57 protein-coding genes and 1 riboswitch (1 of these 58 running past the window's edge) are annotated in these 55010 nt (G+C 72.0%); of the genes, 28 read left to right on the plus strand and 29 right to left on the minus strand.

Going from position 1 to position 55010, the window contains the following annotated elements; genetic code table 11:
• The 5 genes from HLK59_RS04900 to HLK59_RS04920 all read right to left on the minus strand — a co-directional run.
• Positions 1–1243: serine/threonine-protein kinase (locus tag HLK59_RS04900; protein ID WP_171139967.1), on the minus strand; the 1243-nt coding region annotated here is incomplete at its 3' end.
• A gap of 57 nt (positions 1244–1300) precedes the next feature.
• Complete coding sequence (locus tag HLK59_RS04905; protein WP_171139968.1) at positions 1301–2143, minus strand: oxygenase MpaB family protein; 843 nt, start codon at positions 2141–2143, stop codon at positions 1301–1303.
• A 10-nt stretch (positions 2144–2153) separates the two neighbouring features.
• Entirely contained in the window at positions 2154–3332 is a 1179-nt protein-coding gene (locus HLK59_RS04910; protein WP_171139969.1) for an acyl-CoA dehydrogenase family protein, read from the minus strand.
• Between the two features lie 140 nt (positions 3333–3472).
• Positions 3473–4234, minus strand: coding sequence for a CbtA family protein (locus HLK59_RS04915; RefSeq protein ID WP_171139970.1), 762 nt, complete (start codon positions 4232–4234; stop codon positions 3473–3475).
• A 25-nt stretch (positions 4235–4259) separates the two neighbouring features.
• The gene (locus HLK59_RS04920; protein ID WP_171139971.1) at positions 4260–4481 is read right to left on the minus strand and encodes a CbtB-domain containing protein; all 222 of its coding nucleotides are present in this window, start codon (positions 4479–4481) and stop codon (positions 4260–4262) included.
• A gap of 38 nt (positions 4482–4519) precedes the next feature.
• Positions 4520–4673: riboswitch (cobalamin riboswitch) on the minus strand.
• A 95-nt stretch (positions 4674–4768) separates the two neighbouring features.
• Between HLK59_RS04920 and HLK59_RS04925 the strand changes: the two genes are divergently transcribed.
• Positions 4769–5335 (plus strand): histidine phosphatase family protein, encoded by a 567-nt coding sequence (locus tag HLK59_RS04925; protein WP_171139972.1) that lies wholly within the window; start codon positions 4769–4771, stop codon positions 5333–5335.
• A 38-nt stretch (positions 5336–5373) separates the two neighbouring features.
• Here HLK59_RS04925 and HLK59_RS04930 read toward each other — a convergent pair whose 3' ends face one another.
• Positions 5374–5748 (minus strand): ferredoxin, encoded by a 375-nt coding sequence (locus HLK59_RS04930; RefSeq protein ID WP_171139973.1) that lies wholly within the window; start codon positions 5746–5748, stop codon positions 5374–5376.
• Between the two features lie 221 nt (positions 5749–5969).
• Between HLK59_RS04930 and dhaK the strand changes: the two genes are divergently transcribed.
• The 3 genes from dhaK to HLK59_RS04945 are packed head-to-tail and all read left to right on the plus strand — an operon-like array spanning position 5970 to position 8021.
• Positions 5970–6962, plus strand: a complete 993-nt coding sequence (gene dhaK / locus HLK59_RS04935) for a dihydroxyacetone kinase subunit DhaK (RefSeq protein ID WP_171139974.1) — start codon at positions 5970–5972, stop codon at positions 6960–6962.
• A 47-nt stretch (positions 6963–7009) separates the two neighbouring features.
• Complete coding sequence (gene dhaL, locus HLK59_RS04940) at positions 7010–7618, plus strand: dihydroxyacetone kinase subunit DhaL (RefSeq protein WP_171139975.1); 609 nt, start codon at positions 7010–7012, stop codon at positions 7616–7618.
• Positions 7611–8021, plus strand: a complete 411-nt coding sequence (locus HLK59_RS04945; protein ID WP_171139976.1) for a PTS fructose transporter subunit IIA — start codon at positions 7611–7613, stop codon at positions 8019–8021. Before dhaL ends, HLK59_RS04945 begins: the two co-directional genes overlap by 8 nt.
• Before the next feature lie 25 nt (positions 8022–8046).
• Here HLK59_RS04945 and HLK59_RS04950 read toward each other — a convergent pair whose 3' ends face one another.
• Positions 8047–8685 (minus strand): TetR/AcrR family transcriptional regulator, encoded by a 639-nt coding sequence (locus HLK59_RS04950; RefSeq protein WP_171139977.1) that lies wholly within the window; start codon positions 8683–8685, stop codon positions 8047–8049.
• A gap of 131 nt (positions 8686–8816) precedes the next feature.
• On the opposite strand from HLK59_RS04950, the gene HLK59_RS04955 reads away from it, so the two are divergent.
• The gene (locus HLK59_RS04955) at positions 8817–9578 is read left to right on the plus strand and encodes a glucose 1-dehydrogenase (RefSeq protein ID WP_171139978.1); all 762 of its coding nucleotides are present in this window, start codon (positions 8817–8819) and stop codon (positions 9576–9578) included.
• Between the two features lie 12 nt (positions 9579–9590).
• On the opposite strand, the gene HLK59_RS04960 is transcribed toward HLK59_RS04955, so the two are convergent.
• Positions 9591–10292 (minus strand): glycoside hydrolase family 75 protein, encoded by a 702-nt coding sequence (locus tag HLK59_RS04960; RefSeq protein ID WP_171139979.1) that lies wholly within the window; start codon positions 10290–10292, stop codon positions 9591–9593.
• Positions 10293–10672: 380 nt separating this feature from the next.
• Here HLK59_RS04960 and HLK59_RS04965 point away from each other — a divergent pair, with 380 nt between their 5' ends.
• On the plus strand, positions 10673–11677 hold the full coding sequence (locus HLK59_RS04965) for a fibronectin type III domain-containing protein (RefSeq protein ID WP_171139980.1): 1005 nt from the start codon (positions 10673–10675) through the stop codon (positions 11675–11677).
• Between the two features lie 211 nt (positions 11678–11888).
• The gene (locus tag HLK59_RS04970; RefSeq protein WP_171139981.1) at positions 11889–12413 is read left to right on the plus strand and encodes a hypothetical protein; all 525 of its coding nucleotides are present in this window, start codon (positions 11889–11891) and stop codon (positions 12411–12413) included.
• Here HLK59_RS04970 and HLK59_RS04975 read toward each other — a convergent pair.
• From HLK59_RS04975 to HLK59_RS04990, 4 genes are all read right to left on the minus strand, one after another.
• Positions 12401–12949 carry a PadR family transcriptional regulator gene (locus HLK59_RS04975; protein ID WP_171139982.1) on the minus strand — a complete coding sequence of 183 codons (549 nt, stop codon included), beginning with the start codon at positions 12947–12949 and terminating at the stop codon, positions 12401–12403. The two genes, HLK59_RS04970 and HLK59_RS04975, sit on opposite strands and share 13 nt — an antisense overlap.
• 30 nt (positions 12950–12979) lie before the next feature.
• Positions 12980–14995 (minus strand): NADPH-dependent 2,4-dienoyl-CoA reductase, encoded by a 2016-nt coding sequence (locus tag HLK59_RS04980; RefSeq protein ID WP_171139983.1) that lies wholly within the window; start codon positions 14993–14995, stop codon positions 12980–12982.
• A 122-nt stretch (positions 14996–15117) separates the two neighbouring features.
• Positions 15118–15963 carry an oxidoreductase gene (locus HLK59_RS04985; RefSeq protein ID WP_171139984.1) on the minus strand — a complete coding sequence of 282 codons (846 nt, stop codon included), beginning with the start codon at positions 15961–15963 and terminating at the stop codon, positions 15118–15120.
• Positions 15960–16862, minus strand: coding sequence for a helix-turn-helix transcriptional regulator (locus HLK59_RS04990; protein WP_171139985.1), 903 nt, complete (start codon positions 16860–16862; stop codon positions 15960–15962). Before HLK59_RS04990 ends, HLK59_RS04985 begins: the two co-directional genes overlap by 4 nt.
• Before the next feature lie 128 nt (positions 16863–16990).
• Here HLK59_RS04990 and HLK59_RS04995 point away from each other — a divergent pair, with 128 nt between their 5' ends.
• Complete coding sequence (locus HLK59_RS04995) at positions 16991–17758, plus strand: SDR family oxidoreductase (RefSeq protein ID WP_171139986.1); 768 nt, start codon at positions 16991–16993, stop codon at positions 17756–17758.
• A 93-nt stretch (positions 17759–17851) separates the two neighbouring features.
• Here the strand turns inward: HLK59_RS04995 and HLK59_RS05000 are convergent, their stop codons facing one another.
• Both HLK59_RS05000 and HLK59_RS05005 read right to left on the minus strand, forming a co-directional pair.
• Positions 17852–18214: a hypothetical protein gene (locus HLK59_RS05000; RefSeq protein WP_171139987.1), complete on the minus strand. Its 363-nt coding sequence runs from the start codon at positions 18212–18214 to the stop codon at positions 17852–17854.
• A gap of 105 nt (positions 18215–18319) precedes the next feature.
• Positions 18320–19192 carry a hypothetical protein gene (locus tag HLK59_RS05005; RefSeq protein WP_171139988.1) on the minus strand — a complete coding sequence of 291 codons (873 nt, stop codon included), beginning with the start codon at positions 19190–19192 and terminating at the stop codon, positions 18320–18322.
• Between the two features lie 238 nt (positions 19193–19430).
• Between HLK59_RS05005 and HLK59_RS05010 the strand changes: the two genes are divergently transcribed.
• Both HLK59_RS05010 and HLK59_RS05015 read left to right on the plus strand, forming a co-directional pair.
• Positions 19431–21509, plus strand: coding sequence for a SpoIIE family protein phosphatase (locus HLK59_RS05010; RefSeq protein ID WP_171139989.1), 2079 nt, complete (start codon positions 19431–19433; stop codon positions 21507–21509).
• Positions 21510–21606: 97 nt separating this feature from the next.
• Positions 21607–22287, plus strand: coding sequence for a DUF5666 domain-containing protein (locus tag HLK59_RS05015; RefSeq protein ID WP_171139990.1), 681 nt, complete (start codon positions 21607–21609; stop codon positions 22285–22287).
• On the opposite strand, the gene HLK59_RS05020 is transcribed toward HLK59_RS05015, so the two are convergent.
• Positions 22277–23062, minus strand: a complete 786-nt coding sequence (locus HLK59_RS05020) for a putative protein N(5)-glutamine methyltransferase (protein ID WP_171139991.1) — start codon at positions 23060–23062, stop codon at positions 22277–22279. The genes HLK59_RS05015 and HLK59_RS05020 overlap by 11 nt on opposite strands.
• A 95-nt stretch (positions 23063–23157) precedes the next feature.
• Here HLK59_RS05020 and HLK59_RS05025 point away from each other — a divergent pair, with 95 nt between their 5' ends.
• Positions 23158–23592, plus strand: coding sequence for a MarR family winged helix-turn-helix transcriptional regulator (locus tag HLK59_RS05025; RefSeq protein ID WP_171139992.1), 435 nt, complete (start codon positions 23158–23160; stop codon positions 23590–23592).
• 33 nt (positions 23593–23625) lie between these two features.
• Here the strand turns inward: HLK59_RS05025 and HLK59_RS05030 are convergent, their stop codons facing one another.
• Positions 23626–24363 (minus strand): GNAT family N-acetyltransferase, encoded by a 738-nt coding sequence (locus tag HLK59_RS05030; RefSeq protein ID WP_171139993.1) that lies wholly within the window; start codon positions 24361–24363, stop codon positions 23626–23628.
• A complete protein-coding gene (locus tag HLK59_RS05035) occupies positions 24360–25286 on the minus strand; it encodes an NADP-dependent oxidoreductase (protein ID WP_171139994.1) in 927 nt (308 codons plus the stop codon). Before HLK59_RS05035 ends, HLK59_RS05030 begins: the two co-directional genes overlap by 4 nt.
• A 151-nt stretch (positions 25287–25437) precedes the next feature.
• On the opposite strand from HLK59_RS05035, the gene HLK59_RS05040 reads away from it, so the two are divergent.
• Entirely contained in the window at positions 25438–26043 is a 606-nt protein-coding gene (locus HLK59_RS05040) for a sulfite oxidase-like oxidoreductase (protein ID WP_171139995.1), read from the plus strand.
• Positions 26036–26800, plus strand: a complete 765-nt coding sequence (locus HLK59_RS05045) for a ferredoxin reductase (RefSeq protein WP_171139996.1) — start codon at positions 26036–26038, stop codon at positions 26798–26800. The genes HLK59_RS05040 and HLK59_RS05045 overlap by 8 nt, the downstream gene beginning before the upstream one ends.
• Positions 26801–26953: 153 nt before the next feature.
• On the opposite strand, the gene HLK59_RS05050 is transcribed toward HLK59_RS05045, so the two are convergent.
• The gene (locus HLK59_RS05050) at positions 26954–28312 is read right to left on the minus strand and encodes an 8-oxoguanine deaminase (RefSeq protein ID WP_171139997.1); all 1359 of its coding nucleotides are present in this window, start codon (positions 28310–28312) and stop codon (positions 26954–26956) included.
• A gap of 100 nt (positions 28313–28412) precedes the next feature.
• Here HLK59_RS05050 and HLK59_RS05055 point away from each other — a divergent pair, with 100 nt between their 5' ends.
• The 3 genes from HLK59_RS05055 (at position 28413) to HLK59_RS05065 (ending at position 31554) form a co-directional block, all read left to right on the plus strand.
• Entirely contained in the window at positions 28413–29381 is a 969-nt protein-coding gene (locus HLK59_RS05055; protein WP_171139998.1) for an acetylxylan esterase, read from the plus strand.
• 99 nt (positions 29382–29480) lie between these two features.
• Positions 29481–30647: a serine hydrolase domain-containing protein gene (locus HLK59_RS05060; protein ID WP_171139999.1), complete on the plus strand. Its 1167-nt coding sequence runs from the start codon at positions 29481–29483 to the stop codon at positions 30645–30647.
• A 151-nt stretch (positions 30648–30798) separates the two neighbouring features.
• A complete protein-coding gene (locus HLK59_RS05065) occupies positions 30799–31554 on the plus strand; it encodes a GntR family transcriptional regulator (RefSeq protein WP_171140000.1) in 756 nt (251 codons plus the stop codon).
• Here the strand turns inward: HLK59_RS05065 and HLK59_RS05070 are convergent.
• Positions 31490–32422 (minus strand): sensor histidine kinase, encoded by a 933-nt coding sequence (locus tag HLK59_RS05070; RefSeq protein WP_171140001.1) that lies wholly within the window; start codon positions 32420–32422, stop codon positions 31490–31492. The two genes, HLK59_RS05065 and HLK59_RS05070, sit on opposite strands and share 65 nt — an antisense overlap.
• Positions 32419–33297, minus strand: a complete 879-nt coding sequence (locus HLK59_RS05075; RefSeq protein WP_171140002.1) for an MEDS domain-containing protein — start codon at positions 33295–33297, stop codon at positions 32419–32421. Before HLK59_RS05075 ends, HLK59_RS05070 begins: the two co-directional genes overlap by 4 nt.
• Before the next feature lie 106 nt (positions 33298–33403).
• Here HLK59_RS05075 and HLK59_RS05080 point away from each other — a divergent pair, with 106 nt between their 5' ends.
• The gene (locus HLK59_RS05080; RefSeq protein WP_171140003.1) at positions 33404–35479 is read left to right on the plus strand and encodes a hypothetical protein; all 2076 of its coding nucleotides are present in this window, start codon (positions 33404–33406) and stop codon (positions 35477–35479) included.
• A 10-nt stretch (positions 35480–35489) separates the two neighbouring features.
• Here the strand turns inward: HLK59_RS05080 and HLK59_RS05085 are convergent, their stop codons facing one another.
• A complete protein-coding gene (locus tag HLK59_RS05085; RefSeq protein WP_171140004.1) occupies positions 35490–36218 on the minus strand; it encodes a class I SAM-dependent methyltransferase in 729 nt (242 codons plus the stop codon).
• A gap of 97 nt (positions 36219–36315) precedes the next feature.
• On the opposite strand from HLK59_RS05085, the gene HLK59_RS05090 reads away from it, so the two are divergent.
• Positions 36316–36717, plus strand: coding sequence for a nuclear transport factor 2 family protein (locus HLK59_RS05090; RefSeq protein WP_171140005.1), 402 nt, complete (start codon positions 36316–36318; stop codon positions 36715–36717).
• Positions 36718–36719: 2 nt separating this feature from the next.
• Here the strand turns inward: HLK59_RS05090 and HLK59_RS05095 are convergent, their stop codons facing one another.
• From HLK59_RS05095 to HLK59_RS05115, 5 genes are all read right to left on the minus strand, one after another.
• Positions 36720–38612 (minus strand): hypothetical protein, encoded by a 1893-nt coding sequence (locus tag HLK59_RS05095; protein ID WP_240982219.1) that lies wholly within the window; start codon positions 38610–38612, stop codon positions 36720–36722.
• Between the two features lie 234 nt (positions 38613–38846).
• The gene (locus tag HLK59_RS05100; RefSeq protein WP_171140007.1) at positions 38847–39617 is read right to left on the minus strand and encodes an SDR family NAD(P)-dependent oxidoreductase; all 771 of its coding nucleotides are present in this window, start codon (positions 39615–39617) and stop codon (positions 38847–38849) included.
• Positions 39614–40915: a histidinol dehydrogenase gene (gene hisD, locus HLK59_RS05105; RefSeq protein ID WP_171140008.1), complete on the minus strand. Its 1302-nt coding sequence runs from the start codon at positions 40913–40915 to the stop codon at positions 39614–39616. The genes HLK59_RS05100 and hisD overlap by 4 nt, the downstream gene beginning before the upstream one ends.
• Before the next feature lie 23 nt (positions 40916–40938).
• The gene (locus HLK59_RS05110; RefSeq protein ID WP_171140009.1) at positions 40939–41874 is read right to left on the minus strand and encodes a VOC family protein; all 936 of its coding nucleotides are present in this window, start codon (positions 41872–41874) and stop codon (positions 40939–40941) included.
• A complete protein-coding gene (locus HLK59_RS05115; RefSeq protein ID WP_171140010.1) occupies positions 41871–42827 on the minus strand; it encodes a fumarylacetoacetate hydrolase family protein in 957 nt (318 codons plus the stop codon). Before HLK59_RS05115 ends, HLK59_RS05110 begins: the two co-directional genes overlap by 4 nt.
• A 231-nt stretch (positions 42828–43058) precedes the next feature.
• On the opposite strand from HLK59_RS05115, the gene HLK59_RS05120 reads away from it, so the two are divergent.
• The 8 genes from HLK59_RS05120 to HLK59_RS05155 all read left to right on the plus strand — a co-directional run bounded on the left by HLK59_RS05120 (position 43059) and on the right by HLK59_RS05155 (position 50721).
• Positions 43059–43355, plus strand: a complete 297-nt coding sequence (locus tag HLK59_RS05120) for an antibiotic biosynthesis monooxygenase (RefSeq protein WP_171140011.1) — start codon at positions 43059–43061, stop codon at positions 43353–43355.
• 33 nt (positions 43356–43388) lie between these two features.
• On the plus strand, positions 43389–44513 hold the full coding sequence (locus tag HLK59_RS05125) for an FAD-dependent monooxygenase (RefSeq protein WP_171140012.1): 1125 nt from the start codon (positions 43389–43391) through the stop codon (positions 44511–44513).
• Complete coding sequence (locus HLK59_RS05130; RefSeq protein ID WP_171140013.1) at positions 44510–45514, plus strand: amidohydrolase family protein; 1005 nt, start codon at positions 44510–44512, stop codon at positions 45512–45514. Before HLK59_RS05125 ends, HLK59_RS05130 begins: the two co-directional genes overlap by 4 nt.
• Complete coding sequence (locus tag HLK59_RS05135; RefSeq protein WP_171140014.1) at positions 45511–46491, plus strand: cyclase family protein; 981 nt, start codon at positions 45511–45513, stop codon at positions 46489–46491. The genes HLK59_RS05130 and HLK59_RS05135 overlap by 4 nt, the downstream gene beginning before the upstream one ends.
• Positions 46492–46499: 8 nt before the next feature.
• Positions 46500–47858 carry an FAD-binding oxidoreductase gene (locus HLK59_RS05140; RefSeq protein ID WP_346779652.1) on the plus strand — a complete coding sequence of 453 codons (1359 nt, stop codon included), beginning with the start codon at positions 46500–46502 and terminating at the stop codon, positions 47856–47858.
• 3 nt (positions 47859–47861) lie between these two features.
• Positions 47862–48812 carry a fumarylacetoacetate hydrolase family protein gene (locus HLK59_RS05145; protein ID WP_171140016.1) on the plus strand — a complete coding sequence of 317 codons (951 nt, stop codon included), beginning with the start codon at positions 47862–47864 and terminating at the stop codon, positions 48810–48812.
• 134 nt (positions 48813–48946) lie between these two features.
• Positions 48947–49915: a LysR family transcriptional regulator gene (locus tag HLK59_RS05150; RefSeq protein ID WP_171140017.1), complete on the plus strand. Its 969-nt coding sequence runs from the start codon at positions 48947–48949 to the stop codon at positions 49913–49915.
• A 38-nt stretch (positions 49916–49953) separates the two neighbouring features.
• Positions 49954–50721 (plus strand): SDR family oxidoreductase, encoded by a 768-nt coding sequence (locus HLK59_RS05155; protein WP_171140018.1) that lies wholly within the window; start codon positions 49954–49956, stop codon positions 50719–50721.
• Positions 50722–50794: 73 nt separating this feature from the next.
• Here the strand turns inward: HLK59_RS05155 and HLK59_RS05160 are convergent, their stop codons facing one another.
• From HLK59_RS05160 to HLK59_RS05170, 3 genes are read right to left on the minus strand one after another with little or no spacing between them, the layout of a single operon-like run.
• Positions 50795–52312 carry an MFS transporter gene (locus tag HLK59_RS05160; RefSeq protein WP_171140019.1) on the minus strand — a complete coding sequence of 506 codons (1518 nt, stop codon included), beginning with the start codon at positions 52310–52312 and terminating at the stop codon, positions 50795–50797.
• The gene (locus HLK59_RS05165) at positions 52309–52725 is read right to left on the minus strand and encodes a VOC family protein (RefSeq protein ID WP_171140020.1); all 417 of its coding nucleotides are present in this window, start codon (positions 52723–52725) and stop codon (positions 52309–52311) included. The genes HLK59_RS05160 and HLK59_RS05165 overlap by 4 nt, the downstream gene beginning before the upstream one ends.
• 6 nt (positions 52726–52731) lie before the next feature.
• Positions 52732–53502 carry an SDR family NAD(P)-dependent oxidoreductase gene (locus tag HLK59_RS05170; protein WP_171140021.1) on the minus strand — a complete coding sequence of 257 codons (771 nt, stop codon included), beginning with the start codon at positions 53500–53502 and terminating at the stop codon, positions 52732–52734.
• 158 nt (positions 53503–53660) lie between these two features.
• On the opposite strand from HLK59_RS05170, the gene HLK59_RS05175 reads away from it, so the two are divergent.
• Both HLK59_RS05175 and rho read left to right on the plus strand, forming a co-directional pair.
• Positions 53661–54488: a class I SAM-dependent methyltransferase gene (locus HLK59_RS05175; protein ID WP_171140022.1), complete on the plus strand. Its 828-nt coding sequence runs from the start codon at positions 53661–53663 to the stop codon at positions 54486–54488.
• Positions 54489–54730: 242 nt separating this feature from the next.
• On the plus strand, positions 54731–55010 hold the beginning of the coding sequence (rho, locus tag HLK59_RS05180; protein ID WP_171140023.1) for a transcription termination factor Rho. Its footprint extends 863 nt past the window's final position; 280 of the gene's 1143 nt are visible here — the first part of the coding sequence; it begins with the start codon at positions 54731–54733; its stop codon lies off the right edge, out of view.

Consider the following 55010-nt stretch of genomic DNA (forward strand, 5'->3'; position numbering starts at 1 on the left):
TGGCGAGGGTGTCCGGGTGGTCGGGGCCGAGCAGGTGCTCGCGCTCTGCGGCCACCGCGCGGTGCACCTCACCGGCCTCCGCCCAGCGGCCGAGCCGGCCCAGGCTGAGCCCCGCGTTGTGCCGTCCCGCCAGAGCGGTGAGCGCCTCCGGGGCCGGGGCGGCCGGTTCGTCGGGGGCGGTCCGCTCGTCCTGCCGTCCGGTGGCGGGCCGCGGGATCCACTCGCCGGTGAGCCCCGCTCCGGCGTCCGGTGGCGTGGTGCCGAGGCCGGCGCCGGTGGCCTTGTGACCGGTGGTCATGCCACGGGTCCAGGACGGCAGCCGGGCCCCGCGGGCGGTGGGTTCGGGCCTCAGCGCGGGCTGGGGGGTCACCACGGTGGGCACGTACGTCGGAGTCGTACGCCCCGAGTTGATGCGGCGGCCCAACTCGCGTGCGTCGTGCGGGCGTTGCTCGGGGAGCTTGGCCAGCAGGTCCAGGATGATCTTCTCGAAGTACGCGGGCACCTCCGCCCGGTGGCTGCGCGGTGGGCGGGGCGGGGTGTCGCGGTGGCCGACGAGGATCGCCCAGGCGTCGTCGAGGTCGAACGGCGGTACCCCGGTGGCGATCTCGTACAGCACGCATCCCAGCGAGTACAGGTCGCTGCGCTGGTCTACCTCGGAGCCGCCGATCTGCTCGGGCGACATGTAGTGCGGGGTGCCCATGGCGATGCCGGTGCCGGTGAGCCGGGAGGTGAAGCCGATGTCATGGCCGAGGCGGGCGATGCCGAAGTCGCAGATCTTCACTGTGCCGTCGGTGAGACGCATGATGTTCGCGGGCTTCAAGTCACGGTGGACGATGCCCTGTTGGTGGGTGTAGGCGAGGGCGGCCGCGACCTGGTCGGCGATCTCCACGACGTCCGCGACGGGCAGCGGGTGATGCTTGTTGTCCTCCAGGAGCTGGCTGAGGTTGCGGCCCTCCAGCAGCTCCATGACGAGGTAGAGGATTCCGTCGGACTCCCCGAAGTCATGGACGACGGTGACCCCGCGGTGCTGGAGGGACGCGGCCACCCGGGCCTCCCGGCGGAACCGCTCGCGCAGCACCCGGGTGAAGGACTGGTCGTGGGACGGGCCCAGCGGTTTGAGGCACTTCACCGCGACACGACGGCCCAGCGACTCGTCGCGAGCCCGCCACACCTCGCCCATGCCGCCGCGCCCGATCAGATCGAGCAGCCGGTAGCGGCCCTGGATCAGCTTGCTGTCCCCCATCTGCTGCGATCGCCCCCGATGGTCTCGCCCAGCCCCTGGCCCGTCCAGTATGGCGAGCTATCTACCCACTTTGTACGGGGCCGGGCGCGAGCCGGGGCCGAGCCGTGACATGGCCCGGAGAATGTGTTTGGGCGGGAGTTGCCAGCGAAGACGTGCGGGAACACAGCGCAACAGGGTGCCTGTGGCACGCAACTGGCGGGTGACGGTGGTGGGTTTCGGGGCCGGTCTGCCGTACAGCTCGTGGGCGTACGGCGGCAGAGCGGCGTACGCCAGTTGTGCCACGCGCCGCCACAGCACCGCGCGCGCCGGGACGAGGAGGGGGTGCGTCGGCGGGCGGAGCAGGAAGTCGTCCACGGCGCGTGCCTCGGGTCCGACGGCGAGTTCGGGGCGCACCTTCTCGAAGTAGGCGGCCAGCTCCGCCTGGTCGGCGGGTACGGCGTCCGGGTCGAGGCCCACCAGGCGGGCGCTGACCCGCTGTTCGGCTATGTAGCGGTCGGCCAGTTCGTCGGTGAGCCGGAATCCGGAGCGGCGCGCGACGTGCAGATAGGAGTCGATCTCCGCGCAGTGCACCCACAGCAGCAGTTCGGGTTCGTCGACGCCGTACCGCTCCCCCGTGTCCGGGTCGACGACGGACAGCATGGTGTGGATCTTCCGGACGCGGGCGCCCGCCTTCTCCGCCGCCTCGGTGGTGCCGTAGCTGATGGTGGCGACGAAGTTCGCGATACCCATCAGCCGGCCCCAGGCGTCGTTGCGGAAGTCGGAGTTCTGCATGACCCCGCGCACCGCGCGCGGGTGCAGGGCCTGGAAGTAGAGCGCGCGCACTCCGGCGACCCACATCATCGGGTCGCCGTGCATCTGCCAGGTCACCGATCGTGGTGTGAACAGTCCGGGATCACCCATGCCTCGAAGGCTAACGCCGTACCCTCGGCATCCCCAGACCGATCCACGAGATGATCTCCCGCTGGATCTCGTTGTTGCCGCCGCCGAAGGTGAAGATCACGGCCGAGCGGTACCCGCGTTCCAGCTCCCCGTGGAGCACCGTGCCCGCCGAGCCCTCCTTCAGGGCGCCCGCGGCGCCGACGATCTCCATCAGCCAGGCGTAGGCGTCGCGGCGGGCCTCGGAGCCGTACACCTTGACCGCGGAGGCGTCCTGCGGGGTGAGCGTGCCGTCCTGGACCGCGCTGACCATCTGCCAGTTGAGGAGCTTGAGCGCTTCCAGCCTGCTGTGGGTCCGGGCGAGCAGGCGGCGCACCCACGGCAGGTCGACGACGCGGCGGCCGTCGGCGAGCTTGGTCTCGGTGGCCCAGCGCTGGACGTCGTGCAGGGCGCGGATCGCCATGGTGCCGTGGGCGGCGAGGGTGACGCGTTCGTGGTTGAGCTGGTTGGTGATCAGCCGCCAGCCCTGGTTCTCGGCGCCGACGCGGCGGGTGACGGGGACGCGGATGTCCTCGTAGTAGCTGGCCGTGGTGTCGTGGCCGGCGAGGGTGTTGATGACGGTGCAGGAGTAGCCGGGTTCGGTGGTCGGCACCAGCAGCATGGTGATGCCCTTGTGCGGCGGGGCGGCCGGGTCGGTGCGGGTCGCGAGCCAGACCCAGTCGGCGGTGTCGCCGTTGGTCGTCCAGATCTTCTGGCCGTTCACCACGTACTCGTCGCCCTCGCGCACCGCCCGCGTCTTCAGGGCCGCCAGGTCGGTGCCGGCGTCGGGCTCGCTGTAGCCGATCGCGAAGTCGATCTCGCCGGAGAGGATCTTCGGCAGGAAGTACGCCTTCTGCTCGTCGGTGCCGTACTGCATGATCGTCGGGCCGACGGTGTTCAGTGCCATCAGCGGCAGCGGTACGCCTGCCTGGGCGGCCTCGTCGAAGAAGATGAACTGTTCGATGGCGGTGAGGCCGCGTCCGCCGTACTCCTCGGGCCAGCCCACGCCGAGCCAGCGGTCGGCGCCCAGCTGCTGGATGATCTCGCGGTAGTAGCGCTTCTGCTCCCGTCGGTCGCCGTGCCGGGCGAGCGAGTCCTCGGGCACCAGCTCGGCGAAGTAGGCGCGCAGTTCGGTGCGCAGCCGCTGCTGCTCGGGCGTGTATTCGAGATGCACGGCGCCTCCAGGCTCCCCGGGACCGGTCCTGTCGGCGCACACGGTAGAACGTGTTCCAGAAATTGGGAATGGTGAGGGCACACGAAAGGGCCCCCGGGATGCCGGGGGCCCTTTTCGTCGTGAAATGAATCGCGAGGTGATCAGTGCGGGACAGGAGTCGGCCGTGCCGCGCCCACCGCCTCCGTGGCCGTCCTGGGCGCCAGCAGCCGCTCCGCCAGCAGCCCGAAGACCAGCCCGAAGGAGGTCCACAGGGTCACCTGGACGGCGAGGGCGGCAAGCCGGTACTGCCACAGGAGGGTGGCCGGGAAGCCCTCCGGCGCCTCGTTGAACGACGGCAGGAAGGCGTACGCCAGACCGACCGCGAGGACGAAGAACGCGCCCGCCGCGAGGGTCGCGTTCCAGTTGCCCAGGCGGGGCGCGAGGCGCTTGCCCAGGATGACCGTGCCGACGGCCAGCAGCACGCTGAGGACGATCATCAGGAAGTACAGCGTGGTGCGCTGGTTGAGCGTGTCCGGGTCGCCCACGGCCGGCGGGTTGGCCGGGTACTTCAGGAACGGGACGACGTAGACGCAGAGCAGTCCGGCGGCGGCCAGGAGCAGCGCGCTCGCACGCGGCCCGAAGCGACCGATGCGGCCCAGTGCGAAGCAGTAGGCGAGCGCCGCGATGCCGCCGAAGGCGACCCCGTAGACGAGGACGCCGGTGGACAGGCCCGCGGTGGACTGCATGGTGCGGGTGACGAGTTCCTCGCCGCCGTGCTCGTGGGCGTGCGCCTCCTCGAAGGCGATGGCCTGGTCGACGCGCGGTTCACCCAGGAAGTACGCGACGACGAGGGCGGCCAGGCCCGCGGCGAGGCCCGCGAGCATGCCGCGGACCAGCAGGTTTCTGACAGTTGCGGAGTTCATGCGCAGGGATGCTTCCTCGTCGCTGTCAGTGGCAGGGGAAGCCGAGGAGATGGCGGGCGTCGTGCACCCACTCATGGACACCCTCACCGGAGATGAGGGAGGTGGCGCCCTGTTCGGCGCCGACGAAGTAGAGCAGGACCAGCATCACGACGCCGAAGAAGACCGCCCAGGGGGCGATGGCACCGATCGGCAGTTTTGCGGGTACCGCGGTGGAGCCGGTGGTCGGCGGGGCGATGGACTGCGCCATGGCAGGAACCTCCTGGGGGAACTCGCGTCCCGTGTCAGTGGTGCACAGGACGACGGGGCGGGTCTGACTCACCCGGCCCGCACCCGAAGGGCGTTCCCGGCATACAGTGGCGCGACCGTGCCGGAATCCCACCGGCTTCCACCCAACCGTCGTCGATATCGACGAGAAGGTACCGCGTGGGAGAGGTGCGGCCAAGAGCGCACGGGCGCACCCCGGGCGCCCGCGGAGGGCCGTTCGGCCCGTCAAGTACCGATCTTGGAGGCGGCGTTGAGCGGGGGAAGGGGCGTATGACGAGCCGAGTGACGTTGATCTCACCGGCGGTCACCGAGGCGCTGCGGGAGGCCAGGTTCGACGACGGCTGTTCGCTCGACGCGTCCGGCCGCCGTCTCGCCCAGGCCGCCGCGGGCTCGCTCCCGGCGGCGGAACGGGTCGTCCGCTCCCCCACCGTGCGCTGCCGCGAGACGGCCGCCGCGCTCGGACTCGACGCCACGGACGCCGTGTCGCTGGCGGGGCTGGACGCCGGGCGGTGGCGTGGCTCGTCGTTGGCCGCGGTGAGCGCCGAGGAGCCGGACGCGCTGGCGCGCTGGCTGTCCGACCCCGACGCCGCACCGCACGGCGGCGAATCGGTGCGCGCGGTGTGCGACCGGGTCGGGGCGTGGCTGGACAGCCTGGCCGGGGAGGCGGGGCGCACCGTCGCCGTGGCCGAGCCCGAGGTCGTCCGCGCGGCGGTCGTACGGGCGCTCGGCGCACCGGAGTCGGCGTTCTGGCGTACGGACGTCCCGCCGCTGACGGCGGTCGAGCTCAGCGGCAGGGCGGGGCGCTGGAACGTACGCCTGGGGCACCCGCTCGGCTGAGATCGAAGGCGAGGCCGGCCCTGTCAGCGCAGTGCGGCTCAGCGCAGTGTGCCCATGAAGTCCGTGCAGGCCTGTGCGCAGGTCCGGCAGGCCTTCGCACCCGCTTCGCCGCCAGGCAGTCCGTCGAAGGCGTGCGCGGTCTCCAGGCACACGGTCCGGCACCACTCCAACTGGACGCGGATGCCGTTCTCGTCCAGGCGGTTCTGCTCGGACAGCAGCCGGCAGGTCGCGTCGCAGACCTCCGCGCACATGATGCCCTTGCGTCGTACGAGTTCCTGCCGCTCGGTCCCCTCCGGATCCACGAGGCTCGCCCGCAGCGCGCACTCCCTGGCGCACTCGGTGCACGCCTGCGCACACGCGAAGCGGTCCTCCAGGAATCGGAAGAGCTCCTGCTGGGTCGTCGTCGTTGTCACCCCACGCGGGTAGCCGCGGCGGATCGCGCCAAACCCCGTGCCTGGGGCTGCCGGAGGGCGGCCCTGTCCGTGATTCCCCCACCCGGACGATCGACGGCCGTCCATGGATCACCGCCACCCCGCGGGCCGTACGACGCACCCAGGAGCATCCGCCCCCGTGACCCGCGCCTTCTGAAGACCGATACTGCCAGGAGCAGCCTTTCGGCCACCAGGAGGTCCTCATGAAGATGTTGATCAACGTCCCGGAGACCGTCGTCGCGGACGCCCTGCGAGGTCTGGCGGCCGCCCATCCCGAACTCACCGTCGATGTCGAGAACCGGGTGATCGTACGGCGGGACGCCCCCGTGGCCGGCAAGGTCGGGCTGGTCTCCGGCGGCGGCTCCGGGCACGAGCCGCTGCACGGTGGTTTCGTGGGTCCCGGCATGCTGTCGGCGGCGTGCCCCGGTGAGGTGTTCACGTCCCCGGTCCCGGACCAGATGGTGCGGGCGGCGGCCGCCGTGGACAGCGGGGCCGGCGTGCTGTTCATCGTGAAGAACTACACGGGCGACGTCCTCAACTTCGACATGGCCGCCGAACTCGCCGAGGACGAGGGCATCCAGGTCGCCAAGGTCCTCGTCAACGATGACGTGGCGGTCACCGACAGCCTGTACACGGCCGGCCGGCGCGGCACGGGCGCCACACTGTTCGTGGAGAAGATCGCGGGCGCCGCGGCCGAGGAGGGCCAGCCGCTGGAGCGGGTGGAGTCGATCGCCCGTCAGGTCAACGAGAACTCGCGCAGCTTCGGCGTCGCGCTGAGCGCGTGCACGACGTACGCCAAGGGCAGCCCCACCTTCGATCTGCCCGACGGGGAGCTGGAGCTGGGCATCGGCATCCATGGCGAACCGGGCCGGGAGCGGCGGTCGATGATGACCTCGGGCGAGATCGCCGACTTCGCGGTGAACGCGATCCTGGACGACGTCAGCCCGCGCAATCCGGTCCTGTTGCTCGTCAACGGCCTGGGCGCGACGCCGCTCCTGGAGCTGTACGGGTTCAACGCCGAGGTGCAGCGGGTGCTCGCCGCCCGCGGGGTGGCCGTCGCCCGCACACTGGTCGGCAACTACGTCACCTCCCTGGACATGGCGGGCGCCTCGGTCACCCTGTGCCAGATCGACGAGGAACTGCTGCGGCTGTGGGACGCGCCGGTGAAGACCGCGGGGCTGCGCTGGGGCATCTGAGCCGGCGGCAGCGGGCAGTCAACGTACCTACCACGCAAGGAGATCCAGTGCTCGACGCCGACTTCTTCCGCCGTTGGATGACGGTGACCGCCGCGTCCGTCGAACGTGAGGCGGACCGGCTGACGGACCTCGACTCCGCCATCGGGGACGCCGATCACGGCAGCAATCTGCAGCGGGGGTTCCGTGCCGTGGCGGCGGTGCTGGAGAAGGAGGCGCCGGACACGCCGGGTGCGGTGCTGACGCTCGCCGGACGCCGGCTCATCTCCACCGTCGGCGGGGCGTCCGGGCCGCTGTACGGCACGCTGCTGCGGCGGACCGGCAAGGCGCTCGGGGAGGACGCGGAGGTGAGCGAGGCCCGGTTCGCCGAGGCGCTGCGGGCGGGGGTGGACGCGGTGATGGCGCTGGGTGGTGCGGCGCCCGGCGACAAGACCATGATCGACGCGTTGCTGCCGGCCGTGGACGCGCTCGGCGACGGGTTCGCCGCGGCACGGGCCGCCGCCGAGGAGGGTGCGCTGGCGACGACGCCGTTGCAGGCCCGCAAGGGGCGGGCGAGCTATCTCGGTGAGCGCAGCATCGGGCACCAGGATCCCGGGGCCACCTCGGCCGCGCTGCTGATCGCCGCACTCGGCGAAAGCGCGGAGGCCGACGGTGAGTGACGGCAGGCTCGTCGGGATCGTGCTGGTCTCGCACAGCGCGGACGTGGCCGCGTCGGTGGCGGAGCTCGCCAAGGGGCTGGCGGGCGGCGGTGTCGAGGTGCCCGTCGCCCCGGCGGGCGGCACCGAGGGCGGTGAGCTGGGGACGAGCTCGGAGCTCATCGCCGCGGCCGCCGCCTCGGTGGACCGCGGTGCCGGGGTCGCGGTGCTGACCGATCTCGGCAGCGCGGTGCTCACCGTGAAGGCGCTGCTGGCCGAGGGCGACGAACTCCCGGACAACACCCGCCTGGTGGACGCCCCGTTCGTGGAGGGCGCGGTGGCCGCGGTGGTCACGGCGGCGGCGGGCGCCGACCTCGCGACGGTGGAGGCGGCGGCCGCGGAGGCGTACACGTACCGGAAGGCCTGAGGACGCCCGCGTCGCGGAGGGTTCCTCAGGCCAGCCCCTCCCCCACGACCGCGAGGGCGGAGCGCATCGTCGTCGCCAGCTCCGCCTCCGCCCTCGCCCGGTCGGCCTCCGCGTCCGCCGGACGCCAGGCGTAGTGCTCGACCGCCGACCGCAGGGCCGCGTTGAACATCGCCGCCTGGACGGTGGGCCGCAGATCGTCCGCCGGCAGCCCGGCCCGCTCGGCGAGGGCGCGGGCGAACGCCGGTTCGGCCTCGTCGTACGTCTGGAGCCATACGGCACGCAGGCCCGGCTCGGTGCGGGTGAGGCGGACCAGTGAGCGCACCGTGGCCCGTTCCGGCCCCGCGACGAAGGTGGGGTCGGCCGTCAGGCGCCGGTCGAAGAGCTCTTCCAGGGGCTGCCCGGGGAGCCACTCGCGAAGACAGGCGGCGATGACGTCGATGCCGGCGGTGAACAGCGGCTGGACGCAGCTCTCCTTGCTCGGGAAATAGCGCCAGACGGTGCGCGCCGAGACTCCGACCGCCTGGCCGATCTGCTCGCCGGTGGTGGCCGCGACGCCCTGGGCGACGAACAGGTCCACCGCGGCCCGGGCGATCTCCAGCCGTATCTCGGCCCTGCGCTCCTCGGTCAGGGGCGGTCGTCCGGTGCGTCCGCGGGGTGCGGTCATGTGGTCCTCCGGCTCCGGTGATCGGTCTCCCGGAATTCTCCACCAAGACTTTATGTCACTCACAGACATTAAGTCGTAGAGTGAGCTCCCACCGGGCACACCGCCCTCGCACCGCACAGACAGGAACTGCCATGGCCACTGGACTCGACGGACGCAGCGTCATCGTCACCGGAGCGAGCTCGGGCATCGGGCGCGCCGCCGCCCTGGCCTTCGCCGCCGAGGGCGCCAAGGTCCTGGTGGCGGACCTCAACGCCGAGGGCGCCCGGACGGTCGTCAAGGAGATCGAGGAGGCGGGCGGCACCGCCGTCGCCGTCACCGGGGACCTCAGCGACCAGGCCGTCGTCGACCAGGTGGCCGCGACCGCCGTGGAGCGCTTCGGCGGCGTGGACGTGCTGGTGAACAACGCCGGGATCATGGACCGGATGTCGGCGCTGGCTGACGTGGACGACGCCGAGTGGGAGCGGGTCATCCGGGTCAACCTGACCGCCCCGTTCCTGCTCACACGCGCGGTGCTGCCGCACATGCTGGCGGCGGGCGGGGGCGCGGTCGTCAACACCGCCTCCGAGGCCGGGCTGCGCGGCAGCGCGGCGGGCGCGGCGTACACCGCCTCCAAGCACGGCGTCGTCGGACTGACGAAGTCCCTGGCCGTCATGTACCGCAAGCAGGGCATCCGGGCGAACGCCATCGCGCCGGGCGGCACCGCGACCGGCATCGTCGTGGACGCCGACCGCGAGGCGCACGGCCCCGCGGCGCTCGGCCCGCACTTCGTCAACGTCGGCAGGCTCGCCCAGCCCGAGGAACAGGCCGCCGCGATCGTCTTCCTCGCCTCGGACGCGGCGAGCAACATCAACGGCGTGGTCCTGCCCGTCGACGACGGCTGGTCGGCGGTCTGACGCTCCCGGAGCTCAGCCGGCGCGCACGAACAGGCGTGCCAGCCGCTCCCCCGTCGCGATGGCGGCGGCATGGTCCTCGATGGGTTTCACCTGCGAGTCCTTGAAGACGATGTAGGTGACCCCGGAAGCCGTGCCGCCGCTCCGGGGGTCGGACGGGATGCCAAGCCCCTCGGCACTGGCGTAGGAGGCCTCGCCGATGATGTTGCGCGGACCCACGTCGCCGACCACCGCGTACTGCACCCGGTCCCGGTAGATCACGGCCGCGACCGAGCCGCCGCGGATGTCGCTCGCGCGGTAGTCCCAGACGGGGCTCGGGGTGGGCACCACGATGTACGGGAGGCGTTCGGCGTTCAGCTGGCGGCCGTTGGACTGCTGGTAGGCGGTGGCGTCGGTGAAGGCCGGGTCGGTGTCGCGGTTGCAGCGGACGCCCGGCTGCCCGTCGCAGTCGATGTCCATGTCCGCCTTCCAGAAGACGGCTTCCCGGGTACCGCAGACGGGGATGGTCGCGGGCCGGCCTTCGTCGCTGCGGTAGCGGCCGTGGGAGACCTGGGTGCACTCACGCACCTTGGCCAGCAGATCGGCGGCGAGGACGTCGCCCTCGTGCCGAGGGGCCAGCGCCTCCTGCCGGGCCGACGGCTCGACCTGGGGCGACATCGTCGGAGCGGCGAGCAGGGCGGCGCCTGCCGCGACCAGCGTCAGTGACTGGACACGCACGATGAGGGACCCTCTCCTGGGGGACATTGACGGACACTCAGCCAAATCTGCTGCCGTTGCGATCAAGCGGCCACCGTTAGGGGGCCGGACGGTGCACACCTCGTGAGCGGTGGCGCGTGTCCCCGAACTGCCGACAGGGGCCGGGCGCCTGAGCCCGCGTCGGCTCCGGCCGCCCGGCCGCCCGCGTCCGGCGCGGGAACAGCGACGACAGCGGCCCGCGCCAACGGCACGAACTCCCGATCCCTCAAGGGGAGTTCGACCGTGAGGAGCTTCAGCATACGTAACCGTTCCGGCCGCTCACCCACGACGGCCCTCTTGATGTTCTCCCGACGACGGAGTCATATTGGTCCGGACCAATACCGTCCCGGGGAGGCCGTCCCGTGCGCCGTGCCCTCGCGCTCCATGAAGCGCCCCGCGGAGCGCTCTGCGCAGTGGTGGTCTGCGGAGTGCTCACGCTCCTCTCCTCCTGCGGCTGGAGCGGTGGCGGCGAGGCCCGTCGGCTCCCCGCGGCGCCCGTGGGCATCACCGCCGCGGCCGGCAGCGCGACCAGCGTGCACGTCATGTGGAACGCGGCCGACGCGGACGTCAAGGCCTACGAGGTGTATCGCGGCACCACGAAGGTGAAGGAGGTACCGGGTTCCGAGCACATGGTGGACGTCACCAGGCTCAGGCCGTCCACCACGTATGTCTTCACCGTGCGGGCTCGGGACACCGACGGGCAGGTGGGCCCGTGCAGCCGGGAGGTGCGTGCCACGACGCCAGCGGCCGCTACTGCGGACGGTACGGCGCCGACGGCGCCCGGGAGGCCGCAGGGGCGGGTCGTCGGCAGCCGGGCGGTGCAGCTGTCCTGGTCCGCTTCCTCGGACGACCGGGGTGTGATGTCGTACGACATCCACCAGGGCGCCACGAAGATCCACAGCGTGGGCGGGAACCAGACGGCGACGGTGGTGACGGGACTGCGCCCGGGCACCCGCTACGTCTTCACCGTGCGTGCCCGCGACGCGGCCGACAACGTCTCCGCGGCGAGCGGCACCGTCCGCCTCACCACCGCGCCGGGTACCGACGACGGCCGCGGCACCGCGCCCACCGACTTCCGCGCGACGACGCGTCTCGCCGGCGACGGGGCCTACTACCTCGACCTCTCCTGGGTCCCGCCGCGCGCGGACGGCGTGGTCACGGAGTACCAGGTCCACCTCGACGGCCGTGCGGCCACCTCACTGGTGTTCGGCGGGAACCCGCCGAACGGCCGGGCGACGTACGACTTCTATGTGGGCCGGGATGCCGGGGTCACCCATCGGGTGCGGATCCGGGCCAAGCTGCCGGACGGGACCTGGGGCGGATTCTCGGCGCAGCGGACGGTGACGACCGGCGCCGGGAAGCCGTGACGGCACCTCAGGCAGCTCGGGTACTTCAGTCACCTCAGGTACCTCAGACGCCTCGCCTCTGAGCCGTACGAAGGAATCCGTCACCTGCCCGGGGGCGGTCCGGGTGCGCGCCGGGCCGCGGGCACGTTGGCTGCCCCTGAGGCGCACGGGCCATTCCCGACCTCGGCGGCGCAAGGGATGTACCGCCACTCGTGCCGCTGGAGGGCAGTCCATGCGTACCACCCAGCTTCTCCTCCGCTCCGGCCTGACCGCTGCCGCCGTCACCGCGCTGGCCGCCGTCCCGGCGGTCGCGGCTACGGGGATCTCCGTCAGCACCACCGGATCCACGGTTTCCGTCACGACCAGCGCCTGCACCCAGGTCAACGGCAGCTGGGGCACCGCCTCGCTCCTGAACAGCAGCCAGGCGAACTTCGCCCAGGGCCGTCAGGTGACGCTGTCGGGGACGAGCGCCCTGCAATCGGCCGCCTGGTCGTCCGTGAGCCCCGGCACCTACACCGTCGTCGTCATGTGCTCCAACGGCAGCACGGCGGGCACCCAGTCGGTCATCGTCTCGACGACGACCACCCCCACGATCTCCGCCACGGCCTCCCCGTCGCGCGGCGTCATGGGCGGCCTCGGCGGCGCCGCCAAGGACTACGGCCCGCTCACCCTGGGGGCCGGCGCCGCCCTCGTCGGGATCGGCGGTATCGCGGCGGCCTGGTTCCTGCGCCGTCGCGCCAAGCCCTACCGGCTCTGATCGGGCAGCTCGGCGAACTCCTCCAGCGCGTGAGTGAGCCACTGCGTCCAGAAAGTCTCCAGATCGATCCCCGCCCGCAGGATCAGGTGCTGCAACCGGTCCTGCGGGCTGTCCTTCCCGGGCGGGAAGTCGCGCTTCTCGATCTCCTCGTACTCGGCCAACTGCTTGCCGTGCACCTCCAGGTGACGGCGCAGATCGGCCTCGATGCCCTCGGTGCCGACCACGGCCGCCGCCCGCAGCCGCAGGAACAGGCTGTCGCGGTACGGCTTGGGGTCCTGGGACGCGGCCGTCCAGCGGGCCAGTGCGTCCCGGCCCGCCGGCAGCACCTCGTACCGCTTCTTCTGGCCACGGGTCGGCTGCTCCGGCGCCAGGGCCCTGATGTGGCCCTCCGCCTCGAGTCTTCCCAGCTCGCGATAGATCTGCTGATGCGTCGCCGACCAGAAGTAGCCGATCGACCTGTCGAAACGCCGGGTCAGCTCAAGACCCGAGGACGGCCTTTCCAGCAGGGCGGTGAGGATCGCGTGCGGGAGTGACATGGGGTCATCCTAGGGACGGCGGGGCGGCCCCTAGAGGGCGGCCGCCACCTCGGTGCCCTGCTTGACGGCCCGCTTGGCGTCCAGTTCGGCGGCCACGTCGGCACCGCCGATGAGGTGGGCGCTCACACCGGCGGCGACCAGCGCCTCGTACAGCTCGCGGCGCGACTCCTGCCCGGTGCACAGGACGATGGTGTCGACCTCCAGGACCGTGCTCTGCGCACCGACGGTGACATGGAGTCCGGCGTCGTCGATCCGGTCGTAGCGCACACCCGGGACCATGGTGACGCCGCGGTGCTTGAGCTCGGTGCGGTGGATCCAGCCGGTGGTCTTGCCGAGCCCGGCGCCGACCTTGGTGGTCTTGCGCTGGAGCAGGTGCACGGTGCGCGGCGGGGCGGGCCGCTCGGGGGCGGCGAGGCCGCCGGGGCCGGTGTGGTCCATGTCGACGCCCCAGAGGCGGAAGTAGGTCGCCGGGTCCTCGTGCGCCTTGTCGCCGCCGTCGGTGAGGAACTCGGCGACGTCGAAGCCGATGCCGCCCGCGCCGAGGACGGCGACCCGGCGTCCGACGGGGACGCGGTCGCGCAGGACGTCGAGGTAGCCGACCACGCTCGGGTGGTCGACGCCGGGGATGTCGGGGGTGCGCGGGGTGACGCCGGTGGCGACGACAACCTCGTCGAAGGCGGCGAGGTCCTCGGCGGCGACCCAGGTGTTCAGCCGTACGTCGATGTCGTGCCAGTCGAGCTGGTGGCGGAAGTAGCGCAGGGTCTCGTCGAACTCCTGCTTGCCGGGGACCTGTCGGGCGACGTTGAGCTGGCCGCCGATCTCGCCCGCGGCGTCGAAGAGCGTCACGTCGTGACCGCGATCGGCGGCGCTCACGGCACAGGCGAGTCCGGCCGGGCCCGCGCCCACGACCGCGACGCGCTTCTTCAGCCGGGTCGGGGAGAGCACCAGCTCGGTCTCGTGGCAGGCGCGCGGGTTGACCAGGCAGGAGGTGATCTGGCCGCTGAAGGTGTGGTCGAGGCAGGCCTGGTTGCAGCCGATGCAGGTGTTGATGGCCTCGGGCCTGCCCGCGGCGGCCTTGATGACGAAGTCGGGGTCGGCGAGCATCGGGCGGGCCATGGACACCATGTCCGCGTACCCGTCGGCGAGCAACTCCTCGGCGACTTCGGGGGTGTTGATGCGGTTGGTGGTGACGAGGGGGATGCTCACCTCGCCCATGAGCTTCTTGGTCACCCAGGTGTAGGCGCCGCGCGGCACGGAGGTGGCGATGGTGGGGATCCGGGCCTCGTGCCAGCCGATGCCGGTGTTGATGATGGTCGCGCCGGCCGCCTCGACGGCCTTGGCGAGCGTGACGACCTCGTCGTGGGTGGAGCCGCCGGGGACCAGGTCCAGCATGGAGAGCCGGTAGATGATGATGAAGTCCTCGCCGACCGCCTCGCGCACCCGCCGCACGATCTCGACGGGGAACCGCATGCGGTTCTCGTAGGACCCGCCCCAGCGGTCGGTGCGGTGGTTGGTCTGCCGGGCGATGAACTCGTTGATGAGGTAGCCCTCGGAGCCCATGATCTCGACGCCGTCGTAGCCGGCCTGGCGCGCGAGGCGGGCGGCGCGGGCGTAGTCGTCGATGGTCTGCTCGACCTCGGCGTCGGTGAGCTCGCGCGGCGGGAACCAGCTGATCGGCGCCTGGACGGGGCTCGGCGCGACGAGCTGCTCGTGGTAGGCGTAGCGGCCGAAGTGCAGGATCTGCATCGCGATGCGGCCGCCCTCGCGGTGCACGGCCTCGGTGATGGCCCGGTGCTGCTCGGCCTCCGCCTCGGTGGTGAGCTTCGCGCCGCCGTCGTACGGGCGTCCCGCCTCGTTGGGCGCGATGCCGCCGGTGACGATCAGGCCCACTCCGCCACGCGCGCGTGCCGCGTAGAACGCCGCCATCCGCTCGAAGCCGCGCTCGGCCTCTTCCAGGCCGACGTGCATGGAGCCCATGAGGACCCGGTTGGGCAGCGTGGTGAAGCCCAGGTCCAGCGGGCTCAGCAGGTGCGGGTAACGGCTCATCGGGGCCCTCCGTGGCGGCAGTGTCTGCCCTCGCATCGGGGAGGACCCTCTTGTTGTAGAGGACCGGCACGGCTTTGTGCAACTAGTTGCACAATCGAGGAGGGGTGATCCGGGCCACGTCGTCAGGCCGCCGGGTAGTCCGCGTCGAGCGTGACGTCCTTCCAGGCGTCGAATCCGGACCGGAGCGTGTCGAGCCGCGCGGTGGCGATGTCGTACGCCGCCTTGCCCAGCAGCAGGCGCAGCGGGGGCTCGGCGGACCCGACGGCGTCGATGACGGCCGCGGCGGCGCGCTGCGGGTCGCCCGGCTGGTGGCCGTAGGTGGCCAGGGTGCCGGTGCGGCGGGCGCCCGCGGTCTCCGCGTAGTCGTCGATCACGGTCGCCGACTGGCGCATGGACGGACCGGACCAGTTGGTGCGGAAGGCCGCGGGCTCGACGATCGTCACGCCGATGCCCAGCGGGGCGACCTCGGCCGCGAGCGACTCGGACAGACCCTCCACCGCGAACTTGGTGGCGTGGTAGTAGCCGGTGGCACCGAAGGCCGCCAGGCCGCCGAGCGAGGAGATGTTCACGATGTGGCCGGCCCGGCGGGCCCGCATGCCGGGCAGCACGGCCTTGGTGGTCTCGACGAGCCCGAAGACGTTGGTGTCGAAGAGGGCGCGGATCTCCGCGTCCTCACCCTCCTCGACGGCGGCGAGATAGCCGTAGCCCGCGTTGTTGACGAGGACGTCGATCCGACCGAACTCCGCTTCCGCCCGCTCGACGGCCTCGGCGATCCGGGCGGGGTCCGTGACGTCGAGGGCCAGGGCGAGGGCCCGGTCGCCGTGGGCGGTGACCAGATCGGCGAGCGTGCGGGGGTCGCGGGCGGTGGCCGCCACGCGGTGTCCGCGTTCGAGGGCGGTGGCGGCGAGGGCTCGGCCGAGGCCGGTGGAGCAGCCGGTGATGAACCAGACCGGTGTGTTGTCGTTCATGTGTGCGTGTCCTTGCTCGAAGGCTGGTGGCTCGAAGGCTGATGGCTCGAAGGCTGATGGGGGTGCGACCCCTCGTGCTCGGCCGCGGTGAGGCTGCCGAGCAGGGCGAGCGCCTCCTCGGAGGGGCTGCCGGACTCGGCCTGGTAGACGACCAGTTGCTGTCCGGGGGCGCTGTTGACGGTCAACGACTCGTAGTCCAGCGTCAGTTCACCGACCAGCGGATGCCGGAAGCGTTTGGTCTCGTGGGTCTTCTGACGGATGTCGTGGCGGGCCCACAGCCGTCGGAACTCCTCGCTCCTGAGCGAGAGTTCACCGACCGTGGCGATCAGCTGCGGGTCGTCCACGTCGGTTCCGGCGTTGGCGCGCAGCCCGGCCACGGTGTTGACCGCGACCCGGTCCCAGTCCGGGTAGAAGCGCCGGGCGTCCGGGTCGAGGAAGACCAGCCGCAGCAGATCCCCGCCGTGGGTGTGGCCGGCGAACAGCGCCCGGCCCAGGGCGTTGTCGGCCAGCACGGTCAGACAGCGGCCCAGGACCACCGCCGGGGTGTTGTGCCAGCCCTCCATCATCCGCAGCAGGACCGGGCTGACCTGTTCCTGTCGGGTACGGCCGCCGGGGCGGGGGCCGACGGGGCGGGCCAGCCGGTGCAGGTGCTCGACCGCGTCGCCCTCCAGGTCGAGGGCCCGGGCTAGGGCGTCGACGACCTGCGCCGAGGGGCTGCGCTCGCGGCCCTGCTCCAGGCGGACGTAGTAGTCGATGCTGACCCCGGCCAGGATCGCGACCTCTTCCCGGCGCAGCCCCGCCACCCGGCGGCGGGTGCCGGCCGGCAGCCCCGCGTCCTCGGGCTGTACGAGGGCCCGCCGGGCTTGCAGGAACCGGCCGAGCCGGTTGTCGCTGTCCATGCCATCGACCGTACGCCCGCCCGGCGCACGGCGGCCGTCCTCAGGGTGGGTGCGGTACTCCTACGATCCGCCCTCCTCGGGGCGGCGCGGCCTGGTCGCGCGTCCGCACCTGCCCCACGGTGGACGACATGACACACACCCAGAACCTCACCGGCCGGATCGTGGTCGTCACCGGCGCCACCAGCGGGATCGGTGCGGCCACCGCACGGCGCCTCGCCGCCGGCGGAGCGAGCGTCGCCCTGCTCGGGCGCCGCGAGGACCGGCTCAAGTCGCTGGCCGACGACATCGGCCGCACCGCCACGGGCACGGTCCTGCCCGTACCCGTGGACCTCACCGACGCCGCTGCCGTGACCGCGGCGGCCACCGCCGTCACCGGGACGCTCGGCACCGTCGACCTGGTCGTGGCCAACGCCGGAGCCATGCTCGGCGCCCCCTTCGAACGGGCCGCCGTCGAGGAGTGGGACCGGATGATCGACGTCAACCTGCGCGGGCTGCTGCTCACGTCCCGGTCCTTCACCGACGGCCTCCTCGCCACGGCCGCCGAGGGCCGCCCCGCGGACCTGGTCCATGTCGGTTCCGTCGGCGGGCACCTGCTGTTCCCCGACTGGTCCGTGTACTGCGCCACCAAGGCGGCCGTCGCCCACCTCACCCGCAATCTGCGCGCCGAACTCGGTCCGCGCGGCGTCCGCGTCAAGAACATCGAACCGGGCGTCACCACCACCGAGTTGGGCTCGGACATGCTGGACGCCGGTATGCGCGCGTCCCTGGCCGGCATGCGCACCGCGCTGGAGCCGCTGGCCGCCGAGGACATCGCCGAGGCGATCGCCTACGCCGTCGCGGCGCCGTCCCACGTCAATGTCGCCGAGATGGTGGTCGTGCCGGTGCGGCAGGGCTGATCGCCGTATCGCCGTGTCACCGGGGAAGGTGACCGCAGCGCCTCTGCGGGACGACTTGCCCCGTGAACGCACGCACGGCCTGCCCCCTCGACGTCACCGGCTCTCCAGACGGACGTGCAGTTCCCGCTCCTGATCCCCGGACGCCGACGACAGCTCACGCACCGTGAACATGGAGTCCAGCGTGGTGCGCAGCCGCTCGATCGCCCAGTAGCCACCCTGCGCGTCGGCCTCCACGGAGGACGTCAGCCTCGCGGGAGCCGGACACTCGTGCGCCTCGGTGACCTCGAACGTCCCGAGCCACACCATGGGCCGTGTCTCGTGGAGCTGCTGCGGCACGTCGTCGGCGCCCCGGTCGGACTCGAAGCACGTGCACAGCGTGTCGAACACGATCCGGGCGTCCTCTTTGCTGCATCCGCTGATCTCGATGGAGACGGACTCCTCATGCGATCGGTCCATCACTACGGCTCCTCTCGTGGCAGTGGCGCGGTATCCACGGGTTCCCCGCGAACCGCGCCACATCACCAGAAAAGCACCACTGTGCCGACGGGACCAGTGAAGGCGTCAGCTCTTCGTGAACCGGTACGTCTTGCTGTCGGTCAGCACACAGAACCCGGGCGACACGACGATCACCCGCAGCGTCCCGTCCCGGCGGTCGTAGTCGATGCCCTCCGCCTCGAACGTCCCCGAGCAGCCGCTGCGCAACGGGAGCTGCCGGAGCGCGGTGACATGTCCGGTCACGTTCGTCGCACCCGGCGCGGCGGAGAGGTCGATCTTGAGCAGCGGCTTGGTGATCCCGAAGAGGGTGCCCGCCGGGTCGTCGGAGGAGCACAGCAGCTGGGTCGCGGTGACGAAGTCGCAGCCCTGTACGTCCCGTACGGCGTGGTCGAGGTCGACGGTGGACGCCTGCGGGAGATTCGCGGAGGGCGAGGTGCTCGTGTTGACGCCGGGGGTCGGGAAGACCAGCAGCCGGCTCATGGTCCCGTACTCACCCGCGAGCATCCACTGGCCGGCGGGGGCGATGGCGACCCAGGAGTTGTTCAGCGCCTCCCCGCCGCCGAGCGTGTGGACGTACTCCGACCACGCGCCGCCCGGCGCCTGCACCCGGAACATCTTCGCGGTGCCCGAGTCGGCCTGGTACGGCTCGATGTAGTAGCCGTCGTACGAGGCGTCCGGGTCGCCCACGTGGTTCCAGCCGCGGCTGCTCACTGAGGCGGGGACGGTGCCGATCCCGGTGTAGCGGTTGGCGCTGCCGGCCGGGACCTCGACCGAGGTCAGGCCCTGGCTCTCGGTGAGGGGGTCGGCTCGGTCGGACCCGATCTCGGTCCAGGTGTCGGCGGCGGACGCCGGCGGGGCGGCGGCGAGGACGGCGGTGGTGGCGAGGGCGACGAGTCCGGTGAGGACGGCGTGACAACGTTGCCGGGCGCGCAGGGCCATGGCAGGCGACTCCTCTGTGGGGGATGTGCTCGGCGGACAGTCTGGCGGGGCCGGGTAGTCATGTACAGACCAAAAGGAGTCGGCGGCGCCCTGCTAACGTCGCCGGACGCTCTCCGGTGTGTTGAGAGATGGTGGAAGAGAGCGCCAGAGGCACTCCGGAGACGGTCGGGCGCGGTACAACAGGGGAGTCGGCACGGGGGACGACGTGCCGTGTGAACGGTCGAAGGCGGTGCGTGCGATGAGTGCAACCGGGTCTCCGGTCGCCGAGGGCGACGGGCCGGTGCGCGGGGCGGTGCGGCCCACCGGGCTGCTCGACGTCCTGGGGGTGGCCTCGGTGGTCCTGGACGCCGAGGGAAAGATCGTGCTGTGGAGCCCGCAGGCCGAGGAGCTGTTCGGCTACTCGGCACGCGAGGCGCTGGGGCAGTTCGCCGCACGGATCATGGTGCACGAGCACTACGTCGACCTGGTCGTCAAGCTGTTCGCGGACGTCATGGTCACGGGCGAGGGCTGGGCCGGTGCGTTTCCGATCCGGCGCAAGGACGGCAGCACCCGGCTGGTGGAGTTCCGCAACATGCGGCTCCTCGACGACCGCGGGGACGTCTACGCGCTGGGGCTCGCGGCCGACCAGGACACCGTGCGCCGCCTGGAACGGGACGTGGCGCTGTCCACGCGGATGGTCTCCCAGTCCCCCATCGGGCTCGCCGTCCTGGACACCGACCTGCGGTACGTCTCGGTCAACCCGGCACTCGAACGGCTCAACGGCGTCCCGGCCGAGGAGCACCTCGGCCGGACGATGGGCGAGGTCCTGCCGCAGATCGACGTCGAGGGCATCACGGCCGCGGCACACGGGGTGCTGAAGACCGGTCGCCCGCTCGTCGACCAGCACACCCTGGGCCGCACCCCGGCGGACCCGGACGAGGACCATGCCTGGTCGGTCTCGCTGTACCGGCTGGAGGACGCGGTCGGCACCGTGCTGGGCGTCGCCGCCTCGGTGGTGGACATCACCGAACAGCACCGGGCCGCCGTCGCCGCGGAGGCGGCCCGGCGGCGCCTCGCCGTCATCGCGGACGCCTCCGCCCGTATCGGCACCACCCTGGAGCTGGACCGCACGGCCCGTGAGCTCGCCGATGTCGCTGTGCCGGAGCTCGCCGACATCGCCGCCGTGGATCTGCTGGACGCGGTGGTGGAGGGCAGACGCAGCATCCTCGGCCCCACCGAGCCGGCCGTGATCCGTGCCCTCGCCGTCCAGGCGGACCACCCCTCGGAGGCCCTCTTGGCCGCCGACCCGCCCGGGCAGGTCGCCCGGTACGGCGCCGACCGTCTCGTCACCGAGTGCGTGCGCACGGGCCGGCCGGTCATGGTGGCCGAGGTCGAGGCGGCCGATCTGCCCCGCATCGCCCGCTCCCCCGAGGCGGCGGGACAGCTGGCCCGCGCGGGCGTCCACTCGTATCTGGCCGTGCCGCTGACCGCGCGCGGCGAGGTGCTGGGCGCCCTCGACCTCAAGCGCACCCGTAATCCGCTGCCGTTCAGCGAGGACGATCTGCTGCTGGCCCGGGAGCTGGCGTCCCGCGCGGCCGTGCAGATCGACAACGCCCGCTGGTACCAGAACGCCCGCGACACCGCCCTGACCCTCCAGCGCAGTCTGCTGCCCAGCCATCCGCCCATGACGGGCGGTCTGGAGGTCGCCTCCCGCTACCAGCCCGCGGGGGCGACGGCCGAGGTCGGGGGCGACTGGTTCGACGTGATCCCCCTCGACGGCTGCAAGACCGCGCTGGTCGTGGGCGACGTGATGGGCAGCGGTATCAACGCCGCCGCGACCATGGGCCGGCTGCGCACCGCGACGAGCACCCTGACCTCCCTGGACCTGGAACCGGCCCGGCTCCTTGAGCACCTCGACCGGATCACCCAGGACCTCAAGGACTCCATCGCCACCTGCGTCTACGCCATCCACGACCCGTATCTGCGCCAGTGCCGGATCGCCAACGCCGGGCATCTGCCGCCCGTCCGGCTTCGCGCGGGACGCCGGCCGGAACTCCTGGACCTGCCGACCGGGGCGCCGCTGGGTGTGGGCGGGGTCGCCTTCTCCACCACGACCGTCGACCTGGAACCCGGGGACCGGCTGGTGTTCTACACCGACGGTCTCGTCGAGACCCGCCAACACCCGCTCGACGAACGGCTGGACGCGCTTCTGGACCTCCTCGACGGCCCCGACCGCCCGCTGGAGGACGTGTGCGACCTCCTGCTGCGCACGCTGCACCAGCCGGACAACTCCGACGACGTGGCGCTGCTCATCGCCCGCGCCCAGAAGCCGGATTGACCATCGCGATTCACAGGAACTCGTTACCCGCCTCTTATCGGCCACCCATCACAATCCCAGCAAGACGTGCCATCGGAATGCCGGGTGGGAGCGAGCCATGACGCACGATCCGGATCAGGAAGCGACACCGCCCGAGATACTCGTCGGGCCGGGCGAACACACCGCGCTACGGGACCGCTGGCGACGTCGGTCCGTGCGCGCACGGGCGGTGACCGCGGCGGCCGCGGTCGCGGCGCTCACCCTCGGCGGCACGGTGGTCGCCTACGCGGCCACCTCGTCGGGCTCGGACGGCGGGGCGACGCCCGCGGCCTCCGGCTCGCCCTCCGCCTCCCCGCACGCACCGGGCGAACGGCACGGTCCGGGCTGGCGGTTCGGCGTCGGCGTCGGCGGTGATGCCGCGCACGGCGAGGCGACGGTGAAGGACCGGGACACCGGCGAATGGGTCGTGCGGGTGTGGCAGCGCGGCACCGTCGAGAAGGTGGACGGCGACCAGGTGACCGTCAAGAGCGAGGACGGGGCCCGGTGGACATGGACCGTGAACGCGGACACGACCGTCCTGCGTGAGGGCGCCAAGGGTTCCGGGGCCGACGATCTGAAGCAGGACGAGACGGTCCAGGTGGCCGGTACCCGGTCCGACGGCGGCACCCGGACGGCTTCCCATGTCCTCGCCGGCACCTGGGAGCGCAAGGGTCCCGAGAACTGGCGCGACCGGCTCCCGGGCCACGGCCACCGCGAGTGGCCCAAGCCGGATCCCACCAAGAGCGGCACTACGGCCTGACGCCGACCACGACGTTGGCGTACCACTCCTCCGAGGCGACCACCCGGGCCGCCAGTCCGCCGCGGGCGAAGGCGTCGACGGCCGTGGGCGCCTGCCGTTCGCTCGTCTCGACGAGCAGACAGCCGCCGGGCGCGAGCCACTCGGGCGCCTCGGCGGCGACCCTGCGCAACACGTCCAGCCCGTCGCTTCCGCCGTCCAGGGCGACCAGCGGTTCGTGCTCGCGTGCCTCCGCGGGCAGCAGGGCGACCTCGTCGGAGGGGACGTACGGCACGTTCGCCGCGAGGATGTCGACGCGGCCGCGCAGTCGCCCGGGCAGCGCCTCGTAGAGGTCGCCCTCGTGGGCGCGACCGTCGAAGGGGGCGATGTTGCGGCCCGCGCAGCGCACCGCGGCCGGGTCGATGTCGGCGGCGTGCAGTTCGGCGCCGCCGAGCGCGTCGGCGAGGGCCGCTCCCACGGCGCCCGAACCGCAGCACAGGTCCACGACGACGGAGGCGCCCGGGGCGTGGGCGAGGGCCTGTTCGACGAGGAACTCGGTACGGCGGCGGGGCACGAAGACCCCGGGTTCCACGGTGATGCGCAGCCCGCGGAACTCGGCCCAGCCGACGACGAGTTCGAGGGGGGCGCCCGAGGCGCGGCGGTCCACCATCGCCGTGAGTTCGTCCGGGGTGCGGGCGGCGGCCAGCAGCAACCGGGCCTCGTCCTCGGCGAAGACACAGCCCGCGGCGCGCAGCGCCGCCACGACGGAGTCGGGCGGGCAGGGGGATGTGGAAGTCATGGGAGCAGCAACCCTATCCGCTCAGGACCCCCATGGTTGGCATACGCAACTCCTATCGAGTTGTACTATGCAACCAGAACCGTGGAGGAGGTCCCATGGACGCGACCGACGCCGTCGAGACCATCCAGCGCGAGATGACGGTCTTCGCCCGGCGGGCCCGGGCCTCGGCGGGCCGGATGCACCCCGAGCTGTCGCTGGTCTCGTACACGCTGCTCGGGCATCTGGAGGAGCAGGACGGCTGCCGCGCCACCGACCTCGCCGCGCACTACGCCCTCGACAAGTCCACCGTCAGCCGCCAGGTGGCCGCGCTGGAGCGCGCCGCGCTCGTCGAGCGGCGCCTGGACCCGGAGGACCACCGTGTCCAGGTGCTGCATCTGACGGAGGCCGGCCGGCAGATCCTCGCCCAGGTCACCGTGAGCCGCCGGGCCGCCTTCCAGGAGCGGCTCGCGAACTGGCCTCAGGAGGATCTCGCGCGGTTCGCCGACTACCTCGTGCGGTACAACGCCTGGCCGGGCCCGCAGAAGGACTGAACGCCTGATCGGGCCCCGCGGAGGACCGACCGCCTAGGACACGGCCACCAGCCGTTCCGGTACGCGTGCCGCGGCGAACGCGGTCGTCCGGCGGAGCCGGAAGCCCAGGGACTCGTACAGCCGGATCGCGCCCGTGTTCCCCGCGCCCGTGTGCAGGAACGGCGTCTCATCGCGCTCCCTGATGCCGTACGCGACGGCGTGGATCAGCCGGGTCGCCAGGCCCTCGCCGCGGAAGGCGGGGTCGGTGCAGACCGCGCTGATCTCGGTCCACCCGGGCGGGTGGAGCCGCTCCCCCGCCAGGGCGACGAGGGCACCTTCCCGGCGTATGCCCAGGTAGGTGCCCATCTCTATGGTGCGCGGCAGGAAGGGGCCCGGCCGGGTGCGTGCGACCAGGTCGAGGATCTCGGGGACGTCGGCGGGGCCGAGGAGCACGGCTTCCGGTTCCGGTGCGGCGGCCACCCCGTCGTCGACGAGCTGTACGCCGTCGATGCGGGCCGTGATCTCCCAGCCGTCCGGCACCTCGCCCCGGTAGCCGGGCAGCGGGACTTCGGCGCCGGGGCCCGCGAGGGCCGCGAGGTCGGCCCAGTCGTCGGCGTCCGGTTCGTCGGGCAGGGCCAGCCAGGGCGAGACGTCCAGCGGGTAGCGCACGACGCGTCCGCGCCGCTCGGCGAAGTGGGCGTGCGGGCCGGTCAGGGAGGCGAGGGCGGGGTTGTCGAGGATGTGGAGCGCGCCGGACCGGGGCGCTCCCGCCTGCGTGGTGCGGTGGCTCATCCGGCGACCTCGATCACGACCTTGCCGCGCGCGTGCCCGTCCTCGACGGTGCGCAGCGCCTCACCGGCCTCGGCGAGCGGGAACCGCTGGACCACGTGCGGGTCCAGATCGCCGTTCACCACCAGCCGCGCCACGGCGTCCAGGACGGCGGAGGTACGGGCGCGGGTCACCCGGGTGCCGCCCAGTCGCTCCACGTCCTGCTCCGGGGCGCCCGCGGTGATCAGCCTCGTCCGGTCGGTCAGCAGCGTCGCCGCCTCGGTCAGCACCTCGCCGCCGACGAGGTCGTACACCGCGTCGATGCCGTCCGGTGCCGCGGCCCGCGCCCGGTCGGACCAGCCCGGTCCCGACGGGACGTGGACGGCGCCCAGCGACTCGACGAAGTCCTTCTTGCCCTCGCTCGCGACGCCCACCACACGCAGTCCGAGCGCCCGGGCGATCTGCAAGGCGGCGGCGCCGACTCCGCCGCCCGCGCCGGTGACCAGCAGGGTGGCACCCTTGGGCAGGTCCAGCTGGTGCACCCCGTCGTACGCCGTCGCGGCGGCCACGGGCAGGGTCGCGGCGTCGGAGAAGGCCAGCCCGGCGGGCTTGTGCGCGGCCAGGCGGACGGGCAGCAGCGTGTACTCGGCGTAGCCGCCGGTCAGGGTGTTGCCGAAGACCTCGTCGCCGGCGGCGAACCCGTCGACGCCCTCGCCGACCGCCTCCACGACACCGGAGACCTCGCTGCCGAGGACGGCGGGGAACACACGCTCGCCGGTGTCGCCGGGTCGGCGGTAACCGGTCCGCAGCTTCCAGTCGACCGGATTCACACCGGCGGCACGCACCGCGACCAGCAGCTGTCCGGGTCCGGGCACGGGCCGCTCGACCTCGACGAACGCCTCGGTGTCCGGACCGCCGTACCGCGTGAACACATACGCCTTGGGCATTGCTCCCACTCTCCTTCGCTCGCGCCGGGCACCAGTCGGAAGGAAGATCGGCGAACGGCTATTCCCCAGGCGGCGGAGTGTTCATACGGCCGCAATGATCGCCGTCCTGACCAGGGACGGAGCACCGCTGACGACACAGTACGGTTGAAGCATGAACGTCACCCGAGGCTTCACCGGACGCCCCCGCGTCCAGAACGCCGGGCTGCCCCCCGGCCAGTACGACGCGGGCGACGACTGGCCCGTGCTGTCCGCGGAGGTCACACCGGAGCTGTCACCGGCCGAGTGGACCTTCCGCGTCGACGGGCTGGTCGAGGAAGCGCGCACCTGGGACTGGGACGAGGCGCACGCGCTGCCGGGTTCGGTGTACGAGGGTGACATCCACTGTGTGACGAGCTGGTCGAAGTTCGGGGTGCGGTTCGGGGGCGTGTCCCTGGACGCCTTCCTGGACGCGGTGCGCCCCCAGGCGTCCGCGACCCATGTCGTCGCCTACTCCCACACCGGGTACACCACCAACCTGCCGCTGGCCGACGTGCGGGGCGGCAAGGCGTGGATCGCGTGGGAGTTCGGCGGGAAGCCGCTGTCGCCCGAGCACGGGGGGCCGGCGCGGCTGCTCGTGCCGCACCTGTACTTCTGGAAGAGCGCCAAGTGGATCGCGGGCCTGCGGCTCCTCGACCGGGACGAGCCGGGGTTCTGGGAGCAGAACGGCTATCACGCGCGGGGCAACCCGTGGGAGGAGCAGAGGTACTCCGGTGACTGAGACGCCGGCTTCCTTCACTCCCTCGACGCGGTTCGCCGTGCCCGGGCGCATCGCCGTGAGCAACCGGGCCGCCGCGCTGTGGCAGACCGCCACGCTCACCGAGATCCGCCGGGAGACTCCCCACGCCTCGACCTTCCGGTTCGCGGTGCCCGCCTGGGCGGGGCATCTGCCCGGTCAGCATCTGATGCTGCGGCTGACCGCCGAGGACGGCTACGCGGCCCAGCGCCACTACTCGATCGCGTCCGCGCCCGACGATGCGGGGCACATCGAGCTGACCCTGGACCATGTCGAGGGCGGCGAGGTGTCGGGCTGGTTCCACACGGTCGCCGAGCCCGGTGACGAGGTCGAGGTGCGCGGCCCGCTCAGCGGCTTCTTCGCCTGGCCCGGCGACCGGCCCGCACTGCTGATCGGCGCCGGCTCCGGGGTCGTACCGCTGATGTCGATGGTGCGGCACCACCGGGCGCGGGGCCTGTCCGTGCCGCTGCGGCTGCTGGTGTCGGCGCGCGGTCCCGAGGAGCTCATCTACGCGGGCGAGTTCGACGCCGAGACGACACCTGTCTTCACCCGGAGCGCGCCGGAGGGTGTACCGGTGGGACGTATGGCGGCCGCACATGTGGCGCCGCTCCTGGCCGACCCGCCTCCCGGTGGGTGGGAGGCCTATGTGTGCGGCTCCAATGCCTTCGCGGAGCACGCGTCGCGGCTGCTGGTCGCGGCGGGGCAGCCGGTGGAGCGGATCCGGATCGAGCGGTTCGGCTGACCCTGCGCGCCATCCCTTGGCTGACCCTGCCCACCATCCCTCGGCTGCCCCTGCGCGCCGTCCCTCGGCTCACCCTTCGCGCCCTGCCTTCGTTTCACGGCCGCGCTGCCGGGCGCTCCTGTGCGGCGGGGCCCCATGGTGTGCGCTCTCGCGTCAGTCCATCCCCTGCATCCGCCGGGCGATCCGCCCATGGTCCCGCAACGCCCCCGCCAGCCCCGGCAGGACGGGTTCCCCGCGGTCGACGAGGACCCGGCCGCCCACCACCGTCGTCCACGCCCGGGCGGGTCCGCAGCGCAGCCAGGCCTCGACGGGGTCGCTGAGCGCGCCGGCGAGGGCGACCTCGTGGAGGTCCCAGACGACGAGGTCGGCGCAGGCGCCGGGGCGCAGATGGCCGATCTCGTCGTCGCGGCCGAGGCAGCGGGCCGAGCCGCGGGTGGCCATGTCGAGGGCGTCCCGCGCGGCCATCGCACCGGGTCCGCCGCGGTAGCGGCCGAGCAGCAGGGCGTTGCGGGTCTCCATCCAGAGGGAGGCGTGGTCCGTGGAGGCCGAGCCGTCGCAGCCGATGCCGACCGGCAGACCCAGTTCGCGCATCTCGCGCACCCGGGCGGTGCCGCCGCCGATCAGCATGTTGGAGCTGGGGCAGTGCGCGACGCCGACGCCCGCGGCCGCGAGGCGGCGCAGCTCGTCGTCGTTCGGGTAGATGCAGTGGGCGACCCAGGTGCGGTCGGTCATCCAGCCGCAGTCCTCGAAGTACTCCACGGGCCGGCAGCCGTACGTCTCCAGGCAGTACGTGTCCTCGTCGTGGTCCTCGGCCAGGTGGGTGTGGAGGCGTACGTCGTGGCGCTCGGCGAGTTCGGCCGTGGCGGTCATGACTTCCTTGGTGACCGAGAACGGCGAGCAGGGGGCGAGCGCGACACGGATCAGGGCGCCGGGCGCCGGGTCGTGGTGGGCCTTGATCAGGCGCTCGCTGTCGGCGAGCACCTCGTCCGTGCTCTGTGTGACGCTCCTCGGCGGCAGTCCCCCGTCCTCGACGGACCGGGTCATCGAGCCGCGCGTCGCGTGGAAGCGGAACCCGATGTCGCGGGCGGCTCCGATCTCGGCGTCGACCAGGCGCGGACGCGGGTGGACGTAGAGATGGTCCGAGGAGGTCGTGCAGCCGCCCATGAGCAGCTCGGCCATGCCCACGTACGCGGAGACGTACGCGGCCTCCTCGTCGAGGGCGGCCCACAGCGGGTAGAGCGTGGTCAGCCAGTCGAAGAGGGTGCCGCCCACGGCGGGCGCGTAGGAGCGGGTGAGGTTCTGGTAGATGTGATGGTGCGTGTTGACCAGGCCCGGGGTGACGAGCCGTCCCGCCGCGGAGAGCGTCGTCGAGGCCTCGGGTTCACTTCCCGGGGCGCCCACGGCGGCGACCCGACCGTCGGTGACGGCGAGCCAGCCGCCGGGGATCTCCCGATCCCCGTCCACGACCAGCAGTTCGGCGTCCTTGACCAGCAGATCCACGGCTGACGTCATGGCGTCATCGTAGACAGGCGGACGGGCGAAGGCCTGGCGGGTCGTCCGACGTCACACGTACGGTGTGATCATCATCGGCCCTCTTCAAAGGCGGTCCTACATGGCCCTGTTCGACCTCCCCCTCGACGAGCTCCACGAGTACCGCAGCGCGTCCACCGAGCCCGAGGACTTCGACTCGTTCTGGTCCAAGACCCTCCAGGAGGCCCGTGGGCACGACCTGGACGCCCGTTTCGAACGCGTCGACACCGGTCTGACGACGGTCGAGGTGTACGACGTGACGTTCGCGGGGTTCGGCGGGCACCCGGTGAAGGGCTGGCTGACGCTGCCCGCCGGGGCCGCGGAACCGGTGCCGCTGGTCGTGGAGTTCGTCGGGTACGGAGGCGGGCGCGGGCTGCCGCACGAGCATCTGCTGTGGGCGTCCACCGGCCGGGCGCACTTCGTGATGGACACCCGCGGCCAGGGCAGTGCGTGGGGCGGTGGCGGCGGCACGGCGGATCCGGTGGGCGGGGCGCCCGCCTATCCGGGTTTCATGACGCGCGGGATCGACGCGCCCGAGAACTACTACTACCGCCGGGTGTTCACGGACGCGGTGCGCGCCGTCGAGGCGGCCCGCTCGCACCCGCTGACGGACGCCTCCCGCACGGTCGCGCTCGGCACGAGCCAGGGCGGTGGCATCACGATCGCCGTGGGCGGTCTGGTCCCGGACCTGGTGGCCGTCGCACCGGACGTGCCGTTCCTGTGCGACTACCCGCGGGCGGCGGTTCTGACGGACCGTCACCCGTACCGTGAGATCGGCCTGTTCCTCAAGACCCACCGCGGCCGCACCGAGGACGCCCTGCGCACCCTGTCGTACTTCGACGGCGTCCACTTCGCCGCCCGCGGCCGCGCCCCGGCCCTCTTCTCGGCGGCCCTGGAGGACCAGACCTGCCCGCCCTCCACGGTCTTCGCCGCGTTCAACGCCTGGGCGCACGACGACAAGGAGATCGAGGTCTACGACTTCAACGACCACGAGGGCGGTGGCCCCTACCAGGAGGCGCTCAAGCTGCGCTGGCTGCGCTCGTACGTCTGAGGAACCGGGTCTTCCCTCCAGTCCGACCAGTCGGTACGTTCATCGGGCCCGGGTCGCAGTGTCGCGGTCCGGGTTGCCGGCGGACGACGGAGGCCAGCCATGTCCGAGCACGAAGCCCGCGTTCAGGGCCACTGCGACGAGCGTTTCGCAGGGGTGCGTGTCGCGTTCGAGGAGAACTTCCGGGAGCGGGGCGAGCTGGGGGCGGCGGTCGCCGTCACGGTCGGCGGGCGGACCGTGGTGGATCTGTGGGGCGGGTGGGCGGACGCCGCCCGCACCCGGGCGTGGGAGCGGGACACGCTGGTCAATGTGTGGTCGACCTCGAAGGGGCCCGTGGCCCTGTGCGCGCACATCCTCGCCGACCGGGGGCTGCTGGACTTCGACGCGCCGGTGGCCGCGTACTGGCCCGAGTTCGCCGCGGCGGGCAAGGAGAAGGTCCTCGTACGGCATCTGCTGTCGCACCGTGCGGGGCTGTCCGGACCTCGGGAGCCGCACTCGTTGGAGCAGCTCTACGACTGGGAGCTGACGACGCGGCGGCTCGCGGCGATGGAGCCGTGGTGGGAGCCCGGCACGCGGTCGGGGTATCACGCGCTGACGTACGGGTTCCTGGTCGGCGAGGTGGTGCGACGGGTGTCGGGACTGCTGCCGGGGGCCTTCCTGGAGCGGGAGGTGACCGGGCCGCTCGGCATCGACTTCACTGTCGGGCTGCCGGAGAAGGAGTACGGGCGCGCGGCCGAGCTGGTCCATCCGCCGGCCGCGTCGAGCAGTGAACAGGCCGCGATCTTCAGCCAGTTGGCGCCCCTCGCGCTGGCCGCGCTGGCCAACCCGCCGGCGGGGGCGGCCGAGGCGAACACACCCGGGTGGCGGGCCGCCGAGATCCCCGCCGCCAACGGCCACGGCACCGCCCGCGCCGTGTCCCAGCTGTACGGCGTCTTCGCGGGGCGGGGGACGTACGACGGCCACCGCGTCCTGTCGCCCGAGGCGGCCGAGCGGGTGCGGGAGGGGCAGGGCAGCTGTCGGGACCTGGTGCTGGGCGCCGGTTTCGAGAGCGAGACCGAGATCGGGCTGGGGCTGTGGCTCAGCGGGGCGAACGCGTCGTACGGGCCCAATCCCCGGGCCTTCGGGCACGACGGGTTCGGCGGTTCCTGCGGGCTGGCCGACCCCGAGGCGGAGGTGTCGCTCGGTTACGTGATGAACAGGATGGGGCCTCATATCGCCGACGATCCGCGGAAGATGGCGCTGATCGACGCGCTCTACGGCGCCCTGTGACGGGTGATCCGGTTTCGGGTGGTCCGGTTTCGGGTGGACCGGTTTCGGTCGATCCCCCGGGCCGCCCTTCCCTTGTGGTTTAGACCAATGCTAGATCTGGTGGCGCAATGAGCCCGCACGGCTACGGCACGTCACCGACAGGAGGCGCGGCATGGCCCGCACCACCACCCCGCACGAGGACCAACCCCTCTACTGGAGGATCGCCACGGAGTTGCTCGGCGAACTGCGCGACGGCACCGTCCCGCCAGGTGAACGGCTGCCGGGCGAACGGAAGTTGGCCGAGCACTTCGAGGTCAGCAGGGAGACCGTCCGGCAGGCGCTCCAGGTGCTGCGCCGCGACGGCCTGGTCGCCACCGACCGGCGGGGCAGCCATGCCGCGCTGCCCGCGGCGCCGGTCGAGGCCTCGTCCGCGCTCGCCTTTCCGGTCGGCGCCGACACCGCGGGCCCGGACGCGGCCGACCGGGCGAGGGTCACCTGGGAGACTCCCCCGCCGGAACACGCCGAGGCCCTGGGGCTCGCCCCGCACCGGCCGACCTTGATGCACCGCTACGAGTCGGGCCGGCGCACCGCCGTGACCTCCTTCTCCGCCGTGGCACTCGCCGAGGTCGAGGAGCTGGCCCGGTATCGCGGGCGGGCCGACGGCAGCGCGTCGGCGCAGCTGCGGCGGGCCTACGACTGGATGCGCAAGGCGGGCCTGACCCTGCACCACCGCGACTCCATCACCCCGCTCGCGGACACCCCCGCGGTCCGGGTCACCCGCCGGGTGCACGACCAGTACGCCCGCCCCCTGGAGATCACCGACCTCGTACTGGACGCCCGACAGGAGGCACTCGTCTACGAGTTCACGCTGCCGGCCGACGGAAGTACAGCTGCACGACGGAGCCCCTCGGGTCCAGGTCCTCGCTGACCAGGTCCGTCAACTGCCGTACGAGCCACATCCCGTGACCGCCCGGGGCCCGGATCCCGGGCGGCAGATGGCCGGGGAAGAGCGGTCGGGGCGCCGAGGTGTGCGCCCCGTCGTCCCGGATCTCGCAGATGACGTACTCGGGGTCGCTGCGCAGTCGTACGACGCCCCGTCCGCCGCCGTAGCGCAGGGAGTTCACGACGGTCTCGTGCACCGCCGCCACCAGGTCGTACGTCCGCTGCTCCGGCAGACCGACGCGACGCGCGTACGCGGCGAGGCCCTGGCGTACGGCCGCCGAGCCTCCACGGGCGAAGGGGATGTCGTCCGGACCGGCGGGCAGACGGCCGGGCCGCCGCGCGTCGCACTCCGCACCGAACTCCGCGGGGTCGGTGAAGTCGGCTGCCGCGTCGATGAGTTCGGGGTGGGTGCGGGCCGCGGTGCGGGCGATGTCGGCGGGCAGCGCGCGGGTGTCGTACGGGCAGAGGATCCAGTGGCCCGTGCCGGCGAAGACGACGTTCAGGAGGGACTCGTAGCGGATCCACTCCCAGGTCTCGAAGGCGCCCCGGCCCGCCCAGACGGGCTCGCCGACGACCCGCACGCGGCGGTCGGCGCCGCGCCGGTCGCAGTAGTCGCGGTAGCGGCCCAGGGTGCGGGACGGGTAGTCGTACCAGTCGTGGGCGTCGACGAACTCGACCTCGCGGGAGCGGTCGCCGAGCACCTCGCCGAGCAGGGTGAGGTTGTGCGGGCCCACCACCACGAGGACGGCGTCGCCGACGTCGAGGCCCTCGGTGACGAAGTCGGCCGTGCCGGCGAGGAACTCGGCGTCGGAGCCGTAGCGGAGTGCCTGATGGACGAAGCCGGGGCGGGTCACGGCGTGTCTCCGTCCGGCTCGAAGAGCAGGCCGGGGACGCGGTCCCAGCCGGTCACCCGCATCACCCGCTGGATGTGCGGGGCGACTCCCGACAGGACGAGGACGCCGTCCGCGGCGGAGAGGGCGAGCGCGGAGAAGACCAGCAGGCGCAGCGCGCCGACGTCGATGAAGTGCAGTTCGCTCAGGTCGAGTCGGATGCGGGCGCCGCTCGCGGGGCGGGCCCGCTCCGCGCGCAGGGCGCGGGCCACGGCGGTGACGTTGGTGTCGTCCACCTCTCCGGCGAGGGCGAGGCCGGGGGGTGCGAAGGTGCGGGTGATGGACAGCAGGTCGTCGAGCCACACATGGTCGGCGCCCACCCGGCCGTGGTGGAGCCCGGCGAGCGGGGCCAGTTCGGACTCGTCGAAGACCCGGCTGTCGTACTGGCAGATGCCGAGCACGGGCAGCGCGGCGAACACCGGGTCGAGCAGGAGTTCGCTGTCGTGCAGTGTCTTGAGCCCCTTCCCGCCCAGCGCCCGCAGGATCTCCGTGCACACCCGCAGCCCCAGGAAGCCGTCGCCGACCGCGCGCCGGGTCTCGCGGCGGATCATCTCGTCCAGGTCCCACAGCCCCTCGGGGGCGGCGAGATGGGCGTCGACGCACAGCCGGCCCGCCGCGAGCTCCTCCTCGACGCGGCAGCCGTGCGCCTCCAGGAAGGACAGGGCGACACCCGCGGGCATGTCGGCCGGCGGCAGGAGCAGTCCGCGGTGGCCGCTGGCCAGGCCGTCGAGCAGGAACGCGGCGAGGACGGTCTCCCGCTCCTCGTCCGTGTCGTAGCCGAGGAGCAGGTGGTCCCCGTGGCGCATCCGGCCCACGGTCGTCACAGCGGATACGGCCATCGCGCGCCTCCCTCGACGGGGCGTCACCGCTTCCACGCTACGCCGGATCGCGGCACCCCGTGAGGCGTTAGGGTGACCTACCGTCGGGTTGCGGTGAGGGGGGACGATGGCGGCCTCTGTGCAGGGCGGCAGGACCGGCAACCTTCCCGCCGAGGCGAACGAGTTCATCGGTCGCAGGCTCGAACTCACCGACATAGCAGCCCTGTTGGGGACAGCGCGACTGGTGACGCTGACGGGACCCGGAGGTGTCGGCAAGTCCCGGCTCGCCCTGCGCGCCGCCCATGTCGCGAAGCCGGCCTTCCGTGGCGGCACCTGGCTGGTGGAGCTGTCGGAGCTCAGGAATCCGGACCTCCTGACCAACACGGTGGCACAGGCGACCCGGCTGACCGAGCAGACCCTGCGGCCGCTCCTGGGAGCCGTGGGCGAGCACCTCGCCGGGCCGCCGCTGCTGCTGGTCCTCGACACCTGCGAGCACGTCCTGGACGAGTGCGCGCGTGTCGTGACGGAACTGCTCGCGCGGGTACCGGAGTTGCGGGTGCTGGCGACCAGCCGCCAGGCGCTGGGGGTACCGGGCGAGCGGCTGCTGGCGGTGACCCCGCTGCCGCTGGGCGAGGGCGACGACGCGGTGGCGCTGTTCGCGGCCCGGGCCGCGGCCGCGGTGCCGTCGTTCGCGCTCACCGAGGCCAACCGGGCGGATGTGGCGGCGGTCTGCGCCCGCCTCGACGGGATACCGCTGGCCCTGGAACTCGCCGCCGTACGGCTGCGGGGGCTCCCCCTCGACCGGCTGATGGAGGGGCTGGGCTCACGTTTCGACCTGCTGGTCTCCTCCGCCCGGCCGCGGCCGGCCAGGCATCAGACGCTGCGCACGGCCATCGGCTGGAGCCATGAGCTGTGCACGCCCCTGGAGCGGCTGCTGTGGGCCCGGCTCTCGGTGTTCGTCGGCGGCTGGGACGTGGAGGCGGCCGAGTTCGTGTGCCACGGCGGCCCGTTGAGCGCCGAGGACGTCCTCGCGCTGCTCGTCTCGCTCAGCGAGAAGTCGATCGTGACACGGGACGGCGAGGGTGTCGCGGGCCGCTATCGGATGCTCGACACCGTGCGCTCGTTCGGCGCCGAGTGGCTGGCCGGGCTCGGCGAGGAGGAGCCGGTGCGGCGCCGCCACCGGGACTACTTCCGGTGGATCGCCCGTCAGGGCGAGGCGGAGTGGCTGGGGCCGGGCCAGCGGATGTGGGCGGAGCGGCTGACCGCGGAGCACGCCAATCTGCGGCTGGCGATCGAGGAGTGCCTGGCGGCGCCCGAGCCGGAGACCGCGCTCGAACTCACCGGCAGCCTCTGGTACTTCTGGTTCGCCTGCGGGTTCGCGGAGGAGGGCCGGGGCTGTCTGGAGCAGGCGCTGGGCCGCGTCCCGGAGGGCGGCGGGCCCGAACACACCCTCGCCGTGTGGGCGCACCGGCTGGTCACCGTCGTACCGGACGACCTGGAGGCCGCCGAGTCGGTGAGCACCGCCTATGTGTGGCTCGCGGAGGAGCGTCATCTCCCGGTCCCCGCGCTGCCGTTGACCGGGGCGAGCCTGGCCGTGCGCGGCGAGTCGGCGCGCTCGGCGGTGCTGTACGGGAGCGGCCGGCAGGCCCCGGCGGGTGACGGCGGCGCCGAGTTCTTCCAGCTGATGACGCTCGCTCTCCAGGCGTATCTGCTGGCCGGGCAGGCCTCGTTCGAGCGCTGCGCCTCGGTCGCCGAGCGGCTGCGCCGGGAGTGCGCCGAGCGAGGCGAGCTGTGGATGCGGGCCTGGGGTGACTTCTTCGTCTCGCTCGCCGGGATCGGGCTCGGCCGGCCGGACGAGGCACTGCGGTCGGCCCGCGAGGCGCTGACCGCGAAATGGCGGGTGCACGACCGGCTCGGTGCCGCCGCGGTCGCCGATCTGCTGGTCGCCGCGCAGGCCGCCCGTGGTGAGGACGAGCTGGCCGCGCGCCTGCTGGGCGTCAGCAGGCGCCTGTGGCGCACGGCGGGGCTGCCGCAGCTGGGCAGACCCGACACCACCGTCTTCCACCGGGAGTACGAACGCCGGCTGCGCGCCTCCCTGGGCGACACCCGGTTCGCCCGAGCGGTGCGGGAGGGCGGGGAACTGGGGTCGGAGGCGGCGATCGGACTGGCGCTGGGGGGAGCCGGTACGGGCGAGGACACCTAGAGGGGGGCGGTCAGCTGGGCCGGGGCCGGGCCACGACCATGCGGACGCGCGGACTTCCGTCGCCCCGGCTCCCGAACTCGGGCAGCGCCATCAGCTCCACGCGGAATCCGGCGCGCTCCAGTTCCCCGCGCACGTCCCCCAGCCGAAAGGCCCGGTAGTACATGACGAACGGCGGCCGCCACACCGCGTTGCGCACCCGCATCACCACGTCGAAGCCCAGCAGCATCCAGTAGCCGAGCGATCCGGGGCGGGGCGGCGCGACGACCGGGAAGGCGAAGCAGCCGTCCGGCCGCAGCACGGAACGGACCTGGCCGAAGAGCCCCGGCAGCTCGCGCGGCAGAAAGTGCCCGAAGGCCCCGAAGCTGACGACGAGATCGAAGGCGGGCCCGAAGGGCAGCGCGCGGGCGTCCGCACGGACCCAGTCGACCCGGGGCCCGGCGGGCCGCACCCGCTCGCGGGCGACGTCGAGCATGCCGGCGCTGAAGTCGACGCCGGTGACGCTCTCCCGGCACACCCGCGCGAGCACACCGACCCCCGCCCCGGTGCCGCAGCACAGGTCGAGCCCAGCGTCGAAGGGCCCGGTCCGCCGCAGCGCCCGGGCGACGGAGTCGAGCACCGGGTCCGGGGTCCTGAAGGGCGTGTGGTCGAACTTGGGGGCGAGGAGGTCGTAGCCGTGCTCCACGGAGGACAGGGCCTGGACGGCGAGTTCGCGGAGGCTCGGGCCTTCTGGGCTGAACATCGCGTCAGCTTAGGGGAGCACCCCCATGGACACACCGCGGGCCGGGGCATAGCGTAGGCCGCGATTACTCAACTAATTGACTATGGAGTGAGGTCGTATGCGTGCTTTCCGTGAGGCCGTCGAGGCGTGGGACTTCGACGCGGTCGAGGCGCTGCTGGCGGAGGACGTCGTCTTCACGAGCCCGGTCGTCTTCAAGCCGTACCCCGGCAAGGCGATCACCGCGGCGATCCTGCGCGGCGTCTCCCGGGTCTTCGAGGACTTCCGCTACGAGCGCGAGCTCACCGGGGCCGACGGCCGCGACCACGCTCTGGTGTTCACCGCCCGGGTGGGCGACCGCGCGCTGACGGGCTGCGACTTCATCCACGTCGACGAGAACGGTCTGATCGACGAACTCACGGTCATGGTGCGGCCGTTGTCGGGCGCCCAGGCCCTCGCGGAGGCCATGGGCGCCCAGTTCGAGCGGATCGCGAAGGAGGCGGAGGCGGGCTCCGCCTCCTGACGTCAGGCGACGGTGACGGTGAGGGCGCCCGTGTACGTCGTACCGGGGGTGAGGGCCGTCTGCACCCCGTCGACGGTCAGCGTGACCGTCTTCCCGCGCGGCGCCTTCACCGTGGCGTCGGCGGCGAGCGCCAGGGAGGTCAGGTACGACGTGCCCGTGACGGTCCACGCCGACCCGCTGTTCAGCCGTACCACCACTCCGTTGTTCACGGCGGCCTGCGCGGTGTTGGTCACGATGCCGAGCTCGTAGAAGGTGGACGCGTCGATCGTGTCGACCCGGTGCTTGGTCCGCGACGCGGTGATGACGCCCTCGACGGTGGATTCCTCGAAGGTGAGGACCATGTTCTTGCCCTTGCGCATGCCGTTGTAGAAGTCGCCCTTCAGCTTGATCGAAGTGAAGGTCGCGGCCCCGTCCGCGGTGTGCGCGGCGGTGACGTCGAAGGTGGCGTCCTTGGCCGGGTCGCCCGTCGGCTCGGTGTAGACGCCGGTGTTGAGCATCTTGCCGTCGACACGCACCGGACCCGGGTCGTCCAGCTCGATCATCTGGAGGATGATCCCGTCGCCCGGGTTGAGCCGGGTGCCCCCGGCGCCGTCGACGCTGATGGCGGTCTGCTGGCCCTTGTTGAGGAAGGTGGCCCGCTCGGAGTTGATGACGGTGCCGCCGTCGAGGGTCAGCGTGCCGGCGCCGAAGAACATGTAGCCGAAGTGCCCCGAGTTCACGACCGTGTTGCGCACCGGAAATGCCTTGAGCTCGGCGGCGGACAGCCCGAGGTCGAGCTCGGTGTTCAGCGCGGCGACGGCGGCCCGGGTACTGGCGCCGTAGTGCACCACCGCGGCCGGTCCCGCGATGATGGTCGCGTAACTGCCGACGTCGAAGCGGGAGCCGAGAACCCGGACGACGGCGTCACCGATGGCGTAGGTGCCGTATCCGTACTCCCCGGTGTTCCCGACATGGCTGTCGACCACGGTCAGCTTCAGCCCGCTGCCGCCCTCGACCGACAGGGCGCCCCAGGTCTCCGAGAACACCGTGGAGTTGAGGTAGGTGGCCTTGCTGCTCTTGCCGATGAGGTTGGTGGCCCGGACGTTGCCGTCCAGGCCCAGCATCCACGGCACGGACTGCATGTACGGGGTCTCGACGGTGGCCTGGTAGTCGGCGGGCAGCACGCCGTTGCGCGTGTGGAGGACGGAGTTCTTGACGACGACATTGGCGCCGTCGTTCGCGATGACCGCGGTGCGGACCACGCCCTTGGTGCCGATGCGGGCCCCGTCCAACACCAGCTTGGTCGCCGCACCGTCGCCGACGACCGCGGCACCGTACCCGGCGAAGTCACAACGGCCGTTGCCGGTCAGGGAGATGGCGGTGCCGTTCAGCGTGTACGTGGCGTCCTGGACGAACACGCCGTCGAAGCACTCGCCGGTGGAGGTGATGGAGACGTTGCGGGCCGCGGCGTCGGTGACCTTGCCGCCGCGTACCGCGGTCAGTACGGACTTGTCCCGGTCGACGCCGGCCGCGTCCACGTACAGCGCCTGCCGGAAGGGGAAGGTGAGCGTCTCGTACGTCACCGCGGTGGCCTCGGCCACCGTGAGGACGACGTCCCCCCGGTAGGTGCCGGCCTGGATCAGTGTGGCCGTGCCGCCGGTCTCGGTCAGCAGCTGGCCGGTCTCCGTGCCGTCCACGGTGAGGGAGAGGCTGTACCCGTCGGGGGCGGCGATGGTTCCGCCCTCGGCGATGGACAGTTCGCTCACGCGGGTGGTCGCGGAGAGCTCGTACGTCTCGCCGGAGCCGACCGAGATCCGCTTGCCAGAGGTCTTTGTGCCGGCGGTGGCGGAGGCGGCCGGGAGCAGGACGGCGCCGGCCGTGGCGGTACCGGCGATCAGGACCGAGCGTCGGGTCATCAACGTCATTGCGTGCCTTCCCAGGGGTGGAGTGCGCCGTCGCGCAGTGTGAGCGGCCCGCCGTCGGAGAGACCTCACGACGGCCCGGGCTTCAGGCACCATCAGGTGCGCACGAGGAGTGAATCAGCCCCGCCCACCAGGCAATAGGGGCCGTGCGGAGGCATTTTGGACGCCGATGCCTCGGATCGCACGGCCCACTTCATGGCGGTCACACAGGGTGGTGACAGACACCGGTCATGCGGGCGCGACCATGCCCGCCGAGAGGTCGATGTCCGCTCCGCAGAGCCCCGGCATGGCCAGCATCGCCACCAGGGCCCGGGCCACTTCGTGCTCCTCCACGAGCCTGCCCAGCGCTGCCCGGGAGGCGAAGTCGTGCTCGGCCTCCTCGACGGTGCAGCCGGTGAGTTCGGCCGTGAGCCGGAAGTTGCGGTCCATCCGTGGCCCCCTGACCGGCCCCGGGGACAGGGAGTTGACGGCGACACCGCTCGGCCCCACCTCCCCGGCCAGGGTGCGGGTGAGGCCGAGCAGCGCCATCTTGGAGGCGGTGTAGGGGGTGCGGTGGAGCAGCGGCCGTTTCCCGCTGACCGAGGCCACGTTGACGACGTCGCCCCGGCCGGCCGCGATCATCGGCGGCAGGAAGGCCCGGCACATGAGGTAGACCCCGCGCACATTGGCGGCGAAGACGTCGTCCCACTCGTCCGGTTCGATGTCGGTGAGCGGCTTGACGGGTCCGGCGACGCCGGCGTTGTTGACGAGCAACGACACGTCCTCGTCGGCGAGTTCGGCGGCCAGCCGCCGCACGGACTCCGGTTCGGAGACGTCACAGGCGGCCGTACGGGCCTCGCCGCCCTCCTTGACCACCCGTAGCGCCGCGTCCGCCAGGGCCTGCTCGTTGCGCCCGACCAGGACGACCCGGGCCCCGGAATCCGCCAGGGCCAGCGCGAACGCCCGCCCCAGCGGCCCTCCCCCGCCCGTGACGAGGGCCGTTCGCCCGCGCAGGCTCATGCGCCGTTCCACTGCAGCTCGTCACCGGCGGCCTTCGCGGCCCGTACGTCGCCGGAGCGCGCGTGCCCCTCGAACAGCTCGACGCGGGAGGCCCGCCCGCACAGCCGGCCGAGCAGGGCCTGCGACCCGGTGTCGGTGACCTCCTGGTAGGTGACCGTCTTGAGGTACTTCCCCACCCACAGGCCGCCGGTGTAGCGGGCGGCGCCCCGGGTGGGCAGGACGTGGTTGGTGCCGATGACCTTGTCGCCGAAGGAGACGCAGGTGCCCTCGCCGAGGAACAGGGCGCCGTACTGGGTCATGCGCTCCAACGCCTCACGCGGGTCCGCGGTCAGCACCTCCACGTGCTCGAAGGCGAACTCGTCGGCGAGCGTGTACAGCTCGTCCAGGGAGTCCACGACATGCACCTGCCCGTGGTCGCGCCACGCGGGCTCGGCGAAGTCCCGGGTGGGCATGCCGGGCAGCAGCCGCTCGACCTCGGCGACCGTGCGCTCCGCGACCTCGCGGGAGGTCGTGATGAGCACGGCCGGCGAGTCGGGGCCGTGCTCGGCCTGGGAGAGCAGGTCGACCGCGCAGACGAACGGGTCGGCGTGCTCGTCGGCCAGTACGAGGATCTCGGTGGGCCCGGCGAACAGGTCGATGCCGATCTCCCCGAAGAGCTGCCGCTTCGCCTCGGCGACATAGGCGTTGCCGGGTCCGGCGATGAGGTTCACGGGCCGCATCGCGTCCGTCCCGACGGCCATCGCGGCGACCGCCTGGACGCCCCCCAGCAGCCAGATCTCGTCCGCGCCCGCCAGGTGCATCGCGGCGACGGTGGCGGCCGGGATCTCGCCGTGGATCGGCGGCGTACAGGCGACGACCCGGGGCACACCGGCGACCTTGGCGGTGACGATGGTCATGTGGGCGGAGGCGGTGAGCGGATAGCGGCCGCCGGGGATGTAGGCGCCCGCGGCCTGCACGGGGATGTGCTTCTGTCCCAGCCGCACCCCCGGCAGCGTCTCGACCTCGAACTCTTGCAGGGAGTCCAGCTGTCGGCGGGCGAAGTTCCGCACCTGGTCCTGGACGAACCGGATGTCCTCGATGACCTGTCGCGGTACCGACGCGACGATCCTCTCGACCTCCTCGTCGGAGAGCCGGAAGGAGTCGGGGCTCCAGTTGTCGAACTTCTCGGAGTACGCGCGCACGGCCGCGTCCCCGCGCTCACGGATGTCCGCGATGACGCCGGTCACGGTCTCCCGCACCTGGTCGAGGGAGGCGGCGACCTCGGCCCTGGGGACAGCGTGCTTCAGTATCTCTGCCACAACGGCGGCCTTTCTCAAGGGGGTCAGACGGGCGGCGCGACGAACAGCACGTCGGGGTCGTTGAACTGCTCCTTGGCGACCGACTCGCTCATCGGGTCGGCGGTGCCCCACTGGTCCTGGGTGATCGGATCGTCGACGTCATGGCGCCCGGGATGCCACAGGTCCTCTTCGAGGACGGCGAGTTCGGTCGTGTACTCCACGGTGTTGCCGTGCGGGTCGTGGAAGTAGGAGAAGGTGTTGTCGCCCGCGAGATGCCGGCCCGGTCCCCAGGTCAGCCGGGTCCCGGCGCGCAGCGCCCGTCCGGTGCCGCGCATGTACTCCTCGACGCCCCGCATCTCGAACGAGGCGTGGTGCAAGGAGACATGGGGGCCACGGGCGATGGCGAAGGAGTGGTGCAGGGGGCTGCACCGAAGGAAGTACATGAGGTCACCCATGTGCGTGGAGTACAGGGTGTCGGTGAGCCGGAAGCCGAGGTGTTCGATGTAGAAGTCCCTGAGCCCTTGCGGGTCCTGGGAGTTGACCACGCAGTGCGAGAGCCGTACGGGGATGGCCTCGCGCTCCTCCACCTTGCGGTGGGTGCGGGTGGCGACGTCCGCCGACACCTCGACGACCCGGCCGTCCGGGTCGAAGAAGCGCAGCCCGTATCCACCGCCCGGTGTGTCCAGGACCCGTGGCTCGTGGACGAGTCGCACTCCGGCCCGGCCGAGCCGCACCGCCAGTTCGTCGACCGCCGCGGGCGACACGGCCCCGAAGGCCACCAGGTCCATCCGCTTCCGCTCCTCCCTGCGGATGCGGACGATGTACTGCTCGGGGCTGCCCTCGGCGGCGAAGAAGGCGAGGCCGCTGTCGTTCGCGACCTCGGTGAGACCCCAGGTGGTGCCGAAGAAGGCGCGCTGTCGCTCGAAGTCCGGTACGGCCAGGTCGACATGGCGCAGATGGGTGACGGGCTGGAAGCTCATGGGTGGCTCCTGACGGTGTTGCGCTGGTGGCCCAGGCCGGTGATCTCCGCCTCGATGACGTCCCCCGGCTTCAGGAAGACGCCCCAGTGCGCGCCGTTGCCGGCCGGTGAGCCGGTGAGCAGCAGGTCTCCGGGGCGCAGGGTGGTGGTCGTGGAGACGTACGCGATGAGCCGCGGGATGTCGAAGATCATGTCCTTGGTCGACTCGTCCTGCCGGACGACTCCGTTGTGGCGCAGGGTGATCCGCAGGTCGTTCGGGTCGCCGGCGAAGGCGGCCGGGACGAGGAAGGGGCCGGTCGGCAGGAAGGTGTCGGCGTTCTTGGCGGTGAACCAGTCGGTGCCGATGGCCTTGAGGTCGGGGCGGTAGAGCCGGTCGCGGGTGGTGAGGTCGTTGCAGATCGTGTAGGCGGCGACGTATGACATGGCCTCGTCCGCCGGGATGTCCCTGCCCGGCTTCCCTATGACCAGGGCGAGTTCGAGCTCCCAGTCGTGCTGCTCGCCGAGTGCGGGCAGCACGATGTCGTCGTAGGGGCCGCACATCGCACGCGGGGAGCCGAGGAAGACGTACGGGACGCCGGTCCGGGTCCGCTCGTCCATCATCTGCTCGGCGTCCGCGCGGGCCTCCTCGGGCGTCGCGCCGTGCACGCTCTCCTTTTCTGCGGCGACCAGATCGACCACGTGCTTGCGGTAGTTGGCGCCGCTCTGGAGGATCTGGCCCGGCTCGACGGGGGCGAGGACCTCCAGGTCGGCGAGGTCGTGCCAGGTGCCGTCACGCAGGGCGCCGAGACGGGGCAGCCAGTCGTCCCACGCCTCGACCAGGGCGCGCACGGAGGACACCTGGTCGGAGAGGTCGCGCACCCGGGTCCCGGCGACCAGTCCGGGAAAGGGCTCGGCGTCGTGGCGGAACGTGCCGAGCGCGAAGGGGCCGGCGTGGGTGGGGATGGGGTCGGGCACGGGCGCTCTCCTCGTAGGGATGGGGGGGCGGCTCGTCATCGACGCTAGGGAGCCGGGGCCTCCGGCGGAAATGGCCATTCGCGATGCCTGCCATCGCCGGGCCCCGGTGCGCCCGGCGGCGCCTCCATCGCCGTACGGGATGGATGACGTCCCCCTTGTCGATGCCTCGATCCGTTGACCCCGCCACCGCCTCCGACCAGGCTCGGAGCACCCCCAACCGAGGAGATCAACGTGGTCGTCGAGCATGCCCGGCTGACGGTCGAGGGAGGCCGGGAAGAGGAGTTCCAGGAGGCCTTCGGCACAGCGCGTCAGGTGCTGGCCGAGGCCGACGGCTTCCAGTGGGCCCAGCTGCTGCGCTGCGAGGAACGGCCCCAGGGGTACCTCCTGCTGGTCGGCTGGGAGTCCGTCGAGGCCCACACGGTGGGCTTCCGGGAGTCCGAGCGGTTCCAGCGGTGGCGTGCCCTGGTCGGGCCGTTCTTCGCGGCGCCGCCGGACGTCGAGCACTACCACGAAGTCAGTCCGCGCTGACCCCGCCCTTTCCTACGTTCGCAAGGATCCCCCATGCCCGTACACAAGGTGCTCGTCGTCGGCGGCGGCATCACCGGAAGCGTGCTGTCGCTCGCGCTCGCCCAACGCGGCGCCGATGTCGAACTCGTCGAGATCTCCCCCCAGTGGTTCGGGGTGGGCCACGGCATCACCCTCCAGGGCAACGCGCTCAAGGCGCTGCGCTCGGTGGGGGTGCTGGAGCGGGTCCTTGAGCGGGCGGTGCCGTTCGACATCATGCGGCTGCGCCGCGCCGACGGCGAGCTGATCGTCCAGCTGGACACCCCGCACACCGGCGGCCCCGACCTGCCGTCGACGGCCGGCGCGCTGCGCGCCGACCTACAGGGCGCGCTGTGCGACGCGGTCTTCGCACATGGGGTGTCCGTACGTCTGGGTCTCACCATCGATCGTCTGGATCAGTCGTCCGACCACGTGGACGTCACCTTCACCGACGGCTCCACCGGCCGCTACGACCTGGTGGTGGGCGCCGACGGCATCAACAGCCGGATGCGTTCGCTGATCGGCATCGCCGAGAGGCCCCGCCCCGTCGGCATGTCGATCTTCCGGGTGGTGGCGGAGCGCCCCGCCGAGATGGACTGCGCCGAGGTGTACTACGGCGGACCCCGCTTCAAGGCCGGCTACAGCCCGATATCCCCCGACCAGTGCTACGCCTATCTCCTGGACGAGAACCTCGACGCCTCCCTCGTCGGCCCGCGCGCGCCGCTGGCCCTGATGCGCGAGCGCGGGGCGGGGTACGGCGGTACCTGGGGCAGGATCGTCGCCGCGCTGCCGGACGACACGGCCGTGGACTACCGCTGGATCGAGGCGGTCCTCGTCGACGAGCCCTGGCATCGCGGCCGGACCATGGTCATCGGCGACGCGGCCCACGCCTGTCCGCCGCTCATCGCCCAGGGCGCGGCCATGTGCATGGAGGACGCGGTGCTGCTGGCGGAGCTCGTCACCGGGGACGAGCCGGTGGAGAAGGCCCTGGAGCACTTCATGTCCCGGCGGCTGCCGCGGGTGCGGATGGTGCTGGAGAACTCGCTCCGGCTGGCCGAGTGGGAGATCCATCCGGGCACCCCGGGTGCCGACCCGGCGCGGATCATGTCGGAGACGCTCCAGTCGCTCACGGCGGCCGCATGAGCACCCCGGTCGTCGACTTCCACGGCCATCTGGCCGTCCCGGCCGCCGACGAGCTCGTCGCAGGAACCCCCGGCCTGGTCGCGGAGCTCGCCGCCGAACAGCGCGCCCACTCCCCCGCGTCGCTCGCCGTGAACCGGGCCCAACTCCAGCGGCTGGCACCGAGGTTGACGAGTGTCCGGGAGCGGCTGGCCGACCTCGACGCGATGGGCGTGGACATCCAGGTCGTCGGCCCGATGCCCATGCACCACTACTGGGCCGACCCCGACCTCGCCCTGCGTCTCGCCCGCACGGTCAACGAGGCCGTGGCCGCGCACTGCGCCGAGGCCCCCGACCGGCTGTACGGGCTCGGCACGGTCCCCCTCCAGCATCCCGATCTCGCGGTGGCCCTGCTGGACAGGGCGGTCACCGAGCACGGCCTGTACGGCGTCAGCGTCTCCACCACCGTCGACGGCCGCGAACTCGCCGATCCCGCGCACGACGCCGTCTGGCACAAGGCCGAGGAACTCGGCGCGGTCGTCTTCGTGCACCCGTGGGGCTGCTCGCTCGGCGAGCGGCTCGCGTCCCACTACCTGGGCAACACGGTGGGCCAGCCGGTCGAGACGACGATCGCCCTGTCCCATCTCGTCTTCTCGGGCGTCCTGGACCGTTTCCCCCGGCTGAAGCTGGTGGCCGCGCACGGTGGCGGCTATCTGCCGACGTACATCGGGCGCTCCGACCACGCGTGGCGGGTACGCCAGGACGCGCGCGGCTGTGCCGAACCGCCGAGCGCGTATCTGCGGCGCATGTGGTTCGACTCGCTGGTGTACACCCCGCGCGCCCTGCGCCACCTGGTCGAGGAGGTGGGCGCTGACCGGGTCGTCCTCGGCACCGACCACCCCTTCGACATGGGCGTCGAGGACCCCGTGGCCCGGCTGGACGCCGCCGGGCTCGACCCGGCCGACCGTGCCGCCGTCGCCGGGGGCAACGCCCTCGATCTGCTGCTGAAAGGACGTACCCGATGACCCCCCGCACCCACCTCGGTCCGATCGAGGAAGAACTGGCCAAGGCCCGTGCCGCCTACCGGAACTGGGGCCGCTGGGGCGAGGACGACGTGCTCGGCACGCTCAACTACCTCGACGACGCGATCCGCGCCCACGCGGCGGGGCTGGTCCGGCGGGGGCGGTCCTTCTCGCTCGCCCTGGAGTTCAACGAGTCGGGACCGCAGCGCGGTTTCCGCGGCCGTATCAACCCCGTGCACTACATGAAGGACACCGGCTCGGACGCGGCCGCGGGCACCCAGGGTTTCCCGCACGGCTTCGGTGGCGCGGACGACCATGTCGTGATGCCGTTGCAGGCCTCCACGCAGTGGGACGGCCTCGGCCACATCTTCGACAACAAGCAGGCCTGGAACGGTCGTTCGTGCACCATCGTCAACGGCGACGGTGACTCGGTGACGGGTATCGAGCACATGGCCGACGCCTTCACGGGCCGCGGGGTCCTGCTCGACGTGGGGCGGGCCGTGGGCGACGAGAACGGGGAACTCCCCGACGGGTTCGCCGTCCTGGAGGAGCACCTGCGCGCCACGATCGAGGCGCAGGGCGCGACGTCGACCGTCCGGCGCGGTGATCTGGTGCTGGTCAGGACCGGCCAGCTCGGCCGTGTCCGGCGGCTCGGCGAGTGGGGCGGTTACGCCGCCGGTGACGCGCCCGGTCTCTCCTTCACCACCCTCGGCTGGCTGCACCGCACCGAGATCGCCGCGATCGCCACGGACACCTGGGGCCTGGAGGTCCGCCCGTACGAGTTCGACGGGCCGGCGATGTCCCCGCTGCACCAGATCGCCATCCCCAACATGGGCCTCCCCCTGGGCGAGATGTGGGACCTGGAGACGCTGGCCGAGGACTGCGCCGCCGACGGCGTCTACGAGTTCCTGCTGGTCGCGGCCCCACTCCCGGTCACCGGAGCGGTGGGCGCACCCGTCAACCCGATCGCCGTGAAGTGAGGACCCCCGTGTTCACCGGCACACTCCACCACCCCGGCGACCCCGGCTTCGAGGAGGCCTGCTTCGGCCGGATCTTCAACGCCCGCCGCCCCTCGGACCGTACGCCCGCCGCCGTGCTGGAGGCCGTGTGCGAGCAGGACGTCGTCGAGGGCGTACGCCTCGCCCTGGAACGCGGCTGGCAGGTCGCCGTCCGCTCCGGCGGGCACAGCTGGGCCGCCTGGTCGGTGCGGCGGGACGCGCTGCTGATCGACCTCGGGGGCTTCCGCGAGATGGCCTACGACGCGACGACGGAGGTCGTGACGGCGACGCCCAGCGTCAAGGGCGGCGACGAACTCAACCCGTATCTCGGGGAGTTCGGGCGCTTCTTCAACGGCGGGCACTGTCCCTCCGTCGGTATCGGCGGGTTCCTCCTCCAGGGCGGGCAGGGCTGGAACGCGCGCGGCTGGGGCTGGGCGGCGGAGAACATCGTGGCGATCGACGTCGTCACCGCCGAGGGTGAACTGGTGCGCGCGGACGAGACCCGCAACAGCGACCTGTTCTGGGCGGCGCGGGGCGCGGGCCCGGGCTTCTTCGGTGTGGTCACCCGCTTCCATCTGCGCACCCGGCCCCTGCCCGGGCACCTGGGCCACACCGTGCACGCCTACCCGCTCGACCTCTTCGACGAGGTCATGACGTGGCTGCACGGCATGCACCACACGGTCTCGGAGCTCGTGGAGATCGTCGCGCTCACCCAGACACCGCCCGACCTCGACGAACCGGTGCTCCTGGTCACGGGCGTGTCGATGACGGACACCCCGGAGCAGGCCGCCGAGGCGCTCGCCCCGCTGCACGCCAACCCCTACGCGGACCGGGCGATCTTCCGTATCGAGGCGCAACCCACCACCCTGGCAGCACAGTTGGACAACCAGCGGGCCGCCAACCCGGAGGGCCACCGCTATCTCGTCGACAACGCCTGGCTGACCGGGCCCGCCGACCAGGTCGTCCCGGCGATCCGCGAGGCGTTCACGCAGCACCCCACCCGGCAGACCTTCACGATCTGGTTCTCCATGGCCCCGCTGCGTGAACTCCCCGACATGGCCTTCTCGTTGCAGTCGGAGATCTACTGCGCCACGTACGTCGTCCACGACGAGCCGGAGCGCGACGCCGAGCTGCGCGACTGGCTGGACGGGGCGATGGCGGCCATGCGGCCGGTGACCGCGGGCCAGTACCTCGGGGACTCCGACTTCACGGTGCGGCAGTTGAGGTTCATGGGCGACGAGCAGTGGCTCCGGCTCCAGGAGATCCGGGCCGCTCGTGACCCGAAGGGGCTCTTCGCGGGCTGCCTGAGCACGGGGGCCGTCACCAACACCAACCACTGGGAGCAGTGAGCGATGCGTTTCGCGACATACGAGTTCGAGGGTGTGAAGCGCGCCGGTGTGGTGCGGGACGGCATCGTGCATCCGCTGCCGGTGAGCGTGCTGGAGCTCGTGCGGGAGGAGGCCCTGCACACCGTGGGCGCGGAAGCCCTCGACCGGGCGAGCGAGTTGACGGTGGATCAGGTGCGGCTGCTGCCGCCGATCGAGCCGCCGTCCGTCCGGGACTTCGTCGGGTTCGAGGCGCACATCGAGGGGGTGTCGAAGTCGCTGGACGGACTGGAGCACGTGCCCGAGGAGTGGTACCGGGCGCCCAACTTCTACTTCACCAACCCGCACGCCGCCTACGGCGCCCATGACGACGTACCGATCCCGGCGGGTTGCGCGGTGCTCGACTTCGAGCTGGAGGTCGGGGCGGTGATCGGCCGCAGCGGCCGTGATCTCACGCCGGAGCGGGCCCGGGAGCACATCGTCGGCTACCTCGTCTTCAACGACTGGTCGGCGCGGGATCTCCAGAAGCCGGAGAAGAACCTCGGGCTCGGCTTCTCCAAGGGCAAGGACTTCGCCAACACCCTCGGCCCGTACCTGGTCACCGCGGACGAGGTCGCGGACCGGCGGGACCCGGAAGGCTTCCTCGACCTGGAGATGACGGCCACCCTCAACGGGGAGCTGATCGGGCGGGACACCCTCGCCAACATGTCCTGGACGTTCGAGGAGATGGTGGCCTACGCCTCCCGGGACGCCTGGGTGCGGCCCGGGGACGTCCTCGGCTCGGGCACCTGCGGCTGGGGTGCGCTGGCGGAGTTCTGGGGGCGGCTCGGGGAGCGGACACCGCCGCCGCTGAAGCCCGGCGACGAGGTGACACTGAGCGTGGAGCGGCTGGGCACCCTCAGCAACCGTGTCGTGCCGGGGCGGACGGACGCCTATCTGCCGCGGGCCCGGAAGCGCGGCCGGACGCCTCGCCCCTGACCTGCGCGTATTGCCCGCTCGGATGACTGTTATCGGATCCCTGTGAGTTCCTGCCCGGCCCCTTCCTCGGCCGGGGAGCGGTAGTTACTCTCCCCTTCACCGGGCTTCAAAGACGCGGCCGGAAGGAAACACCCGTGGGTCTCGGAGCGATCGATCTCAATCTTCTGGTGGCACTGGAAGCCCTCCTGGAGGAGAAGAACGTCACGCACGCCGGCGTGCGCCTGTCCACCAGCCAGTCCGCGATGAGCGGCTCACTGGCCCGGCTGCGCCGGCACTTCAACGACGAGCTGCTGATCCGGGTGGGCCGCGAGTACGAGCTCACCCCGCTCGCCGAACGGCTGCTGCCCGTCGTCCAGGCCTCCCTCCACAAGGCGGAGGAGGCGCTGTCGCTGACCAGGCACTTCGACCCGGGGCGCAGTCGGCAGCGGTTCTCCGTGGTGATGTCCGACTACGTGATGACGGTGTTCGTCGAGCCGCTGCTGCGGGCCATCGCCCAGGAGGCGCCGGGGGTGCGGATCGACTTCCACCCCATCGTGATGGGCCAGCTGGAGACGGAGACGCATCTGCGCTGCCACGATCTGATGATCGTGCCGCTCGGCTATCAGCTGCCCGGGGTCAGCGAGACCGTGATGCACGACCGGTTCGTGTGTCTGGTCGACCCGGACAACCCGCGTCTGGTGGACGGACGGCTCTCCTTGCGCGACCTCGCGGAGATGCCCCACGCCGCCTGCGCCATCGGCAAGCTCACGCCCGCCGACCGCCAGCTGGAGACCCTCGGTATCACCCCGAAGGTGCAGGTCAGCACGCCCGGCTTCAATGTGCTGCCGTTCCTGGTCGGCGGTACCGATCTGGTGGCCCTGGTGCCCGAGCGCCTGGCCCGCCGCTACGAGGGTTTCGCGCGCTGCGCCGTCGTGGAAGCTCCTTTCCCGGACGTGCCGCTGGTGGAGGCCATGTACTGGCACCACAACCGGCACGCCGATCCCGCCCACCGGTGGCTGCGGGAGACCGTGCGCAAGGTCGGCGCGTCCCTCGGGCAGGAGATCGCCGCCGCGGATGACAGCCATGGCGAACACGCGTTTCCGGAGCTGAGCGCGGCTTCCTAGCGTGGACGGGAGACATCCCCGTACCGAGTGGAGGAGCCGTGAGCCGTACGCGTCTGGCGGGCCGTACCGTCGTCGTCACCGGAGCCGCGCAGGGCCAGGGAGCCGCGGAGGTCACCGCGGCCGCCCGCGAGGGCGCGGCGGTGATCGCGACCGATGTCCTGGACGAGCCGGGCGAGAAGCTGGCGGCGTCCCTGCGCGCCGACGGGCTGGACGTGCGCTACCGGCATCTGGATGTGTCCTCGCCGGACGGCTGGACCGCTCTCGCCGCCGAACTGGACGTCGTGCACGGCCTGGTGAACAACGCGGGCATCCCGATGCGGGCCCGCCTCGGCGAGGTGCGGCTGGAGGACTGGGAGCGGGCGTTCGCGGTCAACACGACCGGCGCGCTGCTCGGCATCCAGGCGCTCGTGCCGCTGATGCCGCACGGGGCCGCCATCGTCAACGTGGGCTCGGTCGCGGGCCTCACCGCCCATCACGCGGTCGCCTACACGGCCAGCAAGTGGGCCCTGCGCGGCCTGTCCAAGGTGGCCGCGCTGGAGCTGGCCCCGCGGGGCATCCGTACGAACGTGATCCACCCCGGGTACATCGAGACGCCCCTGATGGCGTCGGCCAACCCGGTGTTCGTCCAGGCACACCTCGCCATGACCCCCCAGGGCCGCGCGGGCACCGTCGACGAGGTGGCGCCCCTGGTGGTCTACCTGCTGTCCGAGGAGTCGTCGTACGTCAACGGCGCGGAGATCACCGTCGACGGCGGGTACGCGGCGCACGGCGGGGTGAAGGCGATCACGAACGCGCTGGACGCGTAGGCCGTATGCGGTGCTGTGGGAGCGACGAAGGCCGGGACCCTTTCGGGCCCCGGCCTTTTCACCGTGTCGTGGGTCAGGCGGTCGCCGGCTCCACCGCCACCTCGGCCGTCGAGCGGGCGGTGTTCTTGCGGACGAGCAGCAGGGTGATCACCGCGCCGAGCAGGGAGGCGCAGCCGCAGATGACCACACCGACGGCCATGCCGTGGGCGAGGGCGTCCTGGGCGGCGGCCCGGGCACTGTCGCTGCCCGCGTTGACGACGGCGAGGGGACCGGCGGCCGCCTCCATGCCGGCGTCCGCACCGCTGAGCTTGCCGACCAGGGCGGAGGAGGCGAGGCTCATCGCCACCGTGCTGATCACGGCCGGTCCGAGGCCCTGTCCGAACTCGCGGACCAGGCTGGTCGCGCCCGAGGCCATGCCGGTCATGTTGATCGGTACGGCGTTGACGGCGGCCGAGGTCAGCGAGGACACCACGCAGATGAAGCCGACGCCCAGCAGCAGCACCGGGCCGAGGAAGGCGGCCAGCGACGTGGTGGTGATGGGCAGGGCGGCGATCCAGAACTGGCCGGCGGCCATCGGCAGCAGACCGCCGACCAGCAGCCAGCGCGGCTCCACACGGGTCAGCATCCTGCTCAGCACGGGCGCCAGCAGGAGCGGGATCAGCTGGAGGATCACGAACGGCATGCCCGCCTTGAGGGCGCTGAGGTGCATGACGGCGCCGAGCCGGATGGAGACGCAGTACGCGGTGCCGATGAAGCCGAACATGCCGGCCAGCGCGACCACGGCCGCCGCGGCGAACGACGGGATCCGCAGCAGGTCGAGGTTGAACATCGGTGAGGCGGAGCGCTTCTCCGCGACGACGAAGGCGACCAGGGCGACCGCGGCGAGCGACAGGGTGCCGACGATCGACGGGCTGCTCCAGCCGCGCTCACCGCCCTCGATGATGCCCCAGAGCAGGGCGGTCAGACCGACGGCGATGGTGATCTGGCCGGGCCAGTCCAGGGTGCGGCCCTCGGGCGCCTTGGAGTCGGTGACCAGGACCATGCTGGAGAAGCCGACGACGAGACCGAGGATCACCGGCGGCACGAACGCCCAGCGGAAGTCGGCGACGGTGGCCAGTACGCCGGAGGACAGCGGGCCGAGCGCCGAGGCGAGGGAGATGCTCAGCGCCCAGGTGGACACGGCCTTCGCCCGGTCCTTCTCCTGCGGCGTGGCGGCCGCGATGACGGCCAGGGAGCTGGGGAAGAGCGCGGCGGCGCCGATGCCGGCCAGGGCCTGGCCGATCCACAGCATCTCGATGTTCTGGGAGAGCGCGTTGATGAGTTCACCGAGGGCGAGGACGAACCCGCCGAGCACCAGGAGCCGTTTGCGGCCGAAGAGGTCGCCCAGCACACCGAAATTCAGCTCAAGAATGGCGGTGGGGAGAATGAAGGCGGAAGTCACCCAGGCTACTTGGGAACCGGAGGCCCCGAATGCGGCCTGTATTTCCCCGTTGATGGGAGAGGGCACGGTGATACACAGCTGTGCGGCGGCTACGGCCAGACAGCAGGCTATGAGTGTTCCCCTGTCGAGTCTTTTCAGCACGCTTGTCATTCCGTACTCCGTCGCTCTATGAGTTCGATGAGATTTCCCTCGGGGTCGGTGACCCAGGCCATGCGCACACCGGGCTCGGGGGACGGTCCCGGTGCGAGGGCCTCGCCCGCTCCATGGGCCACCAGGGCCGCGTGGACGGGGTCGAGTTCAGGGGTGGTGACCGCGAAGTGGCCGTATCCCTCGGTGAGGGCCGCGGTCAGCGGGTCGGGGGCCCGCAGGCCCGGTGTGGAGCCGGCCCGCGCGAGCAGTTCGATGCGCCAGCCGTGCGGATGCTCCAGGACGATGCCGGTGAGTCCAAGTCCGTCGAGGTGGAACTCGAAGACGGTCTTCAGCCCGAACGCGCCCTTGTACCAGGCAGTCTGGGCTTCCAGGTCCCGTACGTTCACGCCCACGTGGTCGAGTCGTGTGGTCACCGGCGCTCAGCCCGCCATCGCGCTGTCGCCACCGTCGACCATGAGGTTGGCGCCATTGACGAACGCCGCCTCCTCCGAGCACAGGAAGGCCGCGGCACGCGCGATGTCCTCGGGTTCGCCGACGCGTCCGACGGGGATCCGCGCCTCCAGCTGCGCCCGGGGACCGTCGGGATCGTCGAGGAAGGGCGCGGTGGCGGAGGTCCGTGTCATGCCGGGGGCGATGGTGTTGACCCGGATGCGGTGCGGGGCGCCGGCGGCGCACAGGTGCTTGCTCATCGCCAGCACCCCGCCCTTGGCGGCGCCGTGCGGCACCATCGGCATGAAGGGGGCGCCGCGTACGGCGGCCACGGAGGCGACGTTGAGGACGGCGCCGCCGCCGCGGGCGATCAGGTGCGGCCAGGCGGCCTGGGTGCAGAAGTAGGGGATGTCGAGCTCGTTCCTGATGGTGAAGTACCAGTCCTCGGCAGGCATGGTCTCGAACGGCCCGTTCCGCAGCGCCGAGGCGTTGTTGTAGAGGATGTCGATCCCGCCGAAGGCCTCGATGCCGGCGTCGATCCACTCCCGTGCGCCGCCCTCGGTGGAGAGATCGACGGGGGCGAGGGAGCGCATGACTCCGCCGGCCTTCTCGACGAGTTCCACGGTTTCGGCCGCGCTGTCCTCATCGATGTCACAGCCGAATACAAGGGCGCCCTCGGCCGCGAATACCTGAGCGGCGGCGCGGCCAATTCCGGCTCCCGTCCCACTGATGAAGGCGATTTTCCCGGCCAGTCGACCCATGATTGTCCATGTCCCTTGTTCCGTCCCGCCGGAGTGCGGTGGTGGCAGCGTAGGGAGGGGATTTGACCGGAACAAGAATTCGGTCAGCGAACCGCCATCGGGGGTTCGTATGGCTGGTATACGGCTCAGGGTGCGGGCTCTTCCGGTTGGATGGCCTCATGACCACCGACGAGCACGCGCGGTTCATGCGGGCCAACCAGGCGAACTGGGACGCCCGTACCCCCGTCCACCTCGCCAGCCGCTTCTACGGACTCGACCAGGACCTCGATCCGGCCCGCTGGTTCGCCGGCTTCGAGTGGGAGGACCTCGGTGAGCTGGGCGGCCGCGATGTGCTCCACCTCCAGTGCCACCTCGGCACCGAGACGCTCGCCTTCGCCCTGCGTGGGGCCCGGGCGACGGGTCTGGACTTCTCCGCGGCGTCGGTGGCGGCCGCGCGGGACATCGCGGCGAAGGCGGGGCTGGACGTCGCGTACGTACAGGCCGACGTGTACGACGCCGTCGAGGCGCTCGGCGGGCGGCGGTTCGACGTCGTCTACACCGGGAAGGGCGCCCTGTGCTATCTGCCCGACCTGGCGCGGTGGGCGGGTGTCGTCGCCCAACTGCTGCGGCCGGGCGGGCGGTTGTACATCGTCGAGTTCCATCCGCTGCTCAACGCGCTGGGCCCGAAGCCCGCCCCGGGTGAGGGGCCCGAGCTGCTGCTCCGGCACGACTACCTGGGCGGGGGCGAGGCCGTGCACCGTGACGCGACCCACACGTACACCGACGGGCCGACCGTGGCGGACGCCACCGACAGCTATGAGTGGATGCACGGAATAGACGAGGTCGTCAATGCGTTGACCGGGGCGGGACTGGCCATTCGGCGGCTCCGGGAGAGCGACGAGCTCCCCTGGCCGCGCTGGCCGCAGATGGTCCGCACACCGTCCGGCTGGTGGCGTCTGCCCGAGCCGCGGATCCCGCTTCTCTACGGGCTCCTCGCCACACGCTGAACCACCGTGGTATCGTCCCGTTAGCACCTGTGTACGCCCGGTCCTGGGCGCCGGTGCCGTTCCACTCTCAGTTCGCCGGTCGTCGTACCGGCTCTCTCATCACCTCGCGGTCAGCGATCCACCCCGTGTCCGAGGTGCTGTCTCCCGCCGCTCGAAGGCCTTCTGTCGCCTTCCCGAACGTCGCGGCCCTCCCCTTCCTTCCGCATGTCCCATGCCTTGTGTCCTCGAAAGGACCGACCACCATGACCACCACACTCGAACACCCTCCTGTCCAGCAGCAGCTCCCGGTCCGCGCCGCCACCGGCGTCCTCGACATCGACGCGAACGGCAAGGGCCACCTGCGCGCCGAGAGCATGCTGCCCCTGCCGTCCGACCTCCAGGTCTCCCCCGCGCTGATCCGCAAGCACGGTCTGCGCAAGGGCGACCTCGTCGACGGCGTACGCGGCACCCAGCGCGCCCTCACCGAGGTCGCCCGGGTCAACGGCCGCACCCCCGACGAGCTGCGCGGCCGCCGCCACTTCC

It is taken from the genome of Streptomyces sp. S3(2020) (assembly GCF_013044505.1).
Taxonomy (GTDB): Bacteria; Actinomycetota; Actinomycetes; order Streptomycetales; family Streptomycetaceae; genus Streptomyces.

Coding starts and splice junctions, on each gene's coding strand:
- HLK59_RS04905 (WP_171139968.1), bottom strand. CDS start 2,143: ATGGGTGATCCCGGACTGTTCACACCACGATCGGTGACCTGGCAGATG.
- HLK59_RS04915 (WP_171139970.1), bottom strand. CDS start 4,234: ATGAACTCCGCAACTGTCAGAAACCTGCTGGTCCGCGGCATGCTCGCG.
- HLK59_RS04920 (WP_171139971.1), bottom strand. CDS start 4,481: ATGGCGCAGTCCATCGCCCCGCCGACCACCGGCTCCACCGCGGTACCC.
- HLK59_RS04925 (WP_171139972.1), top strand. CDS start 4,769: ATGACGAGCCGAGTGACGTTGATCTCACCGGCGGTCACCGAGGCGCTG.
- dhaK (WP_171139974.1), top strand. CDS start 5,970: ATGAAGATGTTGATCAACGTCCCGGAGACCGTCGTCGCGGACGCCCTG.
- HLK59_RS04950 (WP_171139977.1), bottom strand. CDS start 8,685: ATGACCGCACCCCGCGGACGCACCGGACGACCGCCCCTGACCGAGGAG.
- HLK59_RS04955 (WP_171139978.1), top strand. CDS start 8,817: ATGGCCACTGGACTCGACGGACGCAGCGTCATCGTCACCGGAGCGAGC.
- HLK59_RS04970 (WP_171139981.1), top strand. CDS start 11,889: ATGCGTACCACCCAGCTTCTCCTCCGCTCCGGCCTGACCGCTGCCGCC.
- HLK59_RS04975 (WP_171139982.1), bottom strand. CDS start 12,949: ATGTCACTCCCGCACGCGATCCTCACCGCCCTGCTGGAAAGGCCGTCC.
- HLK59_RS04980 (WP_171139983.1), bottom strand. CDS start 14,995: ATGAGCCGTTACCCGCACCTGCTGAGCCCGCTGGACCTGGGCTTCACC.
- HLK59_RS04985 (WP_171139984.1), bottom strand. CDS start 15,963: ATGAACGACAACACACCGGTCTGGTTCATCACCGGCTGCTCCACCGGC.
- HLK59_RS04990 (WP_171139985.1), bottom strand. CDS start 16,862: ATGGACAGCGACAACCGGCTCGGCCGGTTCCTGCAAGCCCGGCGGGCC.
- HLK59_RS04995 (WP_171139986.1), top strand. CDS start 16,991: ATGACACACACCCAGAACCTCACCGGCCGGATCGTGGTCGTCACCGGC.
- HLK59_RS05000 (WP_171139987.1), bottom strand. CDS start 18,214: ATGGACCGATCGCATGAGGAGTCCGTCTCCATCGAGATCAGCGGATGC.
- HLK59_RS05005 (WP_171139988.1), bottom strand. CDS start 19,192: ATGGCCCTGCGCGCCCGGCAACGTTGTCACGCCGTCCTCACCGGACTC.
- HLK59_RS05010 (WP_171139989.1), top strand. CDS start 19,431: ATGAGTGCAACCGGGTCTCCGGTCGCCGAGGGCGACGGGCCGGTGCGC.
- HLK59_RS05015 (WP_171139990.1), top strand. CDS start 21,607: ATGACGCACGATCCGGATCAGGAAGCGACACCGCCCGAGATACTCGTC.
- HLK59_RS05020 (WP_171139991.1), bottom strand. CDS start 23,062: ATGACTTCCACATCCCCCTGCCCGCCCGACTCCGTCGTGGCGGCGCTG.
- HLK59_RS05025 (WP_171139992.1), top strand. CDS start 23,158: ATGGACGCGACCGACGCCGTCGAGACCATCCAGCGCGAGATGACGGTC.
- HLK59_RS05030 (WP_171139993.1), bottom strand. CDS start 24,363: ATGAGCCACCGCACCACGCAGGCGGGAGCGCCCCGGTCCGGCGCGCTC.
- HLK59_RS05035 (WP_171139994.1), bottom strand. CDS start 25,286: ATGCCCAAGGCGTATGTGTTCACGCGGTACGGCGGTCCGGACACCGAG.
- HLK59_RS05040 (WP_171139995.1), top strand. CDS start 25,438: ATGAACGTCACCCGAGGCTTCACCGGACGCCCCCGCGTCCAGAACGCC.
- HLK59_RS05050 (WP_171139997.1), bottom strand. CDS start 28,312: ATGACGTCAGCCGTGGATCTGCTGGTCAAGGACGCCGAACTGCTGGTC.
- HLK59_RS05055 (WP_171139998.1), top strand. CDS start 28,413: ATGGCCCTGTTCGACCTCCCCCTCGACGAGCTCCACGAGTACCGCAGC.
- HLK59_RS05060 (WP_171139999.1), top strand. CDS start 29,481: ATGTCCGAGCACGAAGCCCGCGTTCAGGGCCACTGCGACGAGCGTTTC.
- HLK59_RS05065 (WP_171140000.1), top strand. CDS start 30,799: ATGGCCCGCACCACCACCCCGCACGAGGACCAACCCCTCTACTGGAGG.
- HLK59_RS05075 (WP_171140002.1), bottom strand. CDS start 33,297: ATGGCCGTATCCGCTGTGACGACCGTGGGCCGGATGCGCCACGGGGAC.
- HLK59_RS05080 (WP_171140003.1), top strand. CDS start 33,404: ATGGCGGCCTCTGTGCAGGGCGGCAGGACCGGCAACCTTCCCGCCGAG.
- HLK59_RS05085 (WP_171140004.1), bottom strand. CDS start 36,218: ATGTTCAGCCCAGAAGGCCCGAGCCTCCGCGAACTCGCCGTCCAGGCC.
- HLK59_RS05090 (WP_171140005.1), top strand. CDS start 36,316: ATGCGTGCTTTCCGTGAGGCCGTCGAGGCGTGGGACTTCGACGCGGTC.
- HLK59_RS05095 (WP_240982219.1), bottom strand. CDS start 38,612: ATGACCCGACGCTCGGTCCTGATCGCCGGTACCGCCACGGCCGGCGCC.
- HLK59_RS05100 (WP_171140007.1), bottom strand. CDS start 39,617: ATGAGCCTGCGCGGGCGAACGGCCCTCGTCACGGGCGGGGGAGGGCCG.
- HLK59_RS05110 (WP_171140009.1), bottom strand. CDS start 41,874: ATGAGCTTCCAGCCCGTCACCCATCTGCGCCATGTCGACCTGGCCGTA.
- HLK59_RS05125 (WP_171140012.1), top strand. CDS start 43,389: ATGCCCGTACACAAGGTGCTCGTCGTCGGCGGCGGCATCACCGGAAGC.
- HLK59_RS05130 (WP_171140013.1), top strand. CDS start 44,510: ATGAGCACCCCGGTCGTCGACTTCCACGGCCATCTGGCCGTCCCGGCC.
- HLK59_RS05135 (WP_171140014.1), top strand. CDS start 45,511: ATGACCCCCCGCACCCACCTCGGTCCGATCGAGGAAGAACTGGCCAAG.
- HLK59_RS05145 (WP_171140016.1), top strand. CDS start 47,862: ATGCGTTTCGCGACATACGAGTTCGAGGGTGTGAAGCGCGCCGGTGTG.
- HLK59_RS05160 (WP_171140019.1), bottom strand. CDS start 52,312: ATGACAAGCGTGCTGAAAAGACTCGACAGGGGAACACTCATAGCCTGC.
- HLK59_RS05170 (WP_171140021.1), bottom strand. CDS start 53,502: ATGGGTCGACTGGCCGGGAAAATCGCCTTCATCAGTGGGACGGGAGCC.
- HLK59_RS05175 (WP_171140022.1), top strand. CDS start 53,661: ATGACCACCGACGAGCACGCGCGGTTCATGCGGGCCAACCAGGCGAAC.